The following is a 47,253-nucleotide window of genomic DNA, read 5'->3' on the forward strand; positions in this document are numbered from 1 at the left end:
GGCGTCATGGTTATGACGGCACTCTTCATCAACCTGACAACCGGCAGATTGTCGCGCAGATGCTAAGGCAAAGCGGTTAACGCCCCGCAAACGCGGCAAAACCTGCAATGCGTACGAAGTACGGAGATCTGCCGATGGTGCTGCTGGGGAGGATTGAACTCCCGTATCCAGCCCATTGAACTTTGAAAAACAAGGATGTTTTAGCGCCGGTGTTGTGGCGAAGTAATGCCCGAATGTAACAGTTGGTGCAAGTGGGGGCGTGGCTCCGCTTCCCAAGTTGCGTTTCAGGATGGGGCAGACCATCATCGGGCCATGTCCGATACATGCTGTTCATCGAAAGCTACCGAGATCGAGCGGTTAGCCGCTCAGGCTGACCAGAGGCGCGTGCTGATTGTCGTCCTTCTCATTAATGCGGTGATGTTCGTGCTTGAGTTCGGCGCAGGGGTCGTAGCGGGGTCGGCGGCTCTGATGGCCGATGCGACAGACATGTTGGGTGACGCTTTAGTCTATGCCGTCAGCATCTATGCGCTGTCCCGAAGCGACCGCTGGAAGGCCGGAGCGGCTATGTTCAAAGGTATCTTCATTCTTGCCCTAGGGGCGGGCATCGCCGTGACCGTAGTGGCGAAAATCCAGAGTGGTGTACCGCCTTCTTCGGCTTTGATGCTGGCATTCGGGGGGCTGGCTCTGGTCGCCAACGTGGCCTGCCTCCGCCTGCTGTGGAGGTTTCGTGCGCAGGACGTAAACATGGCCAGTACTTTCGAATGCTCACGCAATGACGTTATCTCCAATGTGGGCGTGCTGGTTGCGGCAGGACTGGTTGCCCTGTTCGCCTCGCCTTGGCCCGACATCGTAATAGGGTCGGCCATGGCCATCCTCTTCGTCCGCTCTGCGATCCGCGTGATGGCCGACGCCGCACCGCAACTGAGAGCCGCTTGACAGCCATCACTTATGCCGGTGCCGCATTGGCGGAGATTGCAGGCTGCTTTGCCTTTTGGGCGTGGCTCCGCCTCGACAAGTCGCCGTTGTGGCTCATCCCCGGCATCGCATCCTTATGCATGTTCGCTTACTTGCTGACGCTAGTGGACGCTGAGCACGCAGGGAGGACCTATGCAGCGTATGGTGGCGTGTACATCTGCTCGGCGCTCGTGTGGCTTTGGGCAGTAGAAGGTGTGCGGCCTGACAGATGGGACACGCTAGGTACGGCGTTGTGTCTTGTCGGCGCGGCGATCATCCTTTGGGGTCCAAGAGCCGCAGCATAGGGAAAGATAGGTTCTTGGCACTCTAGGGCCTGAAACGGGTGTCGCTACGCGCGACGGCACATGCGACAATGTATGTGCAGTTTTACCCCCATGGGGCCTGTGGCCAACGTAAATGGCCACCAAGGCGGGATTGAACCTCGAGAATGGTACCCTATCTTCGACGATAGCTCATAAGGTGTGCCTAGAAAGCTAGGCTCATAAGATAGGTTGACAGGATCAATGAGCTGGCGATATGAGCCAGCGGACTGCCAACCCTAACTTGTGAGCCCCTCATGCCGCACCGCATTGCCTACTATCGCGTCTCCACCGCAGACCAATCCATCGAAGCCCAGCGCAACGCCATGGGCGGGGACTTCGATCAGGAGTTTACGGACGAAGGGGTGAGCGGCGGGGTGATGGCTGCCGACCGTCCCGGCTTCGCCGCCATGCTCGACAAGGTGCGGGCGGGCGACACGGTGCATGTCTATGCCGTGGATCGGCTGGGCCGCGATGCGCTCGACATACAGGGCACCGTGCGCCGCCTGATCGACGCCGGGGTGGTCGTGGACGTTCATGGCCTCGGCCCCATCGGCAGGGGCGTGGGCGAACTGATCTTGGCTGTGCTCGCCCAAGTGGCCGAGATCGAACGCCGCCGCATTGCGGAGCGGACAGAAGCGGGCCGTGAGGCCGCCAGAGCGTCCCTCAGGGCCACGGGAAAGACCCACCGGGGCAAGGAAAGCTTGGGCCGTCCGTTCGCCGCTGACGCCGCCGCTGTGGCCTCATGGCGCAAGGCGAACGAAGCCAGCATCAACGCCACCGCCGCCCACTTCGCCATCTCCCCCGCCACCGTAAAGCGGTACTGCCAGTCGGCCCGCTGACAGAAACCACCACCATAACCGGCTGGTGGCGGCTTTATCTATGCCCTCCAGCCGCTAAGACATCACCATGACGCCCCAACAGTTTATCTCGAAATGGCGCAACGCCGAGTTGAATGAGCGCGCTGCATCGCAGAGCCACTTCAATGACCTGTGCGCGCTACTTGGGGTGGATGATCCCATCACTGCCGACCCCAAGGGGGAATGGTACGCCTTCGAGAAGGGGGCGACCAAGACCAGCGGAGGCGAAGGCTGGGCCGACGTATGGCGCAAGGGCAGCTTTGCGTGGGAGTACAAGGGCAAGAAGAAAGACCTGAACAAGGCGTTCGCCCAGCTCCAGCAATACGCCATCGCGCTGGAGAACCCGCCCCTCCTCATCGTGTCCGACATGGACCGCTTCCGCATCCACACCAACTGGACCAACACGGTGCAGCAGGTGCACGAGTTCGCACTCGACGACCTGATGGACGCGACCACGCGCGACCTCCTGCGAAATGCCTTCGAGAACCCAGAACGCCTCCGCCCCGCCAAGACCCGGCAGATGCTCACCGAGGAGGCGGCGCGGGAGTTCGCCCTGCTCGCCCAGCGGCTGCGGGATCGCGGCCATGCGGGGCAGGATGTCGCCCACTTCGTCAACCGGCTGGTGTTCTGCATGTTCGCAGAGGATGTCGGCCTCCTCCCGAACCATATGTTCACGGAGATGCTCAAGGCCAGCCGCCCGCAGCCGGACGCCTTCGCGGACCACGCCTGCACCCTGTTCGCGGCCATGAAATCGGGCGGGCTGGTCGGGTTTACTAAGGTGGACTGGTTCAACGGCGGCCTGTTCGATGACGACAGCGCCCTCCCGCTCGACCGTGACGACATCGACAACCTGATCACCGCCGCCGCGCTGGACTGGTCGGAGATTGACCCCTCCATTCTCGGCACCCTGTTCGAGCGTGGGCTGGACCCGGACAAGCGCAGCCAGCTTGGCGCGCACTACACCGACCGGGACAAGATCATGCAGATCGTGGAGCCGGTCATCATCCGGCCCCTGTCAGCCGAGTGGGCGGCAATCCGGGACCAGATCGAAACCCTGATCGCCAGCGCCCCACAACAGACCGCTGAGAAGCTCCTCAAGGGCGCAGAGAGGACGAAACGGGACCGAGCCTATGCCAAAAGGCCCAGGAACTGCTCAGGGGCTTTACGGAGCGCCTGAGGACATTCCGCGTGCTCGACCCAGCGTGCGGCTCGGGCAACTTCCTGTATCTGTCCCTGCTCGCCCTCAAGGACTTGGAGCATCGCGCCAATCTGGAGGCCGAGGCGCTGGGCTGCTCGCGCGAGTTTCCGGCAGTCGGCCCCGAGTGCGTGCTTGGGATCGAACTGAACCCCTACGCAGCCGAACTGGCCCGCGTGTCGGTGTGGATCGGGGAAATCCAGTGGATGCGCCGGAATGGCTTTGAGGCGTCCCGCAACCCCATCCTCCGCAGCCTCGGTAACATCGAGTGCCGGGACGCCGTGCTGGATGTCGAGACTGGCCGGCGGGCAGCGTGGCCGGAGGCGAATGTCGTGGTTGGTAACCCGCCCTTCCTCGGCGGCAGCAAGAAGCGCAGCGAACTTGGACTGGAATACACCGAAACACTGAAGGCCGCTTGGCCCCATGTACCCGGTGGAGTTGACTTGGTTTGCTATTGGTTCGCGGGCGCTTGGGACCGGATGGTAGCGTGCAAACTCGAACGAGCCGGGCTAGTCTCAACAAACTCCATACGGGGCGGAGCCAACCGCGAAGTCATCAAACCAATAGTGGCACATGGTCGCATCTTCGAGGCTTGGGGGGATGAGGCATGGACGGTTGATGGAGCGGCAGTCCGCGTCTCATTGATCTGCTTTGAGCGTGAAAGAGGCGACGAGACACCATCCCTAAACGGGTTGCCAGTGGACAAGATCAACAGCGACCTAACAGACTTCCCCTTTGACCTGACCTCCGCGCTTCGACTTTCGGAAAACAAGTCCACATGCTTTGAGGGCGGCCAGAAACATGGACCCTTCGAGGTCGACGATGACACTGCAAGAGCGTGGCTCCAAGCGCCCAGGAACCCTAACGGTCGGCCAAACTCTGATGTTTTGCGCAGGTTCGTCAATGCCACCGACATTGTCCGTCGGATGTCCGACGCATGGGTGGTGGATTTTGGTGCCGTCATGTCTGAACACGAAGCCGCCTTTTTCGAGCAGCCCTTCGAGCACATCCATGAGCATGTGAAGCCTGTAAGGATGAAGAGTTCGCTGGCCGCGCACCGGGACTACTGGTGGCGACACCACCGCACTAGGCCCGAACTACGCAAGGCGCTGGGGGGAAAGTCTCGATACCTCGTCACACCTGTGGTGGCGAAGCATCGCGTATTCACGTGGCTCACCATGAACTATTGGCCGACCAATCTTGTCGATGCCATCGCCCGCGACGACGACACCACCTTCGGCATCCTGCATAGCCGGTTCCACGAGCTGTGGGCACTCGGCATGGGCACATCGCTGGAGGATCGCCCACGCTACACGCCTTCCACGACCTTTGAGACATTCCCATTCCCGGAAGGTCTGACCCCGGCCACGCCAGCCGCCGACTACGCCGAGGACCCGCGCGCCCAAGCCATTTCCACCGCAGCGGCCCGCCTCAACGAACTGCGCGAGAACTGGCTGAACCCGCCCGACCTGATCGAGCGCGTCCCCGAGGTCGTCCCCGGCTACCCTGACCGCATCCTGCCCAAGGACGAGGCCGCCGCCCAGGTGCTCAAGAAGCGGACCCTGACCAACCTCTACAACCAGCGCCCCGCATGGCTAGACCACGCCCACCGCGCCTTGGACGAGGCTGTGGCCGACGCCTACGGCTGGGGCGACGACTTCCGCGCTGGGACCCTGACCGACGACGAAATCCTCGCCCGCCTGTTCCACCTCAATCAGGAACGGGCCGCCCGCCAGTGAGCGACACGCTGGCCGAAATGGTTCCCGCTCGCCACCCGCCGCTACATCATCCGCGCCTTGGACTTCGCCTTGCCTCGCGGCGACTACATGGCGCGCTGGCCGACCAGCTTCTTCGACCTCCACACCAACCACACCCGCGCGAAAGTCTATTCCGGCATCCCCCGCGTCCGCCCCTTGCCCAAGGTCTCCGGTCCGCTACCGCTCGGCGTCAAAGCCCTGCTCGACAGATGCGCCGCCTACGACCTCCAGCACGCCGAAATGCAAGACTTCGTGGCCTTCGAGTTCCTCTATGCCCGCCTGTTCGGAGCCGCCGTGCGCCCCTTCCTGCCAGCCGCCTACATGGCTGCCGCGTCATCAGCTCGCCTCCCCCTGACAACGCAACGCGCCGCCATGGGCGGCATTGCCATGCACGAACAGATCGCCGACACCTTCGACCCCGAGGAACCTTCGTTCTTCCCCGAGTGGGACGGTGACTAGTCGGCGGCTGCGCATCTGTACGCCCGGCGTATCTGTCTCGTTTTCGGCTGCCTCACGGGTTTCGCTATTCCGATACCGTAACAGACAAGACGCACTCCTTGCGCCTTTCGGTCCGGCGGGACCCTAATCACGATAGCGCCCGTGCCGTAGAAATACGGAAGTTAACAGCGGGGATGGATCATGCGGACAGCACCGGCCTTTTGGCCTAGCCGCAGGTCTGGGCGCACCGGGGTGCACTCCAAAAGCGACCGACAAACCTCAAGGTGATGTCAGCGCCGACGCCATTGCGGTGTCGCTGGAACGTCCATCAGGTGAGGACGCAAAGCCTAGCCATGAAACCAGCGGTTGCTGCATCACTCGGATGCCGTGGTAGACGCTCCTCCAAGTTCGATCCGTCTTTGGGTCGTACACGGCGGTCTCGAAACTCGCGGAAAACTGCGACTTTTCGGGATGGAAGGGGGGTAGGGGGGATGGCCGGGGTGATCCAAAGCTCACTCCAAGTTGCCTAAGGTGATGTAGGATAATGATATCCTGATTACTTCTAGGGTAACCTTTGGGGTGACCCAGTAGGGTCTGACAGCTAACTGGCAGTTTATCCCCCCAACCCACCGCATGTGTTTTGCTTAGGGGCTAAACCTCGAAGCGAGGCAACTTCGCGATTGCTTCTCGCAGGGTACCCAGTGGAACTGTCCCATACCTCCTCCCCTGATTGGGAGAGGCGTGACCCTGTAGCTTGTCCATGATGTGCTCTTGTATTTCGGCCACCCTGCACAAGGTTTTGAACTTGTGCCTCCATCCGTGGTTCGGCTGGGGTGTCTCTACGCCGAGCGTCCTGACCCACTTGGCGAGGGCACTGGCTCTCATCTTGGAAGCGGGGTTGAGGGCGGTGCCGGTACCCTCTGCGTAGAACAGAGGTGTCGGATCACCCGACCGGGCTAGGTCAATGAACCCTTGATCAATGAGGTGTGGGTGAAGGGGGACCTTGCGTGCCTCCCCGGTTTTCACACCTCCGTCTGCCTCGGGCGAAATCAGGACGAACCAGATGCCGCCCTCCTGCTGGACATCCATGGCTCGCAACTGGGTCATCTCGCCCACCCGCGCTCCGGTATAGGCGCGGAGCCATGGCACCCAACGCCGTGCGCGTGCGTGATGGTCGGCAAGACCGGCTGGCTGTGGCCCGAGAGCCGCCCGCAGGATTGTTGCTGCCTCGTCATCGGAATGCTCACGCTCTCGCGCCCTGATCGTCTTGGGCCCCCGCACCTTGATCCCCGCAGCGGGATTGGTCGGGATGGCACCATCCTCGTAAGCGATAGAGAAGGCGGCGCTGACAGCCGGAAGATACCCGTCCTTTACGGTCTTAACAGATAGCCCGCTGGCTACGAGCGCGCCCGTCCAAGCGTTTATATCCGCCCGCTCCACGCGGATGGCGTCATCATGGCCAAGATGTTCAATCAGGCTGGTCACCCGGCTGCGCCACTTCTGGACGGTCTTGGGGTTGGCCGTCCCTGATTGCGCGAAGCGTTCGTAGAGCGCCGAGAGGGACAAGCCCGGTTGCGGACTGTGGGCCGCAGGGTCCCGCGCCGCTCGAGGAATACCTAGCGCGTCGTTCCCCGCCTCCATGATGGTGATTGCGCGCCGCAGCTCTTCAATCTCGGCGTCCCGCTCCTTGATCAGATCAACAGCGGCAGCCTGCTCAGGCTCAAGCATGGCGGTGCTGGTCATCCGCCGCTGTCGCCAAAGAGTACGCAGCTCCCGCCGCGCAATCCTGCGCTCTTGACTGGCATCATCCAAGGCCACTTGCGCCGAACGCTCCTCCTGCTCCCGTGTGCTCAGTGCACTCGCAGGGCTGTTCTCACGCGCATCTTGGTCAGACCGATGGGAACCTCCCGGTTGATCAAGATTGACGCTGGAGGCCTCCTGAGAGGCGACTGAGGCTATAGCTTGACGTGCCTCATCGATGAGCGCGTCGGTTTTGACCTCATGGGGCCGCAAAAGCCGCTTCGCTGTCTCCCGGTCCTTAGTTCCGAGACTGAACTTCCACTCAGTCCGAGGTCTGCCTGAGTTGGTCCTGAAATGCCCCTTGAGGTCGTCGGGCACGGGTCGCCGGAAGTAGTAGGTTGCGCCGGTCTTGTTGAGGTAGGTGCACATGAGGTCGCCTCCGTTACGAATGTAACAGCCGACTGTCAAAAACCCTTGTTTTCCGGTGATTTCCTAGGGTTCCCTAGGTGCCGATGGTGCTGCTGGGGAGGATTGAACTCCCGACCTCACCCTTACCAAGGGTGCGCTCTACCACTGAGCTACAGCAGCGTGACCATCGTGCCAGGCGAATCCCGCGCCGACTGCCTTGCGGGCCGGGCGGTTCGCAGGGGCGCGCTATTGGCCGGGGGCCGGGTGGTTGTCAAGCGCGCTTTGCCGCTCTTGCTAGGGCTTTGCCGCGATGCCATCACCGGCCGATGGACAAAGGCGACGACAAGCAGGCCGCAGCCCCCCTTTCCGACCGTTCGGGCGGCAAGCCTGCCGTAGCGGAAACGCGCGAGGAGCGTCTGGCCCGGCAACTGCGCGAGAACCTGCGGCGCCGCAAGGCCCAGGCCCGCGCCCTGCGCACACTGCCGGATGGCGGCCAGAGCGGCTGACGAAGAGCCCGACTGCGCCGGTTTTGAACATGCTGAAACTGCCGGGTTGAGCCTGCGGCGGATTCGGTTAATCTTGAAACAATGACATCCGTGCTATGCGTGGAGCCATCATGGGACTGAACATTCGCACTTTCCGCCGCGCGGGCCTTGCCGCGCTCGCCCTGCCCGCGATGCTGCTGGGCACCACAGCCGCGCAGGCGCAGGCGCAATCCGCCGCGAGCGCCACGGCCCCTGCCGAGACGTTCGAGCAGTTCATCAACGGCCCCAATGGCTCGGTTCTCGACGGTCGACAGGCCGACACGACGGTCGGCACCGGCCTCAAGCAGAACCTGTTTGCCGTCGCCCGCCCCGACAAGGGCCGAATCGGCGTCGCCGCGCTCGACCTGTCGACCGGGCAGAGCGTTTCGATCATGGGCGACCAGGCCTTTCCGATGGCCAGCACGTCCAAAATCGCCATCGCCGCGACTTATCTCGCCGGCGTCGACAAGGGCATTTATTCGCTGACCAACACCTATCCGCTGATGGTGCCGGTCGCGTCCCGTCCGTTCTCCAGCAAGGTCGCGCCGGTCGCGCCGGGGATGCAGATGTCGGCCAGCACGCTGATCGAACGGATGATCACTCGCAGCGACAATGCGGCGACCGACGCGCTGCTGAAGGCAGTCGGCGGTCCGGCGCAAGTCACCAAGTGGCTGCGCGCCCACGGCTTCCAGAAGACCCGCATCGACCGCGACATCGCGACCTTGGTGCGGGACGACGGCGAATTCGATCCGGCGACCACGGTCGACGTGCGCGATTCGACCCCGCCGGAGGAGATGGTCCGTCTCGTCGCCGGGATCTACAAGGGCGACTGGCTGTCGCGCGGCAGCACCGACGTGCTCGTCGGCGCGATGACCCGCACCATCACCGGGCGCAACCGGATCAAGGCGGGCCTGCCCACCGGCACCGATTTCGGGCACAAGACGGGCACGCTGAACAACACCGCAAGCGACGTCGGCTTCATCAAGATGCCCGACGGTCGTGTCGTCGCGGTCGCGATCTATGTCACCGGGCAGGGCGGCAAGCCGCAGCGCGATGCGCGGATCGCCGAAATCACCCGCACGCTCTACAACGGCTTTGCCAATCCGCGGCTGGCGGTCGGCGGGGCAAACGACAACACCCGCTCGCAGTAGTTCGGTGAGCCGGGCGCCGCCGCAACGGCCCGCCCGTTCAATCTTGCGCGAACAGGTCGGCGTAGCGTTCGCGCAGGACCTTCTTCTGGATCTTGCCCATCGTGTTGCGGGGAAGCTCGTCCACCGCGATGATCCGCCGCGGCACCTTGAAGCCGGCAAGGTCGCGGCGCAGGTCGGCGCGCACCGCGTCCTCGTCAAGACGGCCTGACGGACGGACCACGGCGACGACCGCTTCGCCGAAGTCGGGGTGGGGCACGCCGATCACCGCCGCTTCGGCCACGTCGTCCCGGTCGTCGAGAAGCGCCTCCACTTCCGCCGGATAGACGTTGAGCCCTCCGGAAATGATGAGATCCTTTTCCCGCCCGACGAGCTGGACATAGCCGTCGGCGTCGATCAGTCCCATGTCGCCGGTGATGAACCAGCCGCCGGGGCGGAACTCGCTCGCGGTCTTTTCCGGCATCTGCCAGTATCCGGCGAAGACATTGGGGCCGTTCACTTCGACGATGCCGACCTCGCCGTCGGGAAGCGGCGCGCCGTCCTCGCCCGCGATGCGGACCGACACGCCGGGCAGCGGCGGGCCGACGAAACCTGCCTTGCGCGCGCCTTCGTACGGATTGCTGGTGATCATCCCGGTTTCGGTCATGCCGTATCGTTCGAGCACGCGGTGGCCGGTGCGGGCTTCGAAAGCGCGATGGATGTCGGCCGACAGCGGGGCCGATCCGGAAACGAACAGGCGCATCGCGCTCGCCGCTTCTCGCGTGAAGGCGGGGTCGTTCAGTAGACGGATGTAGAAGGTCGGCACGCCCATCAGAACCTTGGCCCTGGGCATGGCGGCGATCACGGCCTGCGGATCGAAGCGAGGCTGGAAGATCACCGCCGCGCCAGAAAAGAACGCGCAGTGCAGCGCGACGAACAGGCCGTGGACGTGAAAGATCGGCAAGGCGTGGATCAGGCGGTCGTCCGGCGTGAAGCGCCAGAAATCGATCAGCGTCTCGCCGTTGGACACCAGGTTGCGATGGGTCAGCATCGCGCCCTTGGGCTTGCCGGTGGTGCCGGAGGTATAAAGGATCGCCGCCACGTCGCCGGGCTGGCGCGCGAAAACCGACGCATCTGCATCGGTCAGGTCGGCGAAGAGGTCGTCCAGCGTCGCAATGGCCAGCGCGTTGCCGCCTATGCGACGAAACAGATCGCGCGACGCGTTGCGACACACCGCGAGGACCGGCGTCGCGTCGGCGACGAAATAAGCCAGTTCGCTTTCGGTATAGTCGATGTTGAGCGGCAGGTAGATCGCGCCGAGCCGCAGCGTCGCCAGGTAGAGCACGACCGCCTCGACCGACTTGTCGGTCTGCGCCAGCACGCGTTCGCCGGGCGTCACGCCGCGATTGCGGAGCACCGCTGCAAGCCGCGCGGCGGCGCTTTCGAGATCGCGGTAGGTCCAGTCCCGATCCGCCGTCTCGATCGCCACCTTGTCGGCGAAGCGCGCCATGCTGGCCGCCAGGCGCGCGTAGAGGTCGGGTTCGGACATGCAGCGGCTACTCCCTGGTTCGGGGAGCACCCCTGCCCTTGGCACCATGCTGGTGCAAGCCCCTCCGCGGCAGGGACGTGGGCGGCGCAGGCAAAGAAAAGGGGCGCGGGAACCGATGTTCCCGCGCCCCCATCCTGTTCAGCGTGATGCCGAGATCAGTCGACCTGCGCTTCGGCGGTCGACTCGTCCTGCACGTCGGCTTCGACTTCGGCAGCGGCACCGTCAACGGCGGCAGCGGCGTCGGTCGCGGCGTCTTCAACGGCGGCGCCGGCGGCGTCCATGTTCTCGGTGGTGTCTTCGGCGGCGGCGTCAACCGTCGTTTCAGCGGCTTCTTCAGTCTTTTCCGAGCAAGCGGCGAGCGAGAGAGCGGCGCCGGCAGCGGCGGCGGCGAGAATGATCTTGCGCATGAATATGCATCCTTGTTCCGTGTCCGCACGACGGGTGGTCCCGATCGTGCGAGGCAGGACCAGCTGGTCAGCCTCTTGCGCAGAGATAAGGAGGAAGGGCCCGCGATGCAAGCACTTCGCGCAATAACCCAGTCTTCATATCGCAGGAGATATGGGCGAGACTATGACGCAATGCGGCAAGATTGCGGCATTTCGGAAAATTTTCGGCCCTCCGCTCGGTGGCCGAATTCCGCGGCTGACCTTGCGGCCAAGCACTGCTAATCCACCGCCCATGAGCGATGCCGAACACCCCGCCCGCAAGCCCCATCTCTATCTCGTCGACGGTTCCGCCTACATCTTTCGCGCCTATCACCGGCTGCCGCCGCTGACCAATCCGCAAGGGACGCCGGTCGGCGCGGTCTACGGCTACACGACGATGCTGTGGAAGCTGGCGCAGGACCTCGACGAGGCGGACGGGCCGACACATCTCGCCGTCATCCTCGACAAGGCGTCGCAGTCATTCCGCCACGACCTCTACGCCGACTACAAGGCGAATCGTCCCCCTCCGCCCGAAGACCTCGTGCCGCAGTTCCCGCTAATTCGGGACGCGACCCGCGCGTTCAGCCTGCCCTGCATCGAGGAAGAGATGCTGGAGGCCGACGACCTCATCGCCAGCTACGCCCGCGCGGCGACCCGGCAGGGCTGGGACGTGACGATCGTGTCGTCGGACAAGGACCTGATGCAGCTGGTCGGCAAGTGCAGCGAACCGCACGACGGCGTGCCGGGCGGCTGCATCGACATGCTCGACACGATGAAGAACGCGCGGATCGACGTGGCCGAAGTGATCGAGAAGTTCGGCGTGCGGCCCGAGCAGCTGGGCGACGTGCTGGCGCTGATGGGCGACAGCGTCGATAACGTGCCCGGCGTGCGCGGGATCGGCCCCAAGACCGCGTCGAAGCTGATCAACGAATTCGGCACGCTCGAAGCGGTGCTGGAAGCCGCGCCTTCGATGAAGAAATCGAAGATGCAGGAAAACCTGATCGAGCACGCCGACATGGCCCGGCTTTCGCGCGAGCTGGTGCAGTTGAAGGAAGACTGCGCCCTACCGATCCCGCTCGAGGATTTCGCGCTCGACGGCATACCGACCGAACCGCTGGCCGAATTCCTTTCCGCTCACGGCTTCACCTCGTTGCTGAAGCGGCTGGGCGCGGGGGCGGGCAGCCCGTCGCGCAAGACCGAGCTGCACCCGGCCAAGCCCGTCAACGGTGCGGCAGAGACGGTGGGCAAGGGCGCGACGCGCCAGCCCCTGCCGGAATGGCCGGCCATCGATCTCGACAGCTACGAATGCGTGCAGACGCTCGAAAGGCTCGATGCCTGGATCGCGCGCGCCTTTGCGGCCCATGCCGTCGCGGTCGATACCGAGACGTCGTCGCTCGACGCGATGCGCGCCGAGCTGGCCGGGGTCAGCCTTGCGCTTGGCCCCAACGATGCCTGCTACATCCCGCTGGCGCACGGCAGCGACGACATGTTCGCCGAGCGGCCCGAGCAGGTCCCGATGGACGTTGCGCTGGCCAGGCTGAAACCGCTGCTGGAAAGCGACGCGGTGCTGAAGGTCGGGCAGAACATCAAGTACGACATCAACGTGCTGGCCCGTCACGACATCCATGTCGCGCCGGTGGAGGACACGATGATCCTGTCCTTCGACCTCGACGCCGGGCGCGGCGGGGGCGGCATCGGCAATGCCCACGGCATGGATTCGCTGGCCGAAACCCATCTTGGCCACACCACCCTGACCTTCAAGGACATCTGCGGCACCGGCAAGAAGCAGATCCCCTTCAGCGCCGTGCCGCTGGACAAGGCGACGCGCTACGCGGCGGAGGATGCCGACGTGACCTGGCGGCTCTGGCAGGTGCTGCGCCAGCGCCTCGCCGACGAAGGCGCGACCCGCATCTACGAGCAGGTTGATCGCCCGCTGATACCCGTGGTCGCCGCCATGGAACGGCACGGCATCAAGGTCGACCGCGAGGTGCTGGCCGCGATGTCCGCCGAGTTCGCGGGCCAGTGCGACACCCTCGAAAAGCAGATCCACGAACTGGCGGGCGAGCCCTTTACAGTCGGCAGCCCCAAGCAGCTCGGCGACATCCTGTTCGACAAGATGGGCTACAAGGGGGGCAAGAAGGGGAAGAGCGGCCAGTATTCGACCGACCAGTCGGTGCTGGAGGCGCTCGCCGCGCAGGGGGTCGACATGGCGGCCCGCGTTCTCGACTGGCGGCAGCTGTCGAAGCTGCGCTCGACGTATACCGAGGCCTTGCAGGAGGCGATCAACCCGCGCACCGGGCGGGTCCACACCAGCTACAGCCTCGTCGGCGCGCAGACCGGGCGGCTTTCGTCCACCGATCCCAACCTCCAGAACATCCCGATCCGCACCGAGACCGGCCGCCGCATCCGCGAAGCGTTCGTGGCCGAGCCGGGCAGCGTCCTGCTCGCCGCCGACTATTCGCAGATCGAACTGCGCCTCGCCGCGCACATGGCCGACGTTCCGCCACTCAAGGAGGCTTTCGCCAATGGCGAGGACATCCACGCCCGCACCGCGCTGGAGATGTATGGCGAGGTGACCCGCGATACCCGCGCCAAGGCCAAGACGATCAACTTCGCGATCCTCTACGGCATTTCCCGCTGGGGTCTGGCGGGACGGCTGGGGACCGAGGCGGACGAGGCGCAGGCGGTGATCGACCGCTATTTCGAGCGTTTTCCCGGCATCCAGCGCTACATCGTGTCCACGCTCGAGAAAGTGCGAGAGTGCGGCTATTCGGAAACCCTGTTCGGTCGCAAGACCCACTTCCGCAACATCAATTCGAAGAACCAGGCCGAGCGGCAGGGCAGCGAGCGGGCTGCGATCAACGCGCCGATCCAGGGGACCAGCGCCGACATCATCAAGCGGGCCATGGTGCGCATGATGCCCGCGCTGACCGATGCCGGGCTGGGGCACGTCAGGATGCTGCTGCAGGTGCACGACGAGCTGGTCTTCGAGCTGCCCGAAGGCGACGTCGCCGCCGCCAGCCCGATCATCGGGCGGGTGATGGCCGAAGCGGCGCTGCCTTCGGTCACGCTCGACGTGCCGCTGGGCATCGACATCGGCACCGGCCGATCGTGGGGCGAGGCGCACTGACCGGGCCGACGACTCGAGCCGACCGCCCTGTAATGACCGAAGTTTTCGACAGACAGGGCAGGTCGTGACAGGTATCACCGGCCCCGCACATCAATCGACTGGCCCCGCGTTGTCCGAAAGCTCTCCTCCCGCCCTCAGTGGTCGCACCGTGATCCGCCGTCGGCGGGTCTCGGCGCTGCTCGTCTTCCTGCTGACCGCGGCGGGCCTGATCGGCAGCCTGCTCCTCGTCTGGTCGACGATCTCCAGCGAGCGGGCAGAGCGCGAGCAGATGCGCCGCACGGCAGAGATCATGGCGGCGCTGCGCGACATCGACCGGGCCGCGATCAATGCCGAAACAGGGCAGCGCGGCTATTTCATCACTCTGGACCGCCGCTATCTCGCCAGTTACGAGTTTGGCCGCTCGCTCTACCCCCGCGCGCTGGAGCGGCTGGAGGAGCGGCTGACGGAGATGGACCCGTCGGGCGAACAGAAGCAGTTGCTCCAGTCCATACGCGAGCATGGCGACGCCAAGTTCGACGAGCTTGCCGCCACCGTCGCGCTCACCCAGCAGGGCAACGTGCGCGAGGCGCAGCTGCGGATCCTGTCGAGCGACGGGCGCATCGCGATGGAGCGGTTGCGCGGCGCGCTGTCCCGGATGGAGGCGGCCGAGCAGGAGATCCTCGCGCAAGCGAGCGGGCAAGCCTTTGTCGCCGAGCAGCGCGTCCTGCCGCTCCTGGCCCTTACCTTGCTGCTGACGCTCGGCTCGCTGACACTGGGCCTGTGGCAGACGGTGCGCGCCGCGCATGGCGAGGCACAGGCCGAGCAGGCGCGCTTCCTGGCCGAGGCGCGCGACCGGGCGGACCTGCTCGCGCACGAGCTCAATCACCGGGTCAAGAACCTCTTCGCCGTCGTGCTGGCCATCGTGCGGATGAGCGCGCGCGACGCGCCGGAGGCCCGGCCCGTGACCGAAAGCATCGCGGCGCGCATCCACGCCCTGGTCGATGCCCACGACGCCACGCAGGGAAAGGACGCCGAGGGCGGCGCGAGCTTGCGCGTGCTGATCGACAAGGTGCTCGCGCCCTATCTTTCCGACGGCAACCCGGTGGAGGTGGCCGGGCCGGAGGTCACGCTGACGGTCAAGCAGGCAACCCCGCTCGGCCTGGTGCTGCACGAACTGGCGACGAACGCGGTCAAGTACGGCGCCTGGTCGCAGGGTGACGGCCAGGAGGGCGGACGCATCGCCATCGACTGGCATCTGGAGGGTGATGGCGAAAGCCGCGAGGTCGTCTTCCACTGGCGCGAACGATCGGATCGTCCTGCCGCTCCGTCCGAGCGCGAGGGTTTCGGCTCGCTCCTGATGAAAAGCAGCGCCCGGCAGCTTGGCGGTACCATCGAACGCACTTTCGGGCCCGATGGCATGACCGTCGCGATGCGCCTGCCGCATCCCATTGCCTGACCAGGCCCGAAACGTGGCTTCCGCGCGATACGCCCCTTGCTTGCGGTCACCGGCCAGGCCATTCCGCGTTGCCGACCGCTTCGATCAAAAATAAGGGAGCGGGATGAGCGGACTTCAGGGCTTTGCCGAACACGGCATCATCCGGGACTTGGCCTTTGCCATCCTTGCCGGGGCGTTGGCGATCATCGCCGCGCTCGTCGTGCATCACCTCCTGTTCCGCCTGCTGCATCGGATCGCGGTGCGGAGCGAAGGGGCGGTCGATGACATGCTCGTCGACACGCTGGCCCGCCCGTCGCGCTGGGCCTTTGCGGCGCTTGCGCTGGTGCTGACCGCGCGCGAGATTCCGGCGCTCGACGATATCTGGGAGAGGGTGGCCGGTTTCGCGATGCCGGCGCTCGTCGGCTGGATGGCGCTGGCGGTGTTTCACGCCTTCATCCGCGCGATGACCGAGCGGACCGACATCTCCGATGCCGACAATCGGCGCGCCCGGCGGCGGCGCACCCGCCTCGCCATATTCTCGCGGATCGGTACGGGCCTCATCGTCTTCGTCACCGTCGGCCTCATGCTTCTGTCTGTGCCCGGCGTGCGCGACATCGGCGTGACGCTGATGGCATCGGCGGGCCTCGTCACGCTGGCGGTGGGCGCGGCGGCACAACCGGCGCTGAAATCGCTGATCGCCGGGCTGCAGATGGCGCTGACCGAACCGATCGCCATCGACGACATCGTCGTGATCGAGGGGGAAACCGGGCGGGTCGAGGATATCAAGAGCACCCACGTGGTGATCCGGACCTGGGATGAGCGGCGTCTGATCGTGCCGACAATCAAGTTCCTCGACACCAGTTTCCAGAACTGGTCCCGCTCCGGCACCGGCCTGACCGGCACGGTGATGCTCTATCTCGACCCGATGACCGAGATCGCGCCGCTGCGCGAAGAGTTCGCCCGGATGGTGAAGGCCAGTCCGCTGTTCGACGGGCGCGTCAGCCACCTGCAGGTGACCAACATGACGCACGAGGCGATCGAGGTGCGCCTGACGATGAGCGCGGCCCATCTTGGCGCTCTGGGCGAATTGCGCGCCAGCGTGCGCGAAGGCATGCTCGACTGGTTGCGCCGCCGCTCCCTGCAAGACGAGGGTGCGGCCGAGGGGGCTTGAAACGGGATCGGCCCGCCCTCCGCGTGGAAGACGGGCCGATCGGTCAAGCGAAGAGAATCAGTGCTTCTTCTCGCGGGTCGGCGTGACCATGCCCGGCGCGATGAACCCGATCGGCGGGTTCACCTCTGCCGCGCGTCGCTTCAGTTCGCCGCGCATCTTGGCATATTCCTCGGCCATCTGGTCGGTCACCGTGGGGCGCGAATCCTCCAGCGCGTCCTCGAAGTCCGCCTTGGTGACCTGGGTCACGCCCGCCCCTTCGCGCCGGATGGCGTTGAGGCCCGCGCGCCGGACTACGTCCTCCAGGTCCGCGCCGGTGTAGCGTTCGGTCCGCTTGGCGATGGCGGCCAAGTCGACATCGCCGGCCAGCGGCATCGTGCCGGTGTGGATCTTGAGGATGTGCAGCCGGCCCGGCTCGCTCGGCGCGCCGACATAGACCAGCTCGTCGAAACGGCCCGGCCGCAACAGCGCCGGATCGACCAGCGTGGGCCGGTTGGTCGCGCCGATGACGACGACGGACTGGAGCTCCTCCAGCCCGTCCATCTCGGCCAGGATGGTGTTGACCACCCGCGCCGTCACTTGCGGTTCGCCGGCACCCGTGCCCCGCGCGGGGACGAGGCTGTCGATCTCGTCGATGAAGACGACACAGGGCGCGACCTGGCGGGCGCGGGCGAACAGCTTGGAAATCTGCTGCTCGCTTTCGCCGTACCACTTCGAAAGCAGGTCCGATGACTTCATCGAGATGAAGTTCGCCTCCGCTTCCTTCGCCACGGCCTTGGCCAGAAGCGTCTTGCCGGTGCCCGGCGGGCCATAGAGCAGGAAGCCCTTGGCCGGACGGATGCCGAGCCGCTTGAACGCATCCGGGTTCTTCAGCGGCAGCTCGACGCCCTCGCGCAGCATCTCCGTCGCGTCGTCCAGCCCGCCGATGTCGGCCCAGCCGACGGTCGGCGCCTGCACCATCACCTCGCGCATGGCGCTGGGCTGAATGCGCTTGGAGGCGGACAGGAAATCGTCGCGCACCACTTTCAGGTTGTCGAGCACCTCGGGCGGGATCGTCCGCGCGTCGAGATCGATCAATGGCATGATCCGGCGCACCGCGTCGATCGCCGCCTCGCGCGCCAGGGCGGCAAGGTCGGCCCCGACGAACCCGTGTGTGGTGCGGGCCAGTTCCTGCAGGTCGACATCCTCGGCCAGCGGCATGCCGCGTGTGTGGATGGCGAGGATCTCGCGCCGGCCCTTCTCGTCCGGCACGCCGACGATGATCTCGCGGTCGAACCGGCCGGGGCGGCGCAGCGCCTCGTCAATGGCGTCGGGACGGTTGGTCGCGGCGATGACGACGATGTTGGAGCGGGCCTGAAGCCCGTCCATCAGCGTCAGAAGCTGCGCAACAAGGCGCTTTTCCGCCTCGCCCTGCACGTTCGAACGCTTGGGCGCGATCGAATCGATCTCGTCGATGAAGACGATGGCGGGGCTGTTCTTCTCCGCTTCCTCGAAAACCTCGCGCAGGCGCTTTTCGGATTCGCCATAGGCGCTGCCCATGATCTCCGGCCCGTTGATCAGGAAGAAGCTGGCATCGCTTTCGTTGGCGACCGCCTGGGCGAGCCGCGTCTTGCCGGTGCCCGGCGGGCCATGCAGCAACACGCCCTTCGGCGGATCGACGCCGAGCCGGGTGAACAGCTCAGGATAGCGCAGCGGCAGTTCCACCATCTCGCGCAGTTGCTGGATGGTGTCGCTCATCCCGCCGACGTCGTCGTAGTTGACCCCGGCGCGCGCATCGCGCGGTTCCTCGTACTCGGCCTTCAGTTCGACTTCGGTGTTCTCGTCGATGTGGACGATGCCCTTGGGCGTCGTCGACACGACCGACAGGCGAATCTGGGTCAGGGCATAGGCGGGCGCGTTGAACATGCGCGCGACTTCGGGCGGCATGTCCTGCACGCGCTGCTGGCCGCGTGTCGCGACGAGGTCGCCGGACACGATCGGCCGGCCGAAGAAGTTGCGCCGCAGCGCCTCTGCCGGGCCCTGGAGGCGCATCTCGCGCTGCGCAGGTGCGAAGACGACGCGGGTTGCCGGGCGCGATTCGGCCTTGCGCACGACGACGTGTTCGCCCGATCCGACTTCGGCGTTGCCGCGTTCGAGCCCGTCGAGCCGGATGACGTCGAGGCCCTCGTCCTCCGGGTAGGGGAGCAGGGCGCGGGCCGGGGTGATCCGCTTGCCCTCGATCTCGATCACGTCGCCTTCGGTCAGGCCCAGCGTCGCCATGGCGGTGCGGGGGATGCGGGCGATGCCGTGTCCGGATTCTTCCTGTTTCGAAGCGGCGACCTGCAGCTTCACTTCGCGCGTGATCGACGCATTGGCATCGGCCATGTGGTGTGGTGTCCTCGTCTCTGTGCGATCCCGCCGTGTGGCGATGAACTCAAAGGACAAGATGGGAACTGGTTCCCCGGTTGCAAACCGCCAGGCGATCTTTCGGGGAGGGCGCCTGCGCGCGGATCGCAGACAAAAAAAGGCCCGGGCGAACAAGCCGACCGGGCCGTGTAAGTTTGGGAGAGGATGCCTGTAAGGCCCCACCGAGATGGGCGTCCGGCTGCCATCTCGCAAGTGCGAAAAGAGGAAAATAACTTGCAAAAAATGCAATGTTCACACGAGTAGAGAAAAAACAATAACTTATAGAATCATGAAGTTGCGATGCGAATGCCAACTTCAATCGCAAACGATCGACAATGCTGCATCGCAAAATCTCAGGGCTCGATCGGTCGTCCGCAACCCTTGCGGATTTCGTCGCCTATGCGCAGTTCGACGGTGAAGGGATACTCGCGATCCGACATGCCGTCCGAACACTCCGCGATCCGTCCGGTGAGGACGAGCGCTTTGCCATCCAGTTCAGCCTTGAGCATGACTTCGCGATCAGCAGCAATCTCGCGGGTGAAGGGTATCGACTGGCCTTCCTGGTCCTCCGGCGTCGAATAGCGCATCCTCTCGTCGCTGACGTGGAGTGCCCAGAACGGTTCGGTGCCCAGCGCGCGAAAGCTCGTCGGGAAGCCCGCGTTTTCCTCGACCGGATCGGCAACGAAAGGGTTGAGGCCGTCGGTTTCGGTGGCCGCGGGCGGAGCGCCGGTGGCGTCGCTGGCCTGCGCGCTGGGGGCGGGAGCGGGGACGTCCTGCGTGTCGCAGGCCGACAGCAGCAACAGGGCAGGGACGAAAGCGACGAGCGAGCGCGGGAAAAGGAACGGCATCGTCAATCGGTAGCACGCCCGGGCTCACTGCGCGAGGTCGCGGGCAACCGCTCGCCGCTTGCCCCTGGCGCCACGCTCTGGCACCGGGCGCAATCCCAGCAACCGGAACCGACGATGATGACCGCGACGAAATGGACGATGCCCCCCGAATGGCACCGGCAGGACTGGATCTGGATCGGTTTTCCGCATGACGGCGACGAATGGCCCGGCGTACTCGGGCAGGCGCAGGAGGAGATCGCCGCCTTTGCCAACGCGGTAGCCGAAAGCGGGCAGGAGGTCCGGCTGATCGTTCGCGATGCCGCCAACGAGGTGCGCGCGCGCCAGTTGAGCAGCGCGGCGGTCACGCTCGAGCGGCGTACATATGGCGACATCTGGCTGCGCGACACCGGCCCTCTGGTGCTGAGAGACGGAGAGGGCCGCCGGAGGGCGCAGCGCTTCGGCTTCAACGGCTGGGGCGGCAAATACCGGATGGAGGGCGACCAGACGATCGGGGCCGAGCTGGCCCGCGATGCCGGGCTGGCGGTTAACGAGGCGGACTGGATCCTCGAGGGCGGGGCGATCGACGGCGACGGCACCGGGCTGGTCGTGACGACCGCGCAATGCCTGCTCAACCCCAATCGCAATCCGTCCATGTCGCAGGCCGAGATCGAAGCGGCGCTGGCCCGCGACCTCGGCTTCGACCGGGTCTTGTGGCTCGGCGACGGGCTGCTCAACGATCACACCGACGGCCATGTCGACAACCTCGCCCGCTTCGTCGCGCCGGGCACGCTGGCCGTTCCGGTGGCGAGCGGCGCCGACGATGCCAATCGCACGATCTACGACGATGCGCGCAGCCGGGCGCTGGATTTCGGCCTGACGGTCAGGGAGGTCCCTTCGCCGGGCCTCGTCACCTCGGGCGACTTCGTCGAACCGGCGAGCTACATGAACTTCGCCGTGACCACCCACCTGGTCGTCGTGCCGACATACGGCAGCGTTCACGATGAGGACGGGGTCGCCGCGGTCGCCGCGCTGTTTCCCGACCGGCAGACGATCGGCATTCGTGCCGATGCCGTGCTCGCCGGCGGCGGCAGCTTCCACTGCGCCAGCCAGCAGATGCCCGCGGCCTGACCGATTGCCTACTCGCCGCCCAGCCTGGCGGCGAGCTCGGCGAGAGCCTGCTGCATCTGCTGGGTGCCATAGGGCTTCACGATCATCGGCACGTCGGCGAAACGATCGGGGATCGTGCCTTCGCCGCCGTACCCGGACGCGAACACGAACGGAATGCCGGCGGCTTGGAGCCGGTCCGCCGTCGGAGTCGACGTTTCGCGCCCGAGATTGAAATCGAGCACCGCGAGGTCGATGCCGCCTGCGTCGAGCGCCCGCGCGGCATTGCCGTTGTTGGCCGCAAGCACGACATCGGCCGCACCCAGTTCGCGCAGGGAATCCTCGGCATCGAGCGCGATGAGCGCGCTGTCTTCGACCAGCAGCACCTTCCTGTCGCGGACGATATCGCCCCCGCCGACGTAATCGGCCTTGACTGCGATGACCTCCTGCTCGCGATCCCTGGTGCTGGCAATGTAGCGCGCCGGAATGACGAAACGCGCCTCGAAGCCGGGCATCTTGTAGAACGTCTGCGCTTCGCCGCCGAGCTCATGCGGTATCGAGTTCTCGATGACGGTCGTGCCGAACCCGCGCCGCTTTGGCGGCTGCACGGCGGGGCCGCCCACCTCGCGCCAGTCGATGACGAGTGCGCCGTCAGCGCCGATGGTCCAGTCGACACACACCGTGCCGCTGTCGCTCAACGCGCCGTACTTGGCCGCATTGGTGACCAGCTCGTGCACGACGAGCGCCATGACGGTGAAGGCGTCGGGCGTGATCGACACTTCCGGACCGGTGATCTTGATCGACTGGCGTTCCGGCTCGAAATAGGCGCGTGCCTCGGTGGCGATCAGGTCCTCCAGCCGGGCCGGGCCCCACTGGTCGGCGGTGAGCTGGTCGTGAGCGCGGGCCAGCGCTTGGATCCGCGAATCGAGCGTGGCGATGAAGGTGCCGACGTCGTCGGCCTCCCGCCTGGTCTGGCCCATCAGGGCGCGGATCAGGGCGAGGATGTTGCGCACCCGGTGGTTGAGTTCGCTGATCAGCAGCTTCTGCTGTTCGGCGAAACGGCGGCGCTCTTCGCTCGCCTGTTCGGTCAGGCGCAGGACGACTTCGAGCAGCGTCGAGCGCAGCGCTTCGGCGACGCGCAGCTCGCTATCCTGGAACGGCACCGCTTCGCCCCGCACCAGTTCGGACCACTCCTCGAAGCTCTGGCGGGGCGTGAGGCGGGGGCCGTTCGGGCCGTATTCGATGTTCTTGTCCTGGCTCCCGGCCCAGCGGACCGAACGCAGTCGTTCCGCGCGGAACAGGACGACGTAATCGCGCGGGCGGCGCGAGATGGGGATGGCCATCAGGCCCGCCGCCTTGCTGCTGTAGGCTTTTGCCTCCGGCACGATCTGCGAAATGCGGCTGGTGGTGAAGATCTGCCCCGCCTCGCGCCGGTTGAGCGCGGCGAGAAGCTCGTGGAACTGCTTTTCGTCGGGCGTGAGGCCGGTCAGCGACAGCGCGCCGTCGACGAACACGCCCACTCCGTCGGCGGGAATGGCGTCGAGCACGAGGTCGCCCATCCATTGCGCATCGTTCAGCTTCTCGCTGTCCCGCGCGGCGGCGGCCATCAGCCGGTCGGCCACGCGGCGCGCGCGATCCTCATAGGCGGCGACTTCGGCATGGAGCCGGCTCTCGATGACCAGCGAGAACATCTGACCGAACAGTTCGGCGGCGCTGCGTTCGGCAAAGCTCGGCAGGCGCGGGCTGTAATGATGGCAGGCGAACAGCCCCCAGAGCTTCCCCCCGATGATGATGGAGATCGACAGCGAGGCGCGCACACCCATGTTCTTGAGATACTCGACGTGGATCGGCGAGACTGCGCGGAACAAGGCCATCGACAGGTCGAGCGGTTCGGACTCGCCCGTCGGTTCGATCGGGCATGGCACATCCTCGACATCGGCGATGATGCGGAACACGTTGCGAATGTAGAGGGCGCGGGCCTGCTGGGGAATGTCGGTGGCCGGGAAATTGAGCCCGAGAAAGCTGTCGATCCCGGTATCCAGCGCCTCTGCCACGACCTCTCCCGAGCCGCCCGGTGCGAAGCGATAGACCATGACCCGGTCGAACCCGGTGAGCAGTCGGACCTGGCGCGCGCCTTCGCGCAGGATGGTCTGGATCGAATCGGCGCTCTGGATACGGGCCACCATCGACCGGACGAGCGAGGACACCTCGATCTCGTCGCCGCGGGCCGGTTCGCACTCGATCACGATCGCGCGCGCGGAGAAATGGAGCGCGATGTCTAAGGGCTTGCCGCCTTCCACCAGCGTGACGGCGAAGATGCGTTCGACGGCGTCCTCTGCCCGCAGGTGTGCGGCGCGCTCGCGCAGCGAACGCATCGCATGGGGCGTGAAGACCGCATTGAGCGGACGCCCGAGCAGGCCTGTCGCCTCGATACCCAGATATGGCTCGGTGTTGGCGGCGCGCTGGATGATCCAGTCGGCCCCCACGCTGAGCAGGAAGCCGAAAGGCTGGATCGAGCCGGGAATGTGGATCGGCTCGCGGTCGCAGTTGGTCAGGTTGACCGCGGCCGGGCCCAAGGTAACGTCGTTCAAGGAAGGTCCCCGGCTAGCGCCAACGCGGCGCGGCGGAAGGTCTGGAAAGTTTCGGTAGCGGCGTCAACGACCTCCTCGATCCAGTCCGTGGTCTGGTGGTGGGCGTCGAGCGCGGCGCAGAAGGCCTGCCAGCGGGCGGACATGTCGGGTTGAGCCGACAGGTAGCTGGTGGGCATGCCGTCAGGCACCCGCTGCGCCAGCATTCGCCCGCCGAGGCGGGATCCTTCGAGCACGTATTGCACGCCCCAGGCGGCAACGGGCGAGATTTGCGGGGCGAGCATGGGGACGGGCAGCGGCATCGAAAGCGCGGCCAGATCGTCGACGAGACGCGGCAGGCGCGGCTGCCAGTCGGCCCACCCCTTGCCGGTCACGCCCAGTTCGAGCCGCGGGAGGGCCGAGGCGTGGGCGACGAGAAAGCAGCGGTAGTGTTCCGGACGGGTCAGATCGTATGAGGCAAACGCCTCTTCTGTCGCATCGTGCATCGCACGGGTCCGTTCGCGCAGCACGAAGCGGGCCGAGACGGCGCGAACCGTTCGTCCGGTATCGTTGCATGCAGGAGGGGGCGTTTGCGGGCCCGTATCTGTCATTACCGCGTGATGCGGCCCCTTCAACACCGTCGCCTGCCTCCTGACGATCCGGGATATCCTGCCCTCGCATGCGATACGGCGTTGGCGCGCCGCGGTCATGCGAAAGAGGCCATCCCCCCGTTTTCGTGAAAATTCCGTCAGCCCGCCCAACGATTGGCGCGGCAAAAGGTGCCCGGGCAAAGGGCCTTGACCCCGCATTTCTCGGCAGAACGCGAAAGCCGTGCCCACCACGGGTCCGGGACATGATGGGCTGCGCAACGAAAAAGGGGCCGCCGGACGAACCGGCGACCCCTCTTTTTCGAGCCGTTCGGCGCTGGGCTCAGAAGCCCATGCCGCCCATGCCGCCCATGTCGGGCATTGCCGGCATGGCAGGCTTGTCTTCGGGCACGTCGCTGATCGCGGCTTCGGTCGTGATCAGCAGGCCGGCGACCGAGGCCGCGTCCTGCAGCGCGGTGCGAACGACCTTGGTCGGGTCGATCACGCCGGCGGCGACGAGGTTCTCGTACGTGTCGGTCGCGGCGTTGAAGCCCTGGGTCTCGTCACCTTCGCGCAGCAGGTTGCCCGAGACGACCGCGCCGTCGAAGCCGGCGTTGGCCGCGATCTGGCGAACCGGGGCCATGATGGCCTGGCGGATGATGTCGACGCCGCGGGTCTGGTCGTCGTTCGCGCCCTTCAGGCCCTCGAGAGCCTTGGTGGCGTAGAGCAGCGCGGTACCGCCGCCCGGGACGATGCCCTCCTCGACGGCGGCGCGGGTCGCGTGCAGCGCGTCGTCGACGCGGTCCTTGCGCTCCTTCACCTCGACCTCCGAGGCGCCGCCGACCTTGATCACGGCAACACCGCCGGCCAGCTTGGCCAGGCGTTCCTGCAGCTTTTCGCGGTCGTAGTCCGACGTGGTCGTCTCGATCTGCGCGCGGATCTGCTCGACGCGGGCCTTGATCGCCTCGGCATCACCGGCACCGTCGACGATGGTGGTGTTGTCCTTGTCGATCGAGACGCGCTTGGCGCGGCCCAGCATGTTCAGCGTCACGTTCTCGAGCTTGATGCCGAGGTCTTCGCTGATCATCTCGCCGTTGGTGAGGATCGAGATGTCCTGCAGCATCGCCTTGCGACGATCGCCGAAGCCCGGCGCCTTCACGGCGGCGATCTTCAGGCCGCCACGCAGCTTGTTGACGACGAGCGTAGCAAGAGCCTCGCCCTCGATGTCCTCGGCGATGATGAGGAGCGGACGGCCCGACTGGACGACGGCTTCCAGGATCGGGAGCATCGACTGAAGGTTCGACAGCTTCTTCTCGTGGATGAGGATGTAGGGATCCTCGAGCTCCACGGTCATCTTCTCGGCGTTGGTCACGAAGTAGGGCGACAGGTAGCCGCGGTCGAACTGCATGCCTTCGACGACGTCGAGCTCGAATTCGAGACCCTTCGCTTCCTCGACGGTGATCACGCCTTCCTTGCCGACCTTTTCCATCGCTTCGGCGATCTTCTCGCCGACTTCACGGTCGCCGTTGGCCGAGATGATGCCGACTTGGGCGATCTCGTTCGAGCCCGAGACGTCCTTCGAACGCGACTTCAGGTTCTCGACCACGGTGTTCACCGCGAGGTCGATGCCGCGCTTCAGGTCCATCGGGTTCATGCCGGCGGCCACCGACTTCATGCCTTCGCGCACGATGGCCTGGGCCAGCACGGTGGCGGTGGTGGTGCCGTCACCGGCGGCGTCGTTGGCGCGGCTGGCGACTTCGCGCAGCATCTGGGCGCCCATGTTCTCGAACTTGTCCTTCAGTTCGATTTCCTTGGCGACAGTGACGCCGTCCTTGGTGATGCGGGGGGCGCCGAAGCTCTTGTCGATCACCACGTTGCGGCCCTTGGGGCCCAGCGTGACCTTCACGGCGTTGGCGAGGGTGTCGACACCCTTCAGGATGCGTTCGCGTGCGTCGCGCGAAAACTTCACGTCCTTGGCAGCCATTGTCTTTTCTCCTCTTGGGATTTCAGGTGTTCAGGTGCGAAACAGGCTCAGGCGATCACGCCGAGCAGGTCGCTTTCCTTCATGATGAGCAGGTCTTCGCCTTCGACCTTGACCTCGGTGCCCGACCACTTGCCGAACAGCACGCGGTCGCCGGCCTTGACGTCCAGCGGGGTCACGGTGCCATTCTCGGCGCGGGCGCCCGAACCGACGGCGACGATCTCGCCCTCGCTCGGCTTTTCCTTGGCGCTGTCGGGGATGATGATGCCGCCGGCGGTCTTTTCCTCGGCTTCGATGCGACGGACCAGAACGCGGTCGTGCAGCGGACGGAATGCCATGATATGACCTCTTCCAATAAAGTGACTGTGATGCTTTTGGCACTCCCGGGTTGAGAGTGCCAGCGGCGCGGATATGGTTGGGATGGACCTGAGCGTCAAGCGCCATTCATCAAGTTTTTTTGCGTCCCCCCGTGCGTGACGGCGCGCGAGCCGAGACGCGCGACGATTACGCCGCGGGCATGACAAGCCCGAGACGCTCGCGCCGGTGCCAGCGATGCGCGAGCAGCACCGAGGTTATGACGAGACCGACGGCAAGGCCGATCCAGACACCCAGGCCGCCGAGCGTGGTGTGGAAGCCTAGATACCAGGCCGTGCCGAACCCGAAGATCCAGTAGCCGACGACCGCGAGGACGAACGGCATCCGGGTGTCCGACAGCCCGCGCAGGAGACCGGCCAGGACCGCCTGCGCGCCGTCGAAAAGCTGGAACGCCGCCCCGACGACGAGATAGCCGGTCGCGGTCGCCACCAGCAGCGTGTTGGCGGGCGCGTCGACGTCGATGTAGATCGACAGCAGCCAGTCCGGGCGGAACAGCATCAGTGAGGCGAAGATCACCGCGAAGCCGGCGGTCAGGATGAAGGTCGCCAGCCCCGCGCGGCGGATCGCGTCGGGATCGCCGGCACCGTTGTGCAGGCCGACGCGGATCGTCGCCGCCTGGGCCACGCCGAACGGCACCTGGAAGGCGAGCGCGCCGAGGCCCAGTGCGACGGTATGGCTGGCCAGTTCGAGCGTGCCGATCGCCCCCATCAGGTAGGCGGCGCTGGAAAAGAGGCCGCCCTCGGCCGCGGTGATCGCCGCAATCGGCAGGCCGACCCGCCACAGTTCGCGCAGGCGCTGCCAGTCGGGCCGCCACAGCCGCCCGAACAGGTAGTGCCGCCGCATCCGTCGGTCCGACTGGATGATCGCGACATAGGCCGCCAGCACGACCAGCGAGGTGATCACGCTGGCCACCGCCGCGCCTTTCAGCCCCCAGGCCGGAAAGCCCCAGTTGCCAAAGATCAGCAGCCAGTTGCAGCCGGCGTTGACGAAGACCGCCAGCACCGTGACCCAGGTCGCGACGATGGCCCGGTCCATCGTCGAGACGAAGATGCGCAGCACGTTCGCGGCCACCACGGGGATCGCCGCCGGGGCGAGCCAGAACAGGTAGATCCCCGCCAGCTCGGCGATGCGCGGCGTCTGCCCGGTGAGCAGCATGAGGTCTTCGGCGAGGTAGCAGACGCCCATGACCGCGATTCCCGCGAAGAGCGACATCCACAGCGCCATGCGGAACGAACGGCGCACTTCGCGCACCGCGTGCCGCCCGCGCCCCAGCGCCGTCGCCGCCATCGGCGCGACCGCGCCGATCAGGCCGAGCATCATCCACAGCGACAGGCCATAGGTCGAGGTTGCCAGCGTGCTCGCGGCCAGTTCATCGGTGCCCAGGCGCGCGATGAAGATCACGTCCACGGCATAGACCGCCATCTGCAACAGGTTCGCGGCGGCGAGCGGCACGGCAAGGCGCGCCATTGCGCCGAATTCGGCGCGAAGCGTCGGCTCGGCATGGTGCGAGCGGGTCGGAAGGGCGTGCGTGTCGTGCATAAAGCCGGCCCGGTTAGGCGCGGGCGCGATCAAGGCCAAGACCTGTTTCAATCGTAACCGAACAATCGCTTAAGGCTGGAGCAAGCGGGCAACAGTCAGACGACCGCGAGGAACCAGTCCAGCGAATCGGAATTGCCCCTAGATGTCATCGCCCTGCCCACGCGCCCGCCCGGCCGCCCGCCTCCTGACAGGGCTGATTGTTGCCTGCGCCGCTACGCTGTTGGCCGCCCCCGCGCAGGCGGGGGAGGTCTTCGCCGGGGCCTATGCGCACGAGGTGGAAACGCCCTTCACGCTGGAAACGGGCGAGGGCGGCTTCGATGTCGCGCTCGGCTACCGGTTCGATGGCATCGAGGCGCTGTCGGCCATCGGCAAGCCTGCGCCCTACCTGGTCGGTTCGCTCAACACGCGCGGCGATACCAGTTTCGTTGCGGCGGGCCTGTCGTGGACCATCGGCAAGGGGCCGGTCTATGTCCGGCCCGGTATCGGCCTTGCGGTCCACGATGGCCCGAAATCCCGCTTCGGTGAAGACGGCACCCGCTACGAACTTGGGAGCCGGGTGGTGTTCGAGCCAGAGATCGCGATCGGCGCCCGCCTGTCGGACCGCGTCTCGCTGGAGGCGAGCTGGATGCACCTGAGCCATGCGCGGCTGTTCAATTCGGAGCAGAATCCCGGCATCGACATGATCGGCGCCCGGGTGAACCTCGCGCTATAGGGCGGGCGATGCTAGGGCGGCGCGGATGAGCCGCCTGATCCTGTTCAACAAGCCGTTCGACGTGCTGAGCCAGTTCACTGACGCGGGGAGCGAAGGTTCGCCACGGCGCACGCTCTCGGACTTCGTGCCCGTGCCGGGGGTTTACCCGGCGGGGCGGCTGGACCGCGACAGCGAGGGTCTGATGCTGCTGACCGACGACGGGCGGCTGCAGGCGCGGATCTCCGATCCCAGGCACAAGCTTCCCAAGACCTACCTCGTGCAGGTCGAAGGTGAGATCACCGACGAGGCGCTGGATCGGCTGCGCCGCGGCGTCCGGTTGAAGGACGGCTTGACCCGGCCGGCCCGGGCCACGGCGATCGACCCGCCCGCACTGTGGCCGCGCGATCCGCCGGTGCGGTTCCGCAAGACCGTGCCCGACGGCTGGCTTTCGCTGACGATCACGGAGGGGCGCAACCGACAGGTCAGGCGCATGACCGCCGCGGTCGGATTGCCTACGTTGCGGCTGGTACGCTGGCGGATCGGGGACTGGGCGCTCGGCGGGCTGCCACCCGGAGAATGGCGCGAGGCCTGAGCAGCTTTCAACAGGCAGATCGCGACCCGGCATGCCATGGTTACCAAGCTTAAACGCATCTGTTAATATACCGGCGGGACGATGCGACCTATCGTCGTGTCGGTTTCGGACTTGGCCGTTGGGGGCGGCATTATGGACAGCGCACAGGGCACGGCCGACTATTATACCGTTCTGAAGGTGAACCCGGATTGCGACGGCCGCATCCTGGAGCTCGCCTACCACTACTTCGCCAAGATGTACCATCCGGACAATGCCGAAACGGCAAACCCGGAAAAGTTCAACGAGGTGGTCGAGGCCTACCGCGCGCTGCGCGACCCGGAACGCCGCGCGGAATACGACCGGCTGCACGGCATCATCGCAGGCAGCGCGACACCCCACTTCCACGTGCCGAACGACGGGGATACCGCGCTCGACGAACGGGCGGCCCTGTCGGACGCGGAATCGCACGCCAAGATCCTGCTCTACCTCTACAAGCGGCGGCGCGAGCATGCCTCTGACGCCGGGGTGATCGGCTGGTACGTGCAGGAGATGCTCGGCTGCAGCGACGAGCATTTCGAGTTCCACGTCTGGTACCTGAAGTCGAAGGGCTTCATCGAGGTGACCGAGCAGGGAACGATCGCAGCGACGATCGCCGGGGTCGACCATGTCATCGCCACTTCGCGCGCGTCGGCGGCGGAACCCCTGCGCATCCAGCAGACGCTGACTCCGCACTGACAGGCGTCGGGCTTCGGTGGACGGCTTTCAGCCGCGCCGCAGCATGCGGAAAAGCTGACTTGCGATCGCGCGGTGGCCGCAGCATTGGGGTGCCAAGGCGCGCCTTGCGACGCGTCGTGGTCGGCCGGCAATCCGATGGAGCGGTCTTTGCGCCGCCGCAACTTCGATCATCGAGGTCTAGGCGAAGTTCCTGCGCAAGCAGGCTGGCATAGTGGTTGGTGGTGCGCCCGCAGCGTTCCGGCAAATCCGGCTGGAGCGGGCCAATGCCCCCGCCCGCCGCGAAAGACGAGCCGAGGGCGACATATCTCGCACTGGCCGGTATGGCCGCGTCGCGCGCTGGCCCGATCAATGCGCAAATTGCCAGCGTCAGCGGGAGTAGGGCGGCCAACAGTCCGGGGCCTCAATTCCCCCCGCATGGCATGCGCGGGCGGTCAGGCCAAGTTCCGGGCCTGGGGGGGTCATGCTTGCGCTGTCCCCATGGTCTTGCCAAATGGAAAGGGCGGCCCTTGCGAGCCGCCCTCCCGGTGATCTCTCGAGAGAGATCGAGCGTAAGCGTCGGCCCGAGGGCCGGTCGATTACTTCAGCTCGACGGTGCCGCCGGCTTCCTCGATCTTCTTCTTGATCTCTTCGGCTTCCGCCTTGTTCACGCCTTCCTTGACGGCCTTCGGCGCGCCTTCGACGAGAGCCTTGGCTTCGGCGAGGCCCAGGCCGGTGATGGCGCGGACTTCCTTGATGACCTGGATCTTCTTGCCACCGTCGCCGGTGAGAACCACGTCGAACTCGGTCTTTTCTTCCACCGCGGCACCGGCATCGCCACCAGCGGCGGGGGCGGCAACGGCGACGGCAGCAGCGGCCGAAACGCCCCACGCTTCTTCAAGCGCCTTGGCGAGGTCGGCGGCTTCGAGAACGGTCAGCGACGACAGTTCTTCGACGATCTTCTGGATATCAGCCATTTCAATTCACTCCTAAGTTCATGCCCGGCGTGGCGAGAGCCCTTGCGCCGGAAAATCGCTTGAATCGTCTTATGCGGCATCCTTGGCGGCGTATGCGCCAAAGACACGGGCAAGCTTTGCGGCCGGCGCCGTCGACAGCTGGGCGATCTTGGTCGCCGGGGCATTGACGAGACCGATCAGCTTGGCGCGCAGTTCGTCGAGCGACGGCATCGAGGCGAGCGCCTTGACCCCATCGGCATCCAGAACCTGCGACCCCATCGAACCGCCGACCACTTCCAGCTTGGGATTGGTTTTGGCGAAATCGATGACGACCTTGGCCGCCGCAACCGGGTCGACCGAAGTCGCCAGCGCGGTCGGGCCGGTCAGGTAACCGTCGATACCGGTGTAGTCGGTGTCGGCGATCGCCAGCTTGGCAAGACGGTTCTTCGCAACCTTGTAGGACGCACCAGCGGCACGCATCTTCGAGCGCAGATCGGTCGACTGCGCGACCGAAAGGCCGAGGTTGCGGGTGACGACCACCACGCCCGCCTCGTTGAAGATCGCGTTGAGCCCGGCGACCGATTCGGCTTTTTGCGAACGATCCATGTTTGCTCCTTCACGTTTGGCCGCCCGCTTTGGGGCAGGGCGACCGGCTCATTGTGTCCGCATCACGCAGCCTTGCGGCTCCGTCACGCGGGCGAGTCCGTTCGATAGGGAAGGAGGAGCGCCTGAAAGGACGCAAACGGCCCGGTACCCTGCGGCAGGGGCCGAAAAATCTCGTTTCCCCGTCTAGGCTGGAGATTAAGACCGGCATATCCCGGTCGCCAACTGTCTCGGACGGATGACCCCGATGCACCGAAAAGGCCCACCGACATCGCGGCGGGCCTCTATACGGTCCGGCAGGAAAGTCAAGCCGGACGGGGTGGTGCATAGGGGGCTAGGCGGTCGGTCCCGGCTGGTAGGCGAGCAGATCGCCCGGCTGGCAATCGAGCGCCTCGCAGATCGCCTCCAGCGTCGAGAAGCGGATCGCCTTGGCCTTGCCGGTCTTCAGGATCGACAGGTTGGCGAGGGTGATGTCGACGCGTTCGGCCAGTTCGGTCAGCGTCATGCGGCGCTCGTAGAGCAGGTCGTCCAGCTTCACGGCAATCCTCCCTTCGGTCTCTGCGGCCATCACACGGTGCCTTCGAGGTCGGCGCGCATGTCGGATCCCTTGCGGAACACGCGGGCGAGGATGAACAGGGTGAGGACGAGCGCGAGGCTGGTGCCGTCATCGCCGACGCCGATGTGGACCGAGCTGCCTTCGGTCACCGATTCGACCCAGTCGCCCAGGACCTGGATCGGGATGTTGACGGCCCATGCGCCCAGCGAGAGCCACGCCATCGCCTGCAGCCGGTCGGCATTGTCCGGCACGAAGGGGTCGCCCTCGGCCACGGTGTCGACGATGCGGCGCAAGTGGCGCAGGAAGAAGAAGACAAGCACCAGCATCGCGCCGACGAGGGCGAGCAGGCCGAGAATGCCCCAGAAGGCGGCGGCCGGCGCGCCGTCGGCGGCCAGTTCGGCGATCACCGGGCGCTGGAAGACCAGCAGCAGCGGCAGGCCCACGACGATCGCCGCGCCGCCGATGCAGACCACCGTGATGAAGAAGGACAGGACGATGCGGGCAAAGCCCAGCAGCGGATCGTGACGAAGACGGTTCATGGTTTGCGTTTCCCTGTTGATGACGGGTTTCAGGCCAGCACGGGTGCGGCGATCGCGGTCGCTTGGACGTAGTGTGTCGGCGGTGCGACCGAAGGTGCCCAGAGCGCGACGGCGACGAGAGCGGCCAGCGAGGCTGCGGCGGAACGGGTGAGAATGGCAGACATTTGATGTTCTCCGATATGCTCCATATCGAAAAGCAATAATCCCGAACGAACATATCGTCAATCGATAAATATCGAAAAACGATAATGACCTCATCGGAAAGCGGAAAATGACAGGTCACGCGGCTTCGCAGGCCATCTGCACGCGTCGCAGGCCTTTGACAGGTGCGCGCCCGCACCCTATATGCGGCCCCGTTCGAAGGCTTCGAGCAAGGCGGCCCTGGCGCGGGGGCCGGCCACGGAAGGAAGCCAGAGATTCTTGCAGAAGACGCGACGGCTGTGGGCCGGGAAGCCTCGAAAGGGGCGGATTCCCGTTTGTCCCGCGGCCTTTTGTCGTTTCTGCAGCATCGCACGCGTGCGACGAATTTCCCTGCCGGGGCGGCCGCATCGTCGGTCCGAATCGGCGCAACACGAAGCAAGAGGCTCCACACCCTCATGGCCACCCAGCCCACCGAGGCGGCTCTCCGCCCCACCGCGAAGAAGCGCATCCGCAAGATTTTCGGCGACATCCACGAAGTCGTCGAGATGCCGAACCTGATCGAGGTGCAGCGCGAGAGCTACGAACAGTTCCTGCGGTCCGACCCCTCGACGGGTTACGTCTCGGGTCTGGAAAAGACGCTGCGCTCGGTCTTTCCGATCCGCGACTTCGCCGGCACCGCCGAGCTGGACTTCGTGCACTACGAGCTGGAAGACCCCAAGTACGACGTGACGGAATGCCGCCAGCGCGGCATCACCTACGCCGCTCCGATGAAGGTCACGCTGCGCCTGATCGTGTTCGAGATCGATCCCGATACCGAGGCCCGTTCGGTCCTCGATATCAAGGAGCAGGACGTCTACATGGGCGACATGCCGCTCATGACCGAGAACGGCACCTTCATCGTCAACGGCACCGAGCGTGTCATCGTGTCGCAGATGCATCGTTCGCCGGGCGTCCTGTTCGACCATGACCGCGGCAAGACCCACTCGTCGGGCAAGTATCTCTTCGCTGCCCGCGTGATCCCGTACCGCGGTTCGTGGCTCGACTTCGAGTTCGACGCCAAGGACATCATCAACGTCCGCATCGACCGCAAGCGCAAGCTGCCGGTGACGGCGCTGCTCTATGCGCTCGGCCTCGACGGCGAGCAGATCCTCGACCACTTCTACAACACCGTCGTGTGGCAGCGGGCCGAGAACGGGTGGAAGATTCCCTTCACCGTGGAAGCCTGGCGCGGCCAGAAGCCCGCGTTCGACATCGTCGATGCGGCCAGCGGCGAAGTCGTGTTCCCCGCCGGCACCAAGATCAGCCCGCGCGCCGCCAACAAGGCCGGCAAGGACGGCCTCGCCGAACTGCTGATCCCGACCGAGGAGATCTTCGGCCGGTATGCCGCCAAGGACATGATCGACGAATCGACCGGCCGTATCTGGATCGAGGCCGGTGACGAAGTGTCGCCCGACAACCTCGAGGCGCTAGACAAGGCGGGCGTCGACCGGCTCGAACTGCTCGACATCGACCACGTCAACACCGGCCCGTGGATCCGCAACACCATGCAGGCGGACAAGGCCGAGAACCGCGACATGGGCCTTGAAGCGATTTACAAGGTCATGCGCCCGGGCGAACCGCCGACGAAGGAAACCGCCGAAGCGCTGTTCGAAGGCCTGTTCTTCGACGGCGAGCGTTACGACCTGTCGGCCGTGGGCCGCGTCAAGCTCAACATGCGCCTCGGCCTCGACGCGGCGGACACGATCACCACGCTGCGCACCGAGGATATCCTCGCGGTCGTCAAGGAACTGGTCGACCTCAAGGACGGCAAGGGCGAAGTCGACGACATCGACAACCTCGCCAACCGCCGCGTCCGTTCGGTGGGCGAGCTGCTGGAGAACCAGTACCGCGTCGGCCTGCTGCGCATGGAGCGCGCGGTGAAGGAGCGCATGAGCAGCGTCGACGTGTCGACGGTAATGCCGAACGACCTCATCAACGCGAAGCCCGCCGTGGCCGCCGTTCGGGAATTCTTCGGTTCCTCGCAGCTGTCGCAGTTCATGGACCAGACCAACCCGCTGTCGGAAGTCACCCACAAGCGCCGCGTCTCGGCGCTCGGCCCCGGCGGTCTGACCCGTGAGCGCGCCGGCTTCGAAGTCCGCGACGTCCATCCGACCCATTACGGCCGCATCTGCCCGATCGAGACGCCGGAAGGCCCGAACATCGGCCTGATCAACTCGCTGTCGACTTTCGCCCGCGTCAATAAGTACGGCTTCATCGAGACGCCGTACCGCAAGGTGATCGACGGCAAGGTGACCGGCGAGGTCCAGTACCTGTCGGCCATGGAAGAACAGAAGAACACCGTCGCGCAGGCGTCGGCCGACCTCACCGAGGAAGGCACTTTCGTCGAGGATCTCGTCTCGGCCCGCCAGAACGGCGAATTCGTGATGAGCCCGTCCGAGCAGGTGACGCTGATGGACGTGTCGCCCAAGCAGCTCGTCTCGGTCGCGGCCTCGCTGATCCCGTTCCTGGAAAACGACGACGCCAACCGCGCGCTGATGGGCTCGAACATGCAACGCCAGGCGGTGCCGCTGGTCAAGGCTGAGGCACCGTGGGTCGGCACCGGCATGGAAGAGACCGTGGCGCGCGATTCGGGCGCGGCGATCTCGGCCCGCCGTGGCGGCGTCGTCGACCAGGTCGATGCGACGCGTATCGTCATCCGCGCGATCGGCGACGTCGAACCCGGCCAGTCGGGCGTCGACATCTATCGCCTTCAGAAGTTCGAGCGTTCGAACCAGTCGACCTGCATCAACCAGCGTCCGCTTGTGAAGGTGGGCGAAGTGGTGCAGGCCGGCGACATCATCGCCGACGGTCCGTCGACCGACCTTGGCGAACTCGCACTGGGCCGCAACAGCCTCGTCGCGTTCATGCCCTGGAACGGCTACAACTACGAGGACTCGATCCTGATCAGCGAGCGCATCGTCAAGGACGACGTGTTCACCTCGATCCACATCGACGAGTTCGAAGTCATGGCTCGCGACACCAAGCTCGGGCCCGAGGACATCACCCGCGACATCCCCAACGTCGGCGAGGAAGCGCTTCGCAACCTCGACGAGGCGGGCATCGTCTACATCGGTGCCGAAGTGCACCCGGGCGACATCCTTGTCGGCAAGATCACGCCGAAGGGCGAGAGCCCGATGACGCCGGAGGAAAAGCTCCTGCGCGCCATCTTCGGCGAGAAGGCCAGCGACGTGCGCGACACCTCGCTCCGCCTGCCGCCGGGCGTTTCGGGCACGATCGTCGACGTGCGCGTCTTCAACCGCCACGGCATCGAGGTGGACGACCGTACCCGCGCCATCCAGAACGAGGAAATCGAACGCCTCGCCAAGGACCGCGAGGACGAGCGCGCAATTCTCAATCGCGCGACCTACAACCGCCTGCGCGACATGCTGATCGGCCAGACCGCCAGCGCCGCGCCCAAGCCCGCCAAGAAGGGCGACGAGATCACCGACGAGGTGCTCGACGGCATCGACCGGCACGAGTGGTTCAAGTTCGCGGTGGCGGACGACAACCGCCAGTCGCAGATCGAGGCAGTGAAGGAGCAGTACGACGAGGCCGTGAAGGCCATCAACGCCAAGTTCGAGGACCGCAAGGAGAAGCTCGAGCGTGGTGACGAACTGGCTCCGGGCGTGCTCAAGATGGTCAAGGTGTTTGTCGCGGTGAAGCGCAAGCTGCAGCCGGGCGACAAGATGGCCGGCCGTCACGGCAACAAGGGCGTCATCAGCCGGATCCTTCCGGCCGAGGACATGCCCTTCCTCGAGGACGGCACCCCGGTCGACCTCGTGCTGAACCCGCTCGGCGTGCCGTCGCGCATGAACGTCGGCCAGATCTTCGAAACGCACCTCGGCTTCGCCGCGCGCGGGCTCGGCATGCAGATTGGCGACATGCTCGACGAGTGGCGTGCCGAGAACCCCGATCCGCAGGCGGGCCCGCCGCCGGCGGCGCTGGTCGATAAGCTGAAGGACGTCTACGGCGACAACTACGTCGAGGACATCGAGGGTCGCACCTCGGCCGAGATCTACGAGCTGGCGCACAACGTGCGTCGCGGCGTTCCGATGGGCACCCCGGTGTTCGACGGCGCGCGCGAAAGCGACGTCACCGACATGCTGCTGAAGGCGGGCTACGCGTCGTCGGGCCAGTCGACGCTGTACGACGGCCGCACCGGCGAGGCGTTCGACCGCAAGGTGACCGTGGGCATCATCTACATGCTGAAGCTTCACCACCTCGTCGACGACAAGATCCACGCGCGCTCGATCGGCCCCTACTCGCTCGTCACCCAGCAGCCGCTGGGCGGCAAGGCGCAGTTCGGCGGCCAGCGTTTCGGCGAAATGGAGGTCTGGGCGCTCCAGGCCTACGGCGCCGCCTACACGCTGCAGGAAATGCTGACGGTGAAGTCGGACGACGTCGTCGGCCGCACCAAGGTTTACGAGGCGATCGTCAAGGGCGACGACACCTTCGAGGCCGGCATTCCCGAAAGCTTCAACGTGCTGGTGAAGGAAATGCGCTCGCTGGGCCTCAACGTCGAACTGTCCTCGCTGACCGACGACAGCGACGAGGACGGCCTGGCCGAAGCGGCGGAATAAGGGGGCGCGGGTGGCATTTTTGCGTGCCGCCCCGCCGACCGGCCTCCCGCCTGCCCCAGAGCATGAATTTTCCCTCCTGGTGAGGAACGAGAAATGAACGAACTGACCAAATTCGCCAACCCGGTCGCCAAGGCCGAGACGTTCGACCAGATCCAGATCGGCCTTGCCTCGCCCGAGCGCATCCGTTCGTGGTCGTTCGGCGAGATCAAGAAGCCCGAGACGATCAACTACCGCACGTTCAAGCCCGAACGTGACGGCCTGTTCTGCGCGCGCATCTTCGGCCCCGTGAAGGACTACGAGTGCCTGTGCGGCAAGTACAAGCGCATGAAGTACAAGGGCGTCGTGTGCGAGAAGTGCGGTGTGGAAGTCACCGTCACCAAGGTGCGCCGCGAGCGCATGGGCCACATCGAGCTGGCCGCGCCGGTCGCGCACATCTGGTTCCTGAAGTCGCTGCCTTCGCGCATCGGCCTGCTGCTCGACATGCAGCTCAAGCAGCTCGAGCGCGTGCTCTATTTCGAGAGCTACGTCGTGATCGAGCCGGGCCTCACCGCGATGGAAAAGTACCAGCTCCTGACCGAGGACGAGCTGCTCGACGCGCAGGACGAGTACGGCGAGGACGCGTTCAGCGCCGGCATCGGCGCCGAGGCGGTGAAGACCATGCTCATGGAACTCGACCTCGAGGCAGAGCGTGACGCCCTGCTCGAGGAACTGGCGACGACCAAGTCCGAGCTGAAGCCCAAGAAGATCATCAAGCGCCTCAAGGTCGTGGAAAGCTTCATCGATTCCGGCAACCGCCCGGAATGGATGATCCTCGACGTCGTGCCGGTCATCCCGCCCGAACTGCGCCCGCTGGTGCCGCTCGATGGCGGCCGCTTCGCGACGTCGGACCTCAATGATCTCTACCGCCGCGTCATCAACCGCAACAACCGCCTGAAGCGGCTGATGGAACTGCGCGCGCCGGACATCATCGTCCGCAACGAAAAGCGCATGCTGCAAGAAGCGGTCGACGCCCTGTTCGACAACGGCCGCCGCGGCCGCGTCATCACCGGCGCCAACAAGCGTCCGCTGAAGTCGCTGTCTGACATGCTGAAGGGCAAGCAGGGCCGGTTCCGCCAGAACCTGCTCGGCAAGCGCGTCGACTATTCGGGCCGTTCGGTCATCGTGACCGGCCCGGAATTGAAGCTGCACCAGTGCGGCCTGCCCAAGAAGATGGCGCTCGAACTGTTCAAGCCGTTCATCTACGCGCGTCTGGACGCCAAGGGTCTGTCGATGACCCTGAAGCAGGCCAAGAAGTGGGTCGAGAAGGAGCGCAAGGAAGTCTGGGACATCCTCGATGAGGTGATCCGCGAACACCCCGTGCTGCTCAACCGCGCGCCCACGCTGCACCGCCTCGGCATCCAGGCGTTCGAGCCGGTGCTGATCGAGGGCAAGGCGATCCAGCTGCACCCGCTCGTCTGCTCGGCCTTCAACGCCGACTTCGACGGTGACCAGATGGCCGTCCACGTGCCGCTCTCGCTGGAAGCCCAGCTCGAAGCGCGCGTGCTGATGATGAGCACCAACAACATCCTGTCGCCCGCCAACGGCAAGCCGATCATCGTGCCTTCGCAGGACATGGTGCTGGGCCTCTACTACCTGTCGATGGAGCTGGAGAACGAGCCGGGCCAGGGCATGGCGTTTGCCGACATGGCCGAAGTGCACCAGGCGCTGCAGATCGGCGCGGTCACGCTGCACTCGAAGATCACGGCCCGCGTGCCGCAGACCGACGAGAACGGCAACGAGTACACCGCCCGCGTCGAAACGACGCCGGGCCGGATGCTGATCGCTGAATGCCTGCCCAAGAGCCACAAGGTGCCCTTCGCGGTGGTCAACCGCCTTCTCACCAAGAAGGACATCGGCGACGTCATCGACGAAGTCTATCGCCACACCGGCCAGAAGGACACGGTCCTGTTCGCCGACGCGATCATGGTGCTCGGCTTCCGCCACGCCTGCCGCGCCGGCATCTCGTTCGGCAAGGACGACATGATCATCCCCGACAGCAAGGAAGGGATGATCGCCGAGACCAAGGCCCAGGTCGCCGAGTACGAACAGCAGTACCAGGAAGGCCTGATCACCTGGCAGGAGAAGTACAACAAGGCGATCGACGCCTGGAGCCGTTGCGGCGACCAGGTCGCGGCCGCCATGATGGACGAGATCAAGGCGCAGCCGGTGGACGAGGAGACCGGCCGGATGAAGCCGATCAACTCGATCTACATGATGAGCCATTCGGGCGCGCGTGGTTCGCCGGCGCAGATGAAGCAGCTCGCCGGCATGCGCGGCTTGATGGCCAAGCCTTCGGGCGAGATCATCGAGACGCCGATCATCTCGAATTTCAAGGAAGGCCTGACCGTCCTCGAATACTTCAACTCGACCCACGGTGCCCGCAAGGGTCTCGCGGACACCGCGCTGAAGACCGCGAACTCGGGCTACCTGACCCGCCGCCTGGTCGACGTGTCACAGGACTGCGTCATCGTCGAGGAGGACTGCGGCACGCAGAACGCGCTCGAAATGCGCGCGATCGTGCAGGGCGGCTCGACCATCGCGTCGCTGGGCGAGCGCATCCTGGGCCGCACCCTGGCTGAGGACCTGGTCCACGCCAAGACGGGCGAAGTGCTGGCCAAGGCCGGCGACCTGCTCGACGAAGCGGCGATCAAGGTGATCGAGGAAGCCGAATCGCAGGTGGCGAAGATCCGTTCGCCGCTGGTCTGCGAAGCGCAGCAGGGCGTCTGCGGCAAGTGCTACGGGCGTGACCTTGCCCGCGGTACGCCGGTGAACATCGGCGAAGCCGTCGGTGTCATCGCGGCGCAGTCGATCGGCGAGCCCGGCACCCAGCTGACGATGCGGACCTTCCACATCGGCGGCGCGGCGCAGCTCAACGAAACCTCGCACCTCGAGGCGGTTTCGGACGGCAAGATCGTCTATCGCGACATGCCGACCATCGTCGACAAGCGCGGTCGTCGCCTGTCGATGGCCCGCAGCGGCGAGATCCTCGTCATCGACGCCGAAGGGCGCGAGCGCGAGATGCACCGCGTCCCCTACGGCACCGTCATCATGTTCGAGGATGGCGCTCAGGTGAAGCAGGGCGACCGCATGGCCGAATGGGATCCGTTCACCCTGCCGATCATCACCGAGCAGTCGGGCGTCGTGAAGTACCAGGACCTTGCCGAGAACAAGACCCTGGAAGAGCGCGTCGACGAGGCCACCGGCATCGCCCAGCGCGTCGTCATCGAGTATCGCTCGGCGGGCCGTTCGAAGAAGGAGGACCTGCGTCCGCGCATCACCCTTCTCGGCCAGGCCGGCGATGAGACCGAGGCTGCGCGCTACATGCTGGCGCCGGGCACGACCCTGTCGGTCGACGACGGTCAGGAAGTGCAGGCGGGCGACATCCTTGCCCGTGCCTCGCGCGAAGCGGCCAAGACCCGCGACATCACCGGCGGTCTGCCGCGTGTCGCCGAGCTGTTCGAGGCCCGCAAGCCGAAGGACAACGCGGTCATCGCCAAGGTCTCGGGCCGGGTCGAGTTCGTTCGCGACTACAAGGCCAAGCGCAAGATCGCGATCATCCCGGAAGAGGGCGATCCGGTGGAATACCTGATCCCCAAGTCGAAGGTGATCGACGTCCAGGAAGGCGACTTCGTCAAGAAGGGCGACAACCTGATCTCGGGTAGCCCCGATCCGCACGACATCCTCGAGGTGCTCGGCGTCGAGGCGCTGGCCGAATATCTCGTCAACGAGATCCAGGAAGTTTATCGCTTGCAGGGCGTGAAGATCAACGACAAGCACATCGAGGTGATCGTTCGCCAGATGCTGCAGAAGGTCGAGATCACCAACGGCGGCGACACCACGCTGCTGCCCGGTGAGCAGGTCGATTACGAAGAGATGATGGAGTACAACGCCAAGCTGAAGCCGAACCAGACCCCGGCCGAAGGCAAGCCGGTGCTGCTCGGCATCACCAAGGCGTCGCTCCAGACCCGCTCGTTCATCTCGGCCGCCTCGTTCCAGGAAACCACGCGCGTGCTCACGCAGGCCGCGGTCGAGGGCAAGCGCGATTCGCTGATCGGCCTGAAGGAAAACGTGATCGTCGGTCGTCTCATCCCCGCCGGCACCGGCGCGGGCATGAACCGCGTCCGCGTCGCCGCCTCCAGCCGCGATGCCGCGCTGCGCGCCCAGTATCGCAAGATGCAGGAAGCGCTGATCGCAGCGGACAGTGCCGAGGAAGAGCATGCCGCCGAACTGGCCCAGGGCCCGGAAGCGGCGATCGGCGACGATCCGCTGGCCGCGGTCGAGGGTGAGACCCACGGCCTTGATGCCGATGCCGGCGACTACCTGAACCCCGAAGCCGCCGACCATGACGGCAGCCTCGAGGAAACCGACGAGGACTGAGCCGCAAGCTCGATCCATCCGACGACGAGAGACCCCGCCGGATCGCTTCCGGCGGGGTTTTTCGTTGCTCGCCAGGCCGCGCAGAAAGGCCGCTGTCCCAAACTGGCACTCGTGGGGCGATGATTCACCTTAGATTTACGACTGCCCGGTAGCGTCTGGCCCCATGGTTATGGTGAAAGGGGTGGCATAAGCGCATGGGAGGTAGGCAGGCCGCCCTTTTCGCACGCAGCGACTATCTGTTGATGCGGCGCTTGCAGGACTATGCGGAGCGCGGCCAGCTCGCGGCGGCGACCTCTGCGTTCGGCGCGTTCGTGACCTGCGTCATCCGGTTGGGCGGGGCGGGCGTGCTGCTGCAGTTCGCCTGGCTGGGCTACATGCTGTTGGTCAGCCTGCTGCGGGTCGAAGTGGTGCGCCGCTTCACGCCCGACACCATCGACCTCGACTATTTCCGCCGCCAGCGTTTCCGCATGGTCGCGCTCGGCGTGGCCGACAGCCTCGGCTGGGGCGTCGGCCTGTTCATGTTCGCGATGTTCGCGCAAGGCACCGAACTCTACCTCCTCAGCGTGATGGCCGCAGGCGTCATCACCGCGTCGCTGATCTACTACCGCGCGCTCCCGCAGCTCTGCGCGGTCTTCGTCGCGACGATGGCGCTGACCGGCGCCGCCATCAGCTTCGCGATCCTCGGCCATGTCGAGATCGTCTCGTTCAGTCTGATCGGCGCGTTGTCGCTGGTCCTGTTCCGCGGCATCGCCGACGATGCGCGCCTCTATCGCCGCAAGTTCGAGGGCGAGGCCGAACTGGCCGAGAGCGCGGAAACGATCCAGCTCCTGCTTCACGACTACGAAGCGCAGAGCGCCGACTGGCTGTGGCAGGTCGACCGGGGCGCCTGCCTCGTCGAGGTCTGCGACCGCTTCGGCGAGGCGGCGGGCGTCGACCCGCGCGAGCTGGAGGGCCGCGAGTTCGTCACCCTCTTCGAACCCGGCCCGGCGCGCGAGCTGCTGGCTCACCGGCTGCTGGTGCGCCAGCCGTTCCGCGACCTGTCGATCAGCCTCGTCGCCAACGGCGAGACGCGCTGGTGGTCGCTGTCGGCCAATTGCTGGGACGACGGCACCATGCACGGCGTGGCCCGCGACACCACTGACACGCGCCAGGCGGTCGAGCGCATGAACTTCATGGCGCACCACGACATGCTGACCGGCATCGCCAACCGCTTCCTGTTCGGCGAGACCCTGCGCGAGGTGCTGGAACGCAAGCAGGCGAAGGGTCGCCTCGCCCTGCTCTACCTCGATCTCGACCACTTCAAGCAGATCAACGACACTTGGGGCCATTCCACCGGCGATCGGCTGCTCACCGAAACGGCGATGCGCCTGTCGTCCTCGGTCAAGGCGCACGATCTCGTCGCGCGCCTGGGGGGTGACGAGTTCGCGATCCTGCTGACCCGGCTTGGCGACCCGTCCGATGCGGTGGCCATCGCCCAGCGCATCATCGATGCGATGGAAAAGCCGTTCATGATCGATGACCAGAAGCTGCAGACCGGAACCAGCATCGGCATCGCCCATGTCCAGCCGCCGCGCGACGGGCAGAAGATCGGGCCCGACGACCTGCTGCGCCAGGCCGATCTCGCGCTCTACGCCGCCAAGGCGCTGGGCCGCGGCACCCATGCCGAGTTCGAACCCTGGCTCGAGGAGCGCGACCGCGAGCGCGCCCAGCTCGAAGCGGACCTCAAGACCGCGATCCAGAACGACGAGTTCACGCTGCACTACCAGCCGCTTTACGATCTGGCACAAAGGAAGACAGTGGGCTTCGAGACGCTGGTCCGCTGGCAGAGCCCGATCTGGGGCGTGGTCATGCCCGGCGAATTCATCCCCCTTGCCGAAGACAGCGGGCTCATCGTCGCGCTCGGCGAATGGATCATCCGCAACGCGATCCACGAAGCGGCCGGCTGGCCGGAGGGAGAGCGGGTGGCGATCAACCTCTCGCCGCTGCAGATGCGTTCGCCCCGCCTGCTGCCCACGATCACGGAAGCGATCCGCAGCACCGGGATCGCTCCGGACCGGATCGAACTCGAGATCACCGAGAACATGCTGATGCACGACAGCGCGCGCAACGTCGCCATGCTGCACGAACTGCGCAGCATGGGCATCCGCATCGCGCTCGACGATTTCGGCACGGGCTATTCCTCGCTCAACTACCTGCGCAGCTTTCCCTTCGACAAGATCAAGATCGACAAGTGCTTCGTCGAAGATATCGAGGAGCGGGAAGACTGCCAGGCGATCGTGCGCGCCGTCACCCAGCTGGCCGGCGCGCTCGGCATGTCGACCGTGGCCGAAGGGGTGGAACGCGAAAGCCAGCTCGACTGGCTGCGTAGCGAAGGAATCACCCAGATCCAGGGCTACCTGATCTCCTACCCCGTCAATGCCGAGGAATTGAGCGACGGGCGCCCGTTCAACGAAGATCGCCACAAGTGGTTCAGGCCGCCCGAGGACCGCTCCGCGAGCGACCGGCTGACAGGCTGGCCACCGGCGGCGGAAGCGGCAGCCAGGCGCCGTTCGACCGGTTCGCTGTCGGACGCGGCGTGAACGCATTTATGACAATGTCCGTAACGGTTGCGAAAGGGTTTCCCCTTGCTTGCTTGCCGGCAAGGCTGCCGATAGCCTTGGCCGATGCACTTGACGTTCCTCCTGCTCGGGATCGTGTTCGCCACCATCGGCCTCTACGTGATCCTCATGGGCGTGGATGGCCTGCGTCGCGCCGAGGGCGGTCGGCACAAGACGTTGATTGCAAGCGGTTTGATACTGGCGGTGCTCGGCATCGTCCTCGCGGTTTCATGACGGTTCAAACTTAGGGAAGACAAGGCAGGCACAGACGAATTTGCAGCGTACGGCCTCCTGCTCCACGCCGTGGGGCGGTGGCCACAATCCAGTCGGGCAGCATCCTGATCTGTCCATCAATCGCCACAGACATGCTCTTCGGGAGGCAATCCCGTGTGCATATCTTGGAATTTTGTTTGACCGAATGGCCCCTGTGGATCATTTAGGTCGAGCATAACGCCAATTTGGGGGAACAAATGGCAATGAATAAGCGCATGTTGGTGCTTGGTGCATCGACTCTCGCCATCGGTATCGCGGCACCTGGCCTTGCCCAGGTTGTCCCCGGACCGCTCGACGGCATCCTGGTTGATGCAGTCACCATCGACGACACTCTCGTCCTGACCGATCTCGACGACACGACCGAGACCATTCTGGATGCCGGTTCGTCCGGTGTCGAGGACACCGATGGCGGCAATGCCAGCGCGGTAGTGAGCAGCCAAGCCACTGGCTGGGTGCAGCAGTCGGCTAACGCCACGGCTGGCGACCTCGATCTCAGCCTCGTCAACGAAGGCGACTACGAGGTTTACGCGATCGCGACCGCAGACGCGCCGGGCAGCAACGTCGCGCAAATCCAGAACGGTTTCGCCCAGTTTGGCAGCGCCACCGGTGATGCGACGCAGAGCATCGAGAATACTGGATCGATGGCGGTTACCGCCAGCATCGATGCGGTAGGCACGGTAGGTGAAGCGGCCAATGGTAGTGCCGGTATCTACTTCGGCGTCTATCAGGAAACCAACGCCGATGGCGACGCGACGGGCACTCTCTCCAACGCGGGTGATATCGCGCTCAGCACTTCGGCGACGGCGACCGGTTCGACCGGCTACGCAATGTCTGGCGTTTTTGCTGGTGTCGTTCAGCTTGCCGAATCGTCGACTGAGGTGCTCGACGCCCTGAGCGGGAATGCTTCGGTCGACCTGACCAATGCCGAAGATGCGACGATCTCGATCGACGGTATGGCCACGGCAACAGCCACGGCCGCCGCTGGTGGCGCGAGCGCGTTGAATTACACCTACTACGGTGTCGTTCAGGCCGTCGGCAGCGAAGACGGCGAAGCCAGCGCGACGATCACCAACGATGGTTCGATTGCGATCTCATCGACCGCGACTGCAACCGCGACAAACGAAGCTGGTGATGCCGGGTCGGCTTCTGCCGGTGCCTACATTGGCATCGAAGGTGGCGCGGGCATCGCCCAGTTTGCAGAGGGCGACTTTGCGGACATTGCGAGCGTGTCCCTCGTGAACAATGGTTCCGTCGACATGACCGCGAGCGCTTCGGCTCTTGCCGACAGCTACGCGTCGGCCAACGCTTCTGTCTTCGGTGTCGAGCAGAGCGCTTCAGGCTCGTCGGCTTTGGTTTCGCTTTCGAACAGCGGCACGATGGCCTTCGCGGCCGACGCTATGGCCGAAGGCGATGCGGCTGGTGCAAGCGCTGGCGTAATCGGCGTGGGTCAGTATGCGGAAGCCGGTGAAGGTGCGGCCAGCGTTTCGTTCTACAATGGCGGCGACTTCTCGGCTGACGCGGTGGCGACTGCCATGGGCGGTTTGGACAACAGCGAAGTCGGTGCCTACGCCTACGCGACTGGCGTGGACCAGGAAGCAGACGGCATTGATCCTTCGTTCACCTTTGCCAACGATGGTTCGTTCACGGTAAGTGCGTCTGCGGCGGCGAGCTTCATGACCTCGGAGACGGCGGTCGTTACTACCACGACGAGCGGCGGCACTTCGGTCGTGACCACCACCGGCACTGCGCCGGGTTATGCTAACGCCGAAGCGCTGGGCTACTCGCTCGACGCAGGCGGCAACAACGGCATGATCGACGTATCGAACACGGGTGACTTCACCGTCACGGCCGATGTCGACGGGAATGGCGATGCCTATGCGTTGGGCATGGAGATTGACGGCGGCTTCGGCTCGACGGTCGAAGGCTTCCAGACCGCCGGCGTGCTGTCGGGCGAGATCGTCAACGACGGCTCGCTGACGGTTTCGGCGACCGCGCTCGGCGGCGACCTGACGGTCTACACGACCGGCACGGGCACGGCTGAAACGGTTGTTTCGACGACCGCCAACAACGCCGCAACGGCTACCGGCATCCTGATCGAAGCGGCGGTGGCCGACGTCACGCTGACCAACACCGGCTCGATCGAGGTTTCGGCCACGACCGACATGGGTGAATCGTCGGCCTACGGCATCGTCGTGACCGATGCCGG

The 47,253-nt window shown here is 65.4% G+C and carries 35 protein-coding genes, 1 tRNA gene and 1 pseudogene; 20 read left to right on the plus strand and 17 right to left on the minus strand.

Annotated features, from left to right (window positions below):
• Nucleotides 1-312: 312 nt before the first annotated feature.
• The 6 genes from J2X37_RS07295 (at nucleotide 313) to J2X37_RS07320 (ending at nucleotide 5,545) form a co-directional block, all read left to right on the plus strand.
• Nucleotides 313-936: a cation transporter gene (locus tag J2X37_RS07295; RefSeq protein WP_404979599.1), complete on the plus strand. Its 624-nt coding sequence runs from the start codon at nucleotides 313-315 to the stop codon at nucleotides 934-936.
• Entirely contained in the window at nucleotides 933-1,259 is a 327-nt protein-coding gene (locus J2X37_RS07300; RefSeq protein ID WP_310019412.1) for a YnfA family protein, read from the plus strand. The genes J2X37_RS07295 and J2X37_RS07300 overlap by 4 nt, the downstream gene beginning before the upstream one ends.
• A gap of 272 nt (nucleotides 1,260-1,531) precedes the next feature.
• Complete coding sequence (locus tag J2X37_RS07305) at nucleotides 1,532-2,116, plus strand: recombinase family protein (protein WP_310019414.1); 585 nt, start codon at nucleotides 1,532-1,534, stop codon at nucleotides 2,114-2,116.
• Nucleotides 2,117-2,183: 67 nt separating this feature from the next.
• Nucleotides 2,184-3,311, plus strand: coding sequence for a type IIL restriction-modification enzyme MmeI (locus J2X37_RS07310; RefSeq protein ID WP_310019417.1), 1,128 nt, complete (start codon nucleotides 2,184-2,186; stop codon nucleotides 3,309-3,311).
• An 11-nt stretch (nucleotides 3,312-3,322) separates the two neighbouring features.
• Complete coding sequence (locus J2X37_RS07315; RefSeq protein ID WP_310019419.1) at nucleotides 3,323-5,068, plus strand: DNA methyltransferase; 1,746 nt, start codon at nucleotides 3,323-3,325, stop codon at nucleotides 5,066-5,068.
• A gap of 57 nt (nucleotides 5,069-5,125) precedes the next feature.
• Nucleotides 5,126-5,545, plus strand: coding sequence for a hypothetical protein (locus J2X37_RS07320; protein ID WP_310019420.1), 420 nt, complete (start codon nucleotides 5,126-5,128; stop codon nucleotides 5,543-5,545).
• A gap of 630 nt (nucleotides 5,546-6,175) precedes the next feature.
• Here the strand turns inward: J2X37_RS07320 and J2X37_RS07325 are convergent.
• The 3 genes and pseudogenes from J2X37_RS07325 to J2X37_RS07330 form a co-directional block, all read right to left on the minus strand.
• Nucleotides 6,176-7,267, minus strand: coding sequence for a tyrosine-type recombinase/integrase (locus tag J2X37_RS07325; RefSeq protein WP_310019422.1), 1,092 nt, complete (start codon nucleotides 7,265-7,267; stop codon nucleotides 6,176-6,178).
• 231 nt (nucleotides 7,268-7,498) lie between these two features.
• A pseudogene (locus tag J2X37_RS16530) lies at nucleotides 7,499-7,693 on the minus strand (DUF6538 domain-containing protein); the annotation flags it as partial.
• Nucleotides 7,694-7,777: 84 nt separating this feature from the next.
• Nucleotides 7,778-7,852, minus strand: a tRNA-Thr gene (locus J2X37_RS07330).
• 146 nt (nucleotides 7,853-7,998) lie between these two features.
• On the opposite strand from J2X37_RS07330, the gene J2X37_RS07335 reads away from it, so the two are divergent.
• Nucleotides 7,999-8,178, plus strand: a complete 180-nt coding sequence (locus J2X37_RS07335; protein WP_310019424.1) for a hypothetical protein — start codon at nucleotides 7,999-8,001, stop codon at nucleotides 8,176-8,178.
• 110 nt (nucleotides 8,179-8,288) lie between these two features.
• Nucleotides 8,289-9,347 carry a serine hydrolase gene (locus J2X37_RS07340; protein WP_310019426.1) on the plus strand — a complete coding sequence of 353 codons (1,059 nt, stop codon included), beginning with the start codon at nucleotides 8,289-8,291 and terminating at the stop codon, nucleotides 9,345-9,347.
• A gap of 37 nt (nucleotides 9,348-9,384) precedes the next feature.
• Here J2X37_RS07340 and J2X37_RS07345 read toward each other — a convergent pair whose 3' ends face one another.
• On the minus strand, nucleotides 9,385-10,872 hold the full coding sequence (locus J2X37_RS07345; RefSeq protein WP_310019428.1) for an AMP-binding protein: 1,488 nt from the start codon (nucleotides 10,870-10,872) through the stop codon (nucleotides 9,385-9,387).
• 155 nt (nucleotides 10,873-11,027) lie between these two features.
• Entirely contained in the window at nucleotides 11,028-11,279 is a 252-nt protein-coding gene (locus J2X37_RS07350; protein ID WP_310019430.1) for a hypothetical protein, read from the minus strand.
• Nucleotides 11,280-11,550: 271 nt separating this feature from the next.
• On the opposite strand from J2X37_RS07350, the gene polA reads away from it, so the two are divergent.
• The 3 genes from polA (at nucleotide 11,551) to J2X37_RS07365 (ending at nucleotide 17,012) form a co-directional block, all read left to right on the plus strand.
• The gene (polA, locus tag J2X37_RS07355) at nucleotides 11,551-14,427 is read left to right on the plus strand and encodes a DNA polymerase I (protein WP_310019431.1); all 2,877 of its coding nucleotides are present in this window, start codon (nucleotides 11,551-11,553) and stop codon (nucleotides 14,425-14,427) included.
• A gap of 148 nt (nucleotides 14,428-14,575) precedes the next feature.
• Entirely contained in the window at nucleotides 14,576-15,862 is a 1,287-nt protein-coding gene (locus J2X37_RS07360) for a CHASE3 domain-containing protein (protein ID WP_310019433.1), read from the plus strand.
• A gap of 103 nt (nucleotides 15,863-15,965) precedes the next feature.
• The gene (locus J2X37_RS07365) at nucleotides 15,966-17,012 is read left to right on the plus strand and encodes a mechanosensitive ion channel domain-containing protein (RefSeq protein ID WP_310019435.1); all 1,047 of its coding nucleotides are present in this window, start codon (nucleotides 15,966-15,968) and stop codon (nucleotides 17,010-17,012) included.
• A 57-nt stretch (nucleotides 17,013-17,069) separates the two neighbouring features.
• Here J2X37_RS07365 and J2X37_RS07370 read toward each other — a convergent pair whose 3' ends face one another.
• Both J2X37_RS07370 and J2X37_RS07375 read right to left on the minus strand, forming a co-directional pair.
• On the minus strand, nucleotides 17,070-19,373 hold the full coding sequence (locus J2X37_RS07370; RefSeq protein WP_310019437.1) for a CDC48 family AAA ATPase: 2,304 nt from the start codon (nucleotides 19,371-19,373) through the stop codon (nucleotides 17,070-17,072).
• Between the two features lie 374 nt (nucleotides 19,374-19,747).
• On the minus strand, nucleotides 19,748-20,242 hold the full coding sequence (locus J2X37_RS07375) for a hypothetical protein (RefSeq protein WP_310019439.1): 495 nt from the start codon (nucleotides 20,240-20,242) through the stop codon (nucleotides 19,748-19,750).
• 114 nt (nucleotides 20,243-20,356) lie between these two features.
• Here J2X37_RS07375 and J2X37_RS07380 point away from each other — a divergent pair, with 114 nt between their 5' ends.
• Entirely contained in the window at nucleotides 20,357-21,349 is a 993-nt protein-coding gene (locus J2X37_RS07380) for an agmatine deiminase family protein (RefSeq protein ID WP_310019441.1), read from the plus strand.
• An 8-nt stretch (nucleotides 21,350-21,357) separates the two neighbouring features.
• On the opposite strand, the gene J2X37_RS07385 is transcribed toward J2X37_RS07380, so the two are convergent.
• From J2X37_RS07385 to J2X37_RS07405, 5 genes are all read right to left on the minus strand, one after another.
• Complete coding sequence (locus J2X37_RS07385) at nucleotides 21,358-23,916, minus strand: HWE histidine kinase domain-containing protein (protein WP_310019443.1); 2,559 nt, start codon at nucleotides 23,914-23,916, stop codon at nucleotides 21,358-21,360.
• Nucleotides 23,913-24,398, minus strand: coding sequence for a biliverdin-producing heme oxygenase (locus J2X37_RS07390; RefSeq protein WP_310019445.1), 486 nt, complete (start codon nucleotides 24,396-24,398; stop codon nucleotides 23,913-23,915). Before J2X37_RS07390 ends, J2X37_RS07385 begins: the two co-directional genes overlap by 4 nt.
• A 424-nt stretch (nucleotides 24,399-24,822) precedes the next feature.
• The gene (gene groL / locus J2X37_RS07395; protein WP_310019447.1) at nucleotides 24,823-26,463 is read right to left on the minus strand and encodes a chaperonin GroEL; all 1,641 of its coding nucleotides are present in this window, start codon (nucleotides 26,461-26,463) and stop codon (nucleotides 24,823-24,825) included.
• 47 nt (nucleotides 26,464-26,510) lie between these two features.
• Nucleotides 26,511-26,798 carry a co-chaperone GroES gene (groES, locus tag J2X37_RS07400; protein ID WP_310019450.1) on the minus strand — a complete coding sequence of 96 codons (288 nt, stop codon included), beginning with the start codon at nucleotides 26,796-26,798 and terminating at the stop codon, nucleotides 26,511-26,513.
• A gap of 166 nt (nucleotides 26,799-26,964) precedes the next feature.
• Entirely contained in the window at nucleotides 26,965-28,374 is a 1,410-nt protein-coding gene (locus tag J2X37_RS07405; RefSeq protein WP_310019452.1) for an MATE family efflux transporter, read from the minus strand.
• Between the two features lie 220 nt (nucleotides 28,375-28,594).
• Here J2X37_RS07405 and J2X37_RS07410 point away from each other — a divergent pair, with 220 nt between their 5' ends.
• The 3 genes from J2X37_RS07410 (at nucleotide 28,595) to J2X37_RS07420 (ending at nucleotide 30,371) form a co-directional block, all read left to right on the plus strand.
• Entirely contained in the window at nucleotides 28,595-29,086 is a 492-nt protein-coding gene (locus tag J2X37_RS07410; protein ID WP_310019454.1) for an acyloxyacyl hydrolase, read from the plus strand.
• A gap of 25 nt (nucleotides 29,087-29,111) precedes the next feature.
• The gene (locus tag J2X37_RS07415) at nucleotides 29,112-29,657 is read left to right on the plus strand and encodes a pseudouridine synthase (RefSeq protein ID WP_310019456.1); all 546 of its coding nucleotides are present in this window, start codon (nucleotides 29,112-29,114) and stop codon (nucleotides 29,655-29,657) included.
• 132 nt (nucleotides 29,658-29,789) lie between these two features.
• A complete protein-coding gene (locus J2X37_RS07420) occupies nucleotides 29,790-30,371 on the plus strand; it encodes a DnaJ domain-containing protein (protein WP_310019458.1) in 582 nt (193 codons plus the stop codon).
• Between the two features lie 575 nt (nucleotides 30,372-30,946).
• Here J2X37_RS07420 and rplL read toward each other — a convergent pair.
• From rplL to J2X37_RS07445, 5 genes are all read right to left on the minus strand, one after another.
• Nucleotides 30,947-31,324 (minus strand): 50S ribosomal protein L7/L12, encoded by a 378-nt coding sequence (gene rplL, locus J2X37_RS07425; protein WP_310019460.1) that lies wholly within the window; start codon nucleotides 31,322-31,324, stop codon nucleotides 30,947-30,949.
• 69 nt (nucleotides 31,325-31,393) lie between these two features.
• Nucleotides 31,394-31,909, minus strand: a complete 516-nt coding sequence (gene rplJ / locus J2X37_RS07430; RefSeq protein WP_310019462.1) for a 50S ribosomal protein L10 — start codon at nucleotides 31,907-31,909, stop codon at nucleotides 31,394-31,396.
• 331 nt (nucleotides 31,910-32,240) lie between these two features.
• A complete protein-coding gene (locus J2X37_RS07435) occupies nucleotides 32,241-32,474 on the minus strand; it encodes a helix-turn-helix transcriptional regulator (RefSeq protein WP_310019464.1) in 234 nt (77 codons plus the stop codon).
• On the minus strand, nucleotides 32,474-33,001 hold the full coding sequence (locus tag J2X37_RS07440; protein WP_310019466.1) for a DUF2975 domain-containing protein: 528 nt from the start codon (nucleotides 32,999-33,001) through the stop codon (nucleotides 32,474-32,476). The genes J2X37_RS07435 and J2X37_RS07440 overlap by 1 nt, the downstream gene beginning before the upstream one ends.
• Before the next feature lie 29 nt (nucleotides 33,002-33,030).
• A complete protein-coding gene (locus tag J2X37_RS07445; protein WP_310019468.1) occupies nucleotides 33,031-33,165 on the minus strand; it encodes a hypothetical protein in 135 nt (44 codons plus the stop codon).
• Nucleotides 33,166-33,597: 432 nt separating this feature from the next.
• Between J2X37_RS07445 and rpoB the strand changes: the two genes are divergently transcribed.
• From rpoB to J2X37_RS07470, 5 genes are all read left to right on the plus strand, one after another.
• Nucleotides 33,598-37,761, plus strand: a complete 4,164-nt coding sequence (gene rpoB, locus J2X37_RS07450; RefSeq protein ID WP_310019470.1) for a DNA-directed RNA polymerase subunit beta — start codon at nucleotides 33,598-33,600, stop codon at nucleotides 37,759-37,761.
• A gap of 93 nt (nucleotides 37,762-37,854) precedes the next feature.
• The gene (rpoC, locus tag J2X37_RS07455) at nucleotides 37,855-42,177 is read left to right on the plus strand and encodes a DNA-directed RNA polymerase subunit beta' (protein ID WP_310019472.1); all 4,323 of its coding nucleotides are present in this window, start codon (nucleotides 37,855-37,857) and stop codon (nucleotides 42,175-42,177) included.
• A 194-nt stretch (nucleotides 42,178-42,371) separates the two neighbouring features.
• Nucleotides 42,372-44,756 carry an EAL domain-containing protein gene (locus J2X37_RS07460; protein ID WP_310019474.1) on the plus strand — a complete coding sequence of 795 codons (2,385 nt, stop codon included), beginning with the start codon at nucleotides 42,372-42,374 and terminating at the stop codon, nucleotides 44,754-44,756.
• A gap of 90 nt (nucleotides 44,757-44,846) precedes the next feature.
• Entirely contained in the window at nucleotides 44,847-45,008 is a 162-nt protein-coding gene (locus tag J2X37_RS07465; protein ID WP_310019476.1) for a hypothetical protein, read from the plus strand.
• A 242-nt stretch (nucleotides 45,009-45,250) separates the two neighbouring features.
• Nucleotides 45,251-47,253 (plus strand): hypothetical protein (locus J2X37_RS07470; RefSeq protein ID WP_310019478.1); only part of this gene is annotated, 2,003 nt, incomplete at its 3' end.

The sequence above is a fragment of the Croceicoccus sp. BE223 genome (assembly GCF_031457155.1).
Lineage (GTDB): Bacteria > Pseudomonadota > Alphaproteobacteria > Sphingomonadales > Sphingomonadaceae > Croceicoccus.

Coding starts and splice junctions, on each gene's coding strand:
- J2X37_RS07295 (WP_404979599.1), top strand. CDS start 313: ATGTCCGATACATGCTGTTCATCGAAAGCTACCGAGATCGAGCGGTTA.
- J2X37_RS07305 (WP_310019414.1), top strand. CDS start 1,532: ATGCCGCACCGCATTGCCTACTATCGCGTCTCCACCGCAGACCAATCC.
- J2X37_RS07310 (WP_310019417.1), top strand. CDS start 2,184: ATGACGCCCCAACAGTTTATCTCGAAATGGCGCAACGCCGAGTTGAAT.
- J2X37_RS07325 (WP_310019422.1), bottom strand. CDS start 7,267: ATGACCAGCACCGCCATGCTTGAGCCTGAGCAGGCTGCCGCTGTTGAT.
- J2X37_RS07335 (WP_310019424.1), top strand. CDS start 7,999: ATGGACAAAGGCGACGACAAGCAGGCCGCAGCCCCCCTTTCCGACCGT.
- J2X37_RS07340 (WP_310019426.1), top strand. CDS start 8,289: ATGGGACTGAACATTCGCACTTTCCGCCGCGCGGGCCTTGCCGCGCTC.
- J2X37_RS07345 (WP_310019428.1), bottom strand. CDS start 10,872: ATGTCCGAACCCGACCTCTACGCGCGCCTGGCGGCCAGCATGGCGCGC.
- J2X37_RS07350 (WP_310019430.1), bottom strand. CDS start 11,279: ATGCGCAAGATCATTCTCGCCGCCGCCGCTGCCGGCGCCGCTCTCTCG.
- polA (WP_310019431.1), top strand. CDS start 11,551: ATGAGCGATGCCGAACACCCCGCCCGCAAGCCCCATCTCTATCTCGTC.
- J2X37_RS07365 (WP_310019435.1), top strand. CDS start 15,966: ATGAGCGGACTTCAGGGCTTTGCCGAACACGGCATCATCCGGGACTTG.
- J2X37_RS07370 (WP_310019437.1), bottom strand. CDS start 19,373: ATGGCCGATGCCAATGCGTCGATCACGCGCGAAGTGAAGCTGCAGGTC.
- J2X37_RS07375 (WP_310019439.1), bottom strand. CDS start 20,242: ATGCCGTTCCTTTTCCCGCGCTCGCTCGTCGCTTTCGTCCCTGCCCTG.
- J2X37_RS07380 (WP_310019441.1), top strand. CDS start 20,357: ATGATGACCGCGACGAAATGGACGATGCCCCCCGAATGGCACCGGCAG.
- J2X37_RS07390 (WP_310019445.1), bottom strand. CDS start 24,398: ATGCACGATGCGACAGAAGAGGCGTTTGCCTCATACGATCTGACCCGT.
- groL (WP_310019447.1), bottom strand. CDS start 26,463: ATGGCTGCCAAGGACGTGAAGTTTTCGCGCGACGCACGCGAACGCATC.
- groES (WP_310019450.1), bottom strand. CDS start 26,798: ATGGCATTCCGTCCGCTGCACGACCGCGTTCTGGTCCGTCGCATCGAA.
- J2X37_RS07405 (WP_310019452.1), bottom strand. CDS start 28,374: ATGCACGACACGCACGCCCTTCCGACCCGCTCGCACCATGCCGAGCCG.
- J2X37_RS07415 (WP_310019456.1), top strand. CDS start 29,112: ATGAGCCGCCTGATCCTGTTCAACAAGCCGTTCGACGTGCTGAGCCAG.
- J2X37_RS07420 (WP_310019458.1), top strand. CDS start 29,790: ATGGACAGCGCACAGGGCACGGCCGACTATTATACCGTTCTGAAGGTG.
- rplL (WP_310019460.1), bottom strand. CDS start 31,324: ATGGCTGATATCCAGAAGATCGTCGAAGAACTGTCGTCGCTGACCGTT.
- rplJ (WP_310019462.1), bottom strand. CDS start 31,909: ATGGATCGTTCGCAAAAAGCCGAATCGGTCGCCGGGCTCAACGCGATC.
- J2X37_RS07435 (WP_310019464.1), bottom strand. CDS start 32,474: ATGGCCGCAGAGACCGAAGGGAGGATTGCCGTGAAGCTGGACGACCTG.
- J2X37_RS07440 (WP_310019466.1), bottom strand. CDS start 33,001: ATGAACCGTCTTCGTCACGATCCGCTGCTGGGCTTTGCCCGCATCGTC.
- J2X37_RS07445 (WP_310019468.1), bottom strand. CDS start 33,165: ATGTCTGCCATTCTCACCCGTTCCGCCGCAGCCTCGCTGGCCGCTCTC.
- rpoB (WP_310019470.1), top strand. CDS start 33,598: ATGGCCACCCAGCCCACCGAGGCGGCTCTCCGCCCCACCGCGAAGAAG.
- rpoC (WP_310019472.1), top strand. CDS start 37,855: ATGAACGAACTGACCAAATTCGCCAACCCGGTCGCCAAGGCCGAGACG.
- J2X37_RS07460 (WP_310019474.1), top strand. CDS start 42,372: ATGGGAGGTAGGCAGGCCGCCCTTTTCGCACGCAGCGACTATCTGTTG.